Genomic DNA, 55654 nt, shown 5'->3' on the forward strand with positions numbered 1-55654 from the left:
GCTCCAGACTGGCTTGCCGCCATGAAGAAAGACCTTGGTTCATGTCCCTACGATCCCTTTTTCCTGTTTCTTCCAGAGGCGGAAAAGCCCTGAAATTCTCCTTCATCCCATTTTTGAAAAACGGCGCTCATTTTCCGGCTCAAAAGCCTCTTTTTTTGTCAGTGATTCAGCCGAAAACCCTTGAATTTCCTTGTCTCCACCAGTCAGGCTGGAGGAAATTCCAAGCCGTTCCTGTGCAATCGGATGCGCCAGAAACGCTGCAACGATCTGGTTGCGGAGATCACCACTCCATAACCTCATCTGTGAGGCTGAAAAAGGCGCCTGAGCATTGACCGGCAGGGAGCCATCAAAAGCCCTGTCCAGCAGCGTACCACGCTGATCCGTGTCAAGAGAGGCATAATCCTGTCCAAAAAGGCCCCGGGCATACAGTTCCAGAGAGGCAAGACCATCTTCCCAGGCGGCCATATCTGTCGGCAGATCGGCAAAACGCCATCCATCTCCAGGCCCAGCGAGAGCCTGATCGATCATGACTGCCAGATTGAGATGCAGCTCACCCAGAAGTGGTGCCTGTGGCAGAATGTCATCACAGACCAGCTCAAGAAGCTGAAAAGCCTCTGGGGAAAGATGTTTCCTCTGGCCCTGTTCCTGTTCCATTCTTTCGAGCAGGGCAGTGCGTGTCCGAGAGGATATGTGGTCTGACTGAAGAAAAGCGGGCAGGGTTCTGGTCATGAAAGGTTTCCTGCTGGAAAAGTGAAAAGACAAAGAGAAGGCTTTACCCTATAGCCTCATAGGGAGATATAAGGCTAATGAGAGGCCGGGTCTCTTCCGGGAGGTGGGAGGCCGGGACCATGTTTCAAGTTCTGGAAGGACAGGAGTCACGATGACGGTTGAGATTAAAGTCCCTGTGCTTGGTGAAAGCCTGAAACAGGCAACCGTGATGCGTTGGCTCAGACAGTCTGGCGATTACGTGAAGGCTGGTGAGACGGTTCTTGAGCTGGAAACGGACAAGGTCACGCTGGATGTGCCGGCTCCGGCAGCCGGGGCACTGAGCCATGATCTGCCGGAAGGAACGGATGTTGAGGTCGGGCAGGTCATTGCATTCGTGGATGATCAGGCAGCAGCCCCTGCGGTTGAGGAAAACAGGCAGCAGGACAGCCAGGACGTGGTGCAGGATGTGACGGACCATGGTCCAGCTGCTTCAGCAGAGGGAGAGCAGCCCGTGGTGACGGGAGGAGCTGTCACTCATCCGGCTCCTGCTGTGGCTGAACCGGTGGCCTCCCTTCCCGAAGACAGGGGAACGGGGGAGCGGCGTGTGCCGATGAGCCGCCTGCGTCAGACCATTGCCCGGAATCTCAAGGCAGCCCAGAACAGTGCCGCCATTCTGACAACGTTCAATGAAATTGACATGAGTGCCGTCAAGGCGCTGCGGAGCCAGTATCGGGAGCTGTTCGAGAAGAAGCATGAGGGGGCCCGTCTGGGGTTCATGTCGTTCTTTGCCCGTGCTGTCGTAGGGGCCCTGAAGGATTTTCCGGTGCTGAATGCCCGGATTGAAGGGCATGAGATCGTTTATCAGGATCATGTCAATCTGGGCATTGCCGTGGGGACGGAACGGGGGCTGGTCGTGCCCGTGCTGCGGAAGGCCGAGACACTTGGTTTTGCCGAGCTGGAGCGCCGCATTGCCGATTATGGCAAACGGGCTCGTAAGGGTGGCCTTGCCCTGAAAGAACTGGAAGGTGGCAGCTTTACCATCACCAATGGCGGGATTTTCGGGTCCCTGCTGTCCACGCCCATTCTCAATGCACCGCAGTCCGGTGTGCTGGGGATGCACGCCATCCAGGACCGGCCCGTGGCCCGGGATGGGCAGGTTGTCATCCGGCCCATGATGTATGTGGCCCTGTCCTATGATCATCGTCTGGTGGATGGACGGGAAGCGGTCAGTTTTCTTGTGAGGCTCAAGGAGCTGATCGAGGACCCCCGTCGCCTGCTGCTGGATATCTGACAGGTATCAGGTACGAAAAACCCCTCCGCCCATGATTTGGACGGAGGGGTTTTTCATCTGGTCAGTTACAGGGATACCGACCAGATATGGACTCAGTGGCCCCAGCCAGCAGGGATCTTGCCGCCATTGTTGGCAAGCTCGGTATAGACCTGCTTGATGAGCCAGACATTCATCGTGGCCGTGTCGTTCTTGTCCCCGGTATAGTGCAGATCGTCAGCAAGACTCTGACGGGCCTGCAGGGAGCTGTCGAGGCCCAGGAGCTTGAGCAGATCGACGATGGATTCCTTGTAGTTCAGAGGCTGGCCAGCCTTGGCGGCCAGTTCCTTCAGAACGGCATCCACATCCACCTGTGCGATGGACGGAGCCGCAGCACCGGCAGCTGGCTGTGCCGTATCCGCCGCCTTGGCAGAAGAGCCGAACAGGCTCGTGGCGAAGCTGGAAACCTTGGAAACGATGTCGTTGAAAAGACCCATGATATGTTCCTTCCCTGAAAGCAGGAATGACTGGTCGGTTATGACCCTGCCATCGGAAATGATGGCAGGGAACAGTGACAGAAAGGATCAGTAACGGTACAGGTCGTGCTTGAACGGCCCGTTGGGGGACACCCCGATATAATCCGCCTGAGCCTGTGTCATTCTGGAGAGCGTGGCGCCCACCTTTGCAAGATGGAGAGCGGCAACCTTTTCATCAAGGATTTTTGGCAGAGTATAAACTTTTCCTGCCTCATACTGGCCTGGTTTTGCATTCCAGAGTTCGATCTGTGCCAGCGTCTGGTTGGTGAAGGAGGCGGACATCACGAAGGACGGATGGCCTGTGGCGTTGCCCAGATTGACCAGACGGCCTTCGGAGAGAAGGATGAGGCGGCGGTTCGGGGCCAGCTCGATCTCATCAACCTGCGGCTTGATGTTGGTCCATTTGTGGTTGCGCAGGGCGGAGACCTGAATCTCGCTGTCAAAATGCCCGATATTGCAGACAATGGCCCGGTCCTTCATCTCACGCATATGTTCGATGGTGATGATGTCCTCGTTGCCGGTACAGGTTACGAAGATGTCGCCACGGGGAGCGGCATTTTCCATCGTGACGACCTCATAACCTTCCATGGCAGCCTGAAGGGCGCAGATCGGGTCAACTTCCGTCACCAGCACGCGGCAGCCTGCGCTGCGGAGGGAAGCGGCAGAGCCTTTGCCCACGTCACCATAACCGGCCACAACAGCCACCTTGCCGGCCATCATGACATCGGTGCCACGGCGGATGGCATCCACGAGGCTCTCACGGCAGCCATAGAGGTTGTCGAACTTGGACTTGGTCACGCTGTCATTGACATTGATGGCCGGAACCTTGAGCAGCCCCTTGCGCTCCATGTCCCAGAGGCGATGCACGCCCGTCGTGGTTTCCTCGGAAATGCCACGGACCTCCTTGAGGAGCTCGGGGTATTTCTCATGCATGAGGGTTGTCAGGTCACCACCATCATCAAGGATCATGTTGGGGGTCCAGCCATCCGGCCCCTTGATGGTCTGCTCGATGCACCAGATGAATTCTTCCTCGTTCATGCCCTTCCAGGCGAAAACGGGAATGTTGGCGGCGGCAATGGCGGCAGCTGCCTGGTCCTGGGTGGAGAATACGTTGCAGGAGGACCAGCGGACTGTGGCACCGAGGGCGATCAGCGTCTCGATCAGCACGGCGGTCTGGATGGTCATGTGCAGGCAGCCGGCAATCCGGGCACCCTTCAGCGGCTGGCTGGCGCCATATTCCTCGCGGAGGGCCATCAAGCCCGGCATTTCGCCCTCGGCAATGGAGATTTCCTTGCGGCCCCAGTCGGCCAGGGACATGTCACGAACCTTGTAGTCCTGCGTAGCCATATGTGTTTCCTTGGTTTTTGGCAGTTGATGATCATGGATGGAACAGCAGGCAGGCGAGGCCTCCATGCGGTTCCTGCACCGGGAAACTATAGAGCCTTGCCGTAAGGCTGGAAAGAAGAACGGACCAACAGTTTTCCGTTACAAAATGGTGTCATCCATATTGCGTCCCATCGGGCAACGTGTCAGAGAACGGGCGGTATTCATGTGTCTGGAGCCTTGGCTCTTCCCGGTGCAAAGGGATGTCCTGCCACCTTCAGTCCGGGCAGGAAAACTGTAATGGGGGGTGGCTGTGCCCGACAATACTGTTCCGAATTTTCCTTTTACAGTGCTTGACCCGTCCCTGAAGGAGGCCCACCCCATGGCCCGGATCAAGGGCCTTGTCTGGGCTGTCCGTGCCGTGCCGGGGCAGGGGATCATGCCGCTGGATGCCGAGGACGTGCAGCGTATCCTCCAGTCTCCCGGGGAAGAAGGCTATGAGGCGGCGTCCGGAGAGAATGGCTGGTGCTGGCTGCATTTCGATACGGTTCACAGTTCTGCCCGTACCCATGTGGGGCGGCTGCCGGGGATGCCGGAAGATGTGGGGACCATGCTGGCGGAAACGGATTACGGCATTGCCCTTGAAGCTGCCGATGATACGGTCTGGGGGGCCCTGCCCGCCTTTGACGATGCCCTGGCGGAGGAGGACCGGGAGATTTGCGCCTGGCGCTTTGCCATGCGGCAGAATATCCTGATCACGACACGGCGCACGCCCATTCCCGTACTGGGGTCGGCCTACCGGTCTCTCCAGACACAGGGGGTACCCCGCAATCCGGCTGGGGTGATAGACCGTGTCCTGCGGGATTTTACCGGGACGGTCCGCCGCCAGCTGGCCCAGCTTGATGACGAGCTGGACAGGGCGGAAGATGTTCTGCTGGCCATTGTCCACGGGTCCGATCTTGGGCATCTTGGTGGTATCGTGGGTAAGGTGAGGCGCCGTTCGACAGAGCTGCGGCGTGTTGTCATGCCGATCGACCGTGTCCTGCGGGATGAAGACCTCGAGTTGCCGGAATGGGCCGAGGATGACCTGCGGGACCGGGCTGAACGGCAGATTCACGCAGCCCTTGATGATCTCATTGCCTTGCAGGATCGGGCCCGTTCCCTACAGGATGAGCTGGCTTCCAGCCAGGCGGAAGAAACAAACCGCCGTCTGTGCATCGTGTCCATCGTGACGACCCTCATGCTGCCGGCCACGCTGGTCACGGGGTTCTTCGGCATGAATACGGGGGGCATGTTTCTGGCCTCTGGTGGGTTGGGGACCATTTTTGCTGGTGGGCTGTGTGTGGTTGCCATGGCCGTGACCTTCATTTTCATGAAAATGGCCCGACTGTTCTGAGGAAGCTGACTGGTCCTGCTGATGACTGAAATAAACAGGAATACGTTATTGCATATCATTCTCATAAACTGAGGTGATGTCTCTGTTCAATGACATTGATCAAATAGAACTTCACATTATTTTTGAAGAAAGAGGGGATGGACACTGTCCGAAAACCTGCCTACTTTCCCTAATCGAGGGTTGATATCGGACTGGATCAGGACTGTTTATTAGTGAAACAGGATCAATCATTTTCCTTTTCCTCCGGATGTTACCTATTTTCCATGGTCAGATAAAAGGTAGGAGTCCTTGAATGTCTGATAAGAATATCATTCGCACGACCGCTGGTGCCCCTTGGGTCAGCAACCAGGACAGCAAGTCTGCCGGTCCTCGCGGACCGCTTCTGCTGGAAAACTATCAGCTGATAGAGAAGCTCGCTCATCAGAACCGTGAGCGCATCCCGGAGCGTACCGTGCACGCCAAGGGCGTTGGTGCTCATGGAACGCTGACCATCACCAAGGACATCACGAAGTACAGCTGCGCATCCATCTTCTCCGAGGTCGGCAAGAAGACGGACATGTTCCTGCGTGCATCCACCGTGGCCGGTGAGCGTGGTGCTGCCGATGCCGAGCGTGACGTGCGTGGCTGGGCCCTGAAGTTCTACACGGATGACGGCAACTGGGACCTGGTGGGCAACAACACCCCGGTCTTCTTCATCCGTGATCCCATCAAGTTCCCGGACTTCATCCATACGCAGAAGCGTCATCCCCGCACAAACCTGCGTTCTGCCACGGCAGCCTGGGACTTCTGGTCCCTCAGCCCGGAGAGCCTGCATCAGGTGACGATCCTGATGTCCGATCGTGGCATCCCCAAGGGCATCCGCAACATGAACGGGTATGGCAGCCACACCTATTCACTGTGGAATGCCAAGGGTGAGCGCTTCTGGGTGAAGTTCCACTTCAAGACCCAGCAGGGCCATGAGTTCTATACGACCGAGGAAGCTGCTGAGGTCGTGGCCAAGACCCGTGAGTCCACCCAGGAAGACCTGTACGAGAACATCGAGAAGGGGAACTTCCCCAAATGGACGTTCTACATCCAGGTGATGGAAGAGGAAGAGGCCGAGCGCGTCAACTTCAACCCGTTTGACGTGACCAAGGTCTGGTCCCACAAGGACTATCCGCTGATCGAAGTCGGTGAGCTGGAGCTGAACCGCAACCCGGATGATTATTTCTCCGAGGTTGAGCAGGCTTCCTTCTCCCCGTCCAACATCGTGCCGGGCATCGGTTTCTCTCCGGACAAGATGCTTCAGGGCCGTATCTTCGCCTATGCGGATGCTCACCGCTACCGTGTCGGCACACATTACGAGTCCCTGCCGATCAACCGTCCGAAGTTCAAGGTGAAGAACTATCATCTTGATGGTGCCATGCGCTTTGATGAGCCGAAGCGTGGCGATGGTGACTTCTACGAGCCGAACTCCTTCGGTGGTCCGGTTGAAGACAAGGCTGCGATGGAGCCGCCGCTGCGCGTGAGCGGGGACGCCACCTACTACGATCACCGTAGCGATGGTGATGACTTTGCACAGCCGCGTGCTCTGTATCATCTCTTCGATGATGCCCAGAAACAGCGCCTGTACAACAACATTGCCGGTGCCATGGCTGGCGTGCCGCAGAACATTGTCGAGCGTCAGCTGGGTCTCTTCGAAAAGGTTGACCCGGCCTATGCTGAAGGTGTCCGCAAGGCACTGAAGGGCTGAAACCGCTTTTCGCTTCCTCTTCCGGTATGACCGGAAGGGGAACAGTTAAAAGGCTCTCCGGATATCATGCCGGAGAGCCTTTTTTCATGTCGGATCAGTCTGCCCGGCGGAAGGTGAGATGGTCCTGCCCGAAGGAATGGGAGAGTTCCTGCCCCGGCGGAAGCCTGCCAAGCTGGATGAGCGTCTCCAGATGGTCAGCCAGACATGTCGTGATGGGGCCGAGTGCCAGCCCGTGAGGTTTTTCCGAAAGGAAGGAGGCCGGGCCGATCATCGTGCCATCAGCTGTCCGGACGCTGGCCAAGCCCCGGTCAAAGAGCATGGCAAGTCCGAGCAGGGCCTCACCTGTCAGAGGCAGGAAATACCCCAGTGGGGTCATTTTCGGTGCATCGAAATGAATCTCATGGAGATCGGTGCCAATGCTGATCCAACCCTGGTTGCCGTCTACGCAACGCAGGGCGATGCTGTCCTGCAATGTGGAGAAAACGTCAATTTCCGGCAGGGGAAAGGGCAGGGACGCCTGTTTCCTGAAACGGGCCCGGATGGGGGAGGAAGCATAATTGCGCCGTGTCAGGGGGGACTGTAGATGGAGGCTCAATCCTGGCACGGCCCGGGTATCAAAAAGTTGCCGGATGATCCTGTCATTGAGGGTATCATGGCCCAGCATCTGCCCTGTTGCATCCAGCAGCCACAGGGGCGGAGAGGTGGTCTGGTCCGTGTGATCAGTGTTCATGCAATGTGGCTCCCTGCCCGGATTCCCTACAGGCTTATATGTTTCACGGGAAACATGCCAGATGGAACATCCTTCTTTCCGGGCAGGGAGCTGTCAGATCATGATGTCGTATCTACCAGAATGATTTCCGAATCTTCCAGCGCTTCAAGCGTGATGGTGTCTTCCCCTGCAATGGCCGCCCCACTGCGTGCCGTGATGGTCTGCCCATTCAGCAGCAGGGTGCCTTTTGCAGGAACAAGATAACCCAGTCGGCCAGGTGTGAATGCGTAACTGGCCTGCTGTCCTTTCTGGAGGGAAAGCCCCAGAACACGGGCATCAGTATGGATGGGCAGGGCATCTTTGTCATCGGCATGACCAGACGCCAGAACGGTGAACTGGCCTGTCTGCTCTCCTTTGGGGAAACGCCGTGTCGCCCAGGATGGTCCGTGCCCTTTGTCTGTCGGGATGATCCATATCTGGAATATCTGTGTGGGGATGGGTTCATTGTTGTATTCGCTGTGGAAAATGCCCGTTCCAGCGGACATGACCTGCACATCTCCAGCCTCGGTCCGCCCCGTGTTGCCGAGACTGTCCCGGTGCGTGATGGCGCCCTGGCGGACATAGGTGATGATCTCCATGTCCCGGTGGGGATGGGTGTCAAACCCGGTGCCGGGGGCGATGGTATCATCATTCCAGACACGCAGGCGCCCCCAGCCCATGCGGTCATGATCCAGATAATGGGCGAAAGAGAAATGGTGCCGGGCATCCAGCCACCCATGTGAGGCATGGCCGAGCTGGTCAAAGGGGCGAATATCAATCATGGTGTCATTCCTTGCTGGTTCAGCTCACCCACCATGTAAGGCGTGAAGAGAGCGGATCACACAGGCATGAAAGAAAGACATTCTTTCCATATTTTGCATCATGACCTGTCAGCAGCCAGAGGCTGGCAGGAGGGGACGGAATTATGAAATTGCCGGATTTCGAGGCGTGGGCCATTTTTGCCAGGGTGGCCGAGCATGGGTCTTTCTCGCAGGCTGCCAGGGAACTTCATCTTTCACCCCCCACTGTCTCAAAAGCGATCAGTCGGTTGGAGCAGTCTCTTGGTGTCGCCCTGTTCAGCCGCAATTCCCGGCATATGTCCCTTACACAGACAGGGCAGCTTGCGCTGGAGCGGGCCAATCGCATGTTCATGGAGGCGGAAGCGGCAGAGAATGAGGTGCGGGGTGGCCGTATCCGTCCTTCCGGTCTGATCCGGATGACGGCTCCAACTACCTTCGGGCTTCGGTATGTTTCCGCAGCTCTGCCATCTTTCCTGAGGGCTTACCCGGAGATTGATATTGCCATCACGTTTACGGACAGTTTCGTGGATCTCGTTTCAGAAGGTTATGATGTGGCGATCCGCATTGCGGCTCTGGAGGATTCGGCGCTCAGGGCCCGCAGGGTATGTACGGTACGACGCCTGCTTGTGGCCTCCCCGGACTATCTGGCCCAGCAGGGTGAGCCTGCCCATCCGCGGGAACTGGAGGGGAGGAAGAGCTTTGTCTATGTCAACGGGTCATCATGCGGGGCCATCCGGCTGATGGAAAAAGCGACAGGGGCAGTCCATACATTGTCCCAGACGGCACGACTCCAGTCCGACAATGCGGAAGGATTCCTGCCAGCGCTGGAGTCCGGGCTTGGCTTCGGACTGATGCCGGATTTCATGGTGAGTGAAGCCATGCAGGAGGGTCGGTTGCAGGAAATGATGCCGGGCTGGAAGGCGGACGACATTGCCCTTTATCTCGTCACATCCGCCACAAAGCTGCGGCCTCAGAGGGTGAGCCTGCTCATGGAGCATCTCATCCGCCAGTTCAGCACACCGCCATGGCGGCTGTCCGACTGAAAGCGGACTGATGAAATCCGAAAAGCATCCTTTCCCGATTTTCTATATCCAGTCTGGAAAGGTGGCGTTACCTCTTGTGAAGGTTTCAGTGTTCCCGGTAGCGGGAAAGACCGACAGATCAAGGATGTATCGTCATGTCAAAAGTGCTCGTGCTTTATTATTCATCTTACGGTCACGTGGAGACCATGGCCCACAGCATTGCCGAAGGTGTACGTGCAACGGGCGTAGAGGCCGTTGTGAAGCGTGTGCCAGAGCTGGTGCCGGAGGAGGCTGCCAGAGCGCATCACTTCAAGCTGGAACAGGACGCACCTGTTGCAACGCCGGCTGAGCTGGTCGAGTATGATGGTATCATCATCGGGGCTCCGACCCGTTTCGGGCGTCTGCCGGCACAGATGGCCAATTTCTGGGATCAGACCGGTGGTCTCTGGGCCAAAGGGGAGCTGATCGGCAAGGTGGGGGCTGTCTTCACCTCCACGGCAACCCAGCATGGTGGGCAGGAAACGACACTCTATTCCCTGATGTCCAACCTGCTGCATCATGGCATGGTCATCAGCGGTCTGCCCTACAGTTTCCAGGGGCAGATGCGTAGTGACGAGATCGTAGGTGGCGCTCCTTATGGGGCCACAACCATCGCCAATGGTGACGGTTCCCGCCAGCCGAGCGAGACAGACCTGGAGGGGGCCCGTTTCCTTGGCAGGCATGTGGCCGGACTGGTCAGGAAGCTGTCCTGAGTTTTCCCGAAAGCCTTTATTCACGCACAGAAGAGACGGACATGGGGGCCGGGTTGCGGCCCCCATGTCTGTTTTCAGTGTTTCATGTGAAACATGATCAGCCCGGGACAGGCCTGTGCCGGTCGCCAACCAGCAGGCATTTCTTCATCACGCTGGAGAGAACTGCCTCCTTCAGGAAGCGGAACCGGCCATGCTTCGGAGGAATCGGATAATTGCTCTGTGCTGGTATCGTGCAGCCATAGATGCGGACAAGCAGCGTAAAATGGCTGAAGATGTGTTTGACCTCTCCACAATCTTCCCACTGTGCCTGCAAGGGGGCGTAGCGGGTAAAGGCCGTTTCGGCCAGCCGTGCAGGCGAAGGCGTGCTTTGGCTTTCGGACCATGGTGTGCCGGGAAGGTCGTCCGTTCCTCCCAGCAGACCTTCCGGCGGTCGTGAGCGGAGCAGGACACGGCCTTCCGGATCGATGACACGGAAAAGAATGGCATGACGGGTCGGGCGGGCTTTCTTCTTCTGTCGGGCAGGGAGCGCTTCAGCCATGTTGCGGGCTCGGGCGAGGCAGCCGTCCTGCCATGGGCACGTCAGACAGGAGGGTGAGCGGGGCGAGCAGAGGCTCGCCCCAAGGTCGAACAGGGCCTGAGCAAAATCGGAAGGGCGGGCCTGTGCTGCCGGATCGTCATTCAGATGGCTGGCAAGACGGGCCAGCAGGGGGCGGGCAGCGGGTAGCGGGTCTTCCACGGCATTGAGGCGGGCCGTGATGCGCTCCACATTGCCATCAACCGGAACGGTCGGAATATTGAAGGCAATGGCGGCAATGGCCCGGGATGTATAGGCCCCGATTCCGGGGAGTGTCTGCAATCCTTCGACCGTACGGGGAAAGGCTCCCAGCTTATGAACGGCCTGAGCACAGGCATGAAGATTTCGTGCCCGTGCGTAATAGCCCAGCCCGGCCCAGAGCTGGAGCACCTCTTCCTGCGGCGCTTCCGCCAGAGCATCAACTGTCGGAAAGCGGGCCAGAAACCGCTGGTAATAGGGAATGACCGTCTGCACGACTGTCTGCTGGAGCATGATCTCGCTCAGCCAGACATGGTACGGGTCTGCCTGCTGGCCGGGTGCGGCACGCCAGGGCAGGGTACGGCGATGATGGTCATACCAATGGAGAAGGAGGGAAGCATCAGGTGTCACGCCGGTGTCTATGACGAAGAAACAGCATCGGGGCAAGGGCTGGCCTTGCTGAAACGTTTCCGTCTGCTCCCGTGATGATGGTATGGAGAGTCCATACGCAGCATACTGGGATGGGTCGGATGGCAGATGAAACAGGAATGAAAAAAACTGCCCGTTCATCAGCATCGGGGCAGGACCGGAAAGCGGATGGCAAGGGCTGGAGCGATTACCGTCGAGGCAAGGGCCGGATGATCGGGGCCCTGCTGCCCCCCCTGACAAAACCCATTTTCCGCAAGAAATCACCGCTGTTCGTGCGTCTGCTCATGGAGTGGGAGACGCTGGTCGGTCCAGCGCTGGCGGAGGTGAGCGAACCCTGCCGCCTGCGGCCCGGCGTGTTGACCATACGCTGCTGTGGTCCGGCAGCGGTGGAGATGCAGTACGCAGCGCCCCGTCTTCTGGCCAACATCAATACAGCCTGTGGTCTTTATGGAGATGAAGCGCTGAAACAGATCAAGCTGTTACAGGATCGGCCTGTCCAGCGTAAGTCGTCCCACAGGCCCCAGAAGAAATGGAAGGATGCGGCGCCAGTTCCCGTAAATGGTATCGAGGATGCCGGGTTGAAAGAAACGCTGGAGCGTCTTGGTGGGCATATCCGGGCCAAAAAACAGGGGACAAAAAAAGCCCGCCGCTTTTGAGGGCGGCAGGCCATGCCCGTGTCATTGGCCCGAGGCCGAAGACACGGGGACAATGGGAGGATATGTCAGTCGGTCACGATATCGGCAGCCGTGTAGCCCTGCGCAAAGAGGTGCGTCCGCATCCCGGTAAAGTTGACCTGCTGTTCAATCACCTGCCGGACATTCGGCTTGGCGTGATAGGCAATGCCAAGACCTGCTGCCTTGAGCATGGGGATGTCGTTGGCACCATCACCTGTTGTCAGGCTGGCAGAGAGCTTGACGCCCCGCTCGGCACAGATGGTCTCCAGATGTTCTTTCTTGGCATCCGGGCCGAGGATTTTGCCGATCAGCTGGCCGGTGATGATGCCGTCCTTGATCTCAAGCTGGTTGCCGTAATGTTCATCAAAGCCGAGCTTTTTGGCAGCCCGCTCGGTGAACCAGTCGAACCCACCGGAGATGAGGGCCGTGCGTGCGCCATTGGCCTTCATGGTCTGCACCAGCTCCCTGATACCATCAGTGAAAGGCAGATGTTCCAGAACATCCTTCAGCAGGGATTCAGGATGGCCCTTCAGGCCGATGGTGCGCTTGCGGAGGGATTCATCAAACTCCATCTCGCCATTCATGGCACGCTTGGTGATTTCGGCTACATAGTCGCCCGTGCCTGTTGCCTTGGCCAGATCATCCAGCGTTTCGCCATCGAAGATGGTGCTGTCCATGTCGGACACCAGCACGGCTTTGCGGCGGCCACGGGTCTTGGTGAGAATGGCATCAACCTTGTAGGGAGCCAGGGCGGCACGGATTGTTGCAGGCGTGGCATCGCCGGGCCCGGGTGTCGGGCAGAAAATGTCAACGGCCTCGCCTTCGGACAGAACGACCGGCGGCTCACCTTTGACAAGATTGCGGGCAATGTCGATCGCCTCTTTGGGAAGGGTCCCATGGCGGCGATTGGCAACAAGAGTCAGAACACAGGGAAGGGACATGACATCTCTCGCTAAAAGATCAGAAGATATGGCAGGATAGGTGTATGAACTCTTCTGAAAACGCCCTCATTGTGGCGGGACCGACCTGTTCGGGCAAGTCAGCTTTGGCCTTTCATTTGGCAGACCTGTATTGTGGTACGGTCATCAATGCAGATTCCATGCAGGTTTACAGGGAGCTGCGCATCCTCACTGCCCGCCCCGGGAAGGAAGAGGAAGCAGCCATTCCCCATCGTCTTTATGGGGTATTGCCCGCAGCCATACCCGGCAGTGTGGCCTGGTGGCGGGAGCAGGCCCTGGCAGAAATCGCCGCCTGCCGTAGCGCCGGGCGGCTGCCCATCCTCTGTGGTGGCACGGGCATGTATCTCCGTGCCCTGACGGATGGCCTCGTGGAGGTCCCCGACCCCGGAGAAGCAGCCCGGCAGGAGGCCCGGACCCTGCTGGAGGCGATCGGCCCGGAGGCCCTGCACGAAAAGTTGATGCAGGCTGATCCGCAGACGGCCTCCCGTCTTCATCCACAGGATTCCCAGCGTATCAGCCGGGCCTGGGAGGTTCTGGCAGGAACCGGGCGAGGGCTGGCCTCATGGCAGGAGGATAGGGCACTGCCAGCGGCACCCTGCCGTTTCATCTCACTTCAGCTTGACCCGCCCCGGGATGAGCTGCGGGTTTCCATTGTCCGGCGTTTTGATGACATGGTGGCTGCTGGTGCGCTGGATGAGGTGGCGGCCTTGCGGGAGCAGAATCTGCCCGCCAGCCTGCCCGCCATGCGTGCCCATGGTGTGCCGGAGCTGGGACAGGTGCTGGAGGGGCAGTGCAGCCTGGAGGACGCCCGGCTGGCTGCTACCCGTGCCATTGGCCGCTATACCCGCCGGCAGGCTACATGGTTCCGGCACCATAGGCTGAGCCGGGAGGGAGATGGCGAAATAATATTTCAAAGAACCAGTGGAAGAGAGTTCTTTTCGAGTAAAAAAATGCGCGAAATTGAATATTTTATATCATCCAGAATTGACGGACCCGCTCCGGAACGATAGAGCAGAAGCGTTGCGTTAAACGGCGAAAGGACAGACGCCATGCCTGCCAGCGAGACAGCTCCCATGATGGCAACAGGTGCTGAAGTCATTCTGCGTGTTCTTGAGGAAGAAGGCGTGGATGTCATTTTCGGTTATCCCGGCGGTGCGGTCCTTCCCATTTACGATGCTCTCTTCAAACAGAAGAAGATCCGGCACATTCTGGTCCGGCACGAGCAGGCGGCAACCCATGCGGCCGAGGCCTATGCCCGTTCCACCGGCAAGGTCGGTGTGGTGCTGGTGACATCCGGCCCTGGTGCGACCAATGCCGTGACCGGCCTGATGGATGCGAAGATGGATTCCATCCCGCTGGTCTGTCTGGCCGGACAGGTGCCCGTGCCGCTGATCGGCAAGGATGCGTTTCAGGAAGCGGACATGGTGGGCATCACCCGGCCTGCGACCAAGAAGAGTGTTCAGGTGCGGGAAGCCGAGGCTCTGGCTCCAACCATTCGGGAAGCTTTCGCTCTGGCCCGTTCCGGCCGTCCCGGTCCGGTTCTGGTGGACCTGCCCAAGAACATCACGGTGTCCGAGGCTCCCCTGCCGCCCCGTCCAGCGGAAGTGGTAGAGGAAAAGGCGACTACGGCTCTGGATGCTCAGGCGGTCAGCCAGGCCGTCGAGGCCATGAAGAAGGCCCGCAAGCCTCTGCTTTATGTTGGTGGTGGTGTCATCAATGCCGGGCCGGAGGCGGCAAAGCTGCTGCGCCAGCTGGCAGAGAAGACCGGTTTCCCCGTGACATCCACCCTGATGGGGTTGGGGGCCTATCCGTCTTCCAGTGATCATTTTCTGGGGATGCTGGGCATGCATGGTGCCGTGGAAGCCAACATGGCGGCCCATGACTGCGACGTACTGGTCGCCTTGGGTGCCCGGTTTGATGACCGGGTGACGGGCCGTGTTGACGGGTTCTCTCCCCATTCCTTCAAGATACAGGCGGACATTGATCCCCGGGAATTCGGCAAGATCATCAAGGTTGATGTGGCTCTGAAGGGGGACCTGAAGGCCACGCTGCACGCTCTTCTGGAAGGCTGGGGAGACAGTGCAGCCCCGGACCTGTCCGGCTGGTGGCAGGAGATCGACCAGTGGCGGGCTGTTGACGGTTTCGGGTTCGAGCAGGACAGGGCCGCCACGGCCACCATCAAGCCGCAATATGCCATCAGCCGCCTGTATGAGCAGGTGAAGGCCAGCGGGCGGGACTGCTTCGTTTCCACCGAGGTGGGGCAGCATCAGATGTGGGCCGCCCAGCATTTCGGGTTTGATGAGCCCAATCACTGGCTGACATCCGGTGGTCTGGGCACGATGGGTTACGGTCTGCCTGCTGCCGTGGGGGCACAGATTGCCCACCCTGACGGGCTGGTGATTGATATTGCCGGCGAGGCATCCACCCTGATGAATATTCAGGAGCTGGGAACCATTGCCCAGTACCGCTTGCCGGTGAAGATCTTCATCCTGAACAACCAGTATATGGGCATGGTGCGGCAGTGGCAGGAGCTGGTGCATGATTCCCGCTATTCCCAGTCCTACAGTGCAGCCCTGCCGGATTTCGTGAAGCTGGCGGAATCGTTCGGCATCCGTGGTCTGCGGGTCGAGACGCTGGGCGGGCTGGATGAGGCCATCGAGACCATGCTGACCCATGAGGGGCCGGTGCTGGTGGATGTGCATGTGGAGCAGGAAGAATGCTGCTTCCCGATGATCCCGTCCGGGGCCAGCCATGACCAGATGCTTCTGGGGCCGGGGCGTGTTTTCGGTGGGGCCGAGCTGACAGAAGAAGGCAAACGCCTCGTCTGAATGAAGTTTTGCCGGTCATCCTGCTCCTGTTCCGGGGCGGGAAGGCTGGATGGAGTGTTTCATGTCCGGGGAGTGTCTCCCCATCTGGGGCAGGATGATTGAGGGGCCTGCACCCGTTGTGAGGAAGGAAAAAAGTCATGCGTGTTTATTATGATCGTGATGCGGACATCAATCTGATCTGTGAAAAGAAGGTCGCCATCATCGGGTATGGCAGCCAGGGTCATGCCCATGCCAACAACCTGCGTGACAGCGGTGTGAAGGATATCGTTGTGGCGCTGCGCCCGGAATCCAAGGCAAAGGCCAAGGCGGAGGCAGCGGGTTTCCGTGTCGTTACCCCGGCCGAAGCCGCAGCCTGGGCTGATGTCGTGATGATCCTGACACCGGATGAAGGCCAGGCCGCCCTGTACAGGGAACAGCTGGCCCCGAACCTGAAGCCCGGCACGGCTCTGGTGTTTGCTCATGGTCTGGCCATCCATTTCCGTCTGATCGAGCCGAGCCCCGAGATGGACGTGTTCCTGATCGCTCCGAAGGGCCCTGGCCACACTGTGCGTTCTGAATACCAGCGTGGCGGTGGTGTGCCCTGCCTGGTGGCCGTGCATCAGGATGCTTCCGGCCAGGCCAAGGATGTAGCTCTGGCTTACGCTTCCGCTGTTGGCGGCGGCCGTGCTGGCGTGATTGAGACCAGCTTCCGTGAGGAAGTGGAAACAGACCTGTTTGGTGAGCAGGCTGTGCTGTGTGGTGGTACGATCGAGCTGATCAAGGCCGGGTTTGAGACACTGGTGGAAGCAGGCTACGCACCGGAGATGGCCTATTTCGAGTGTCTGCATGAGATGAAGCTGATTGTGGACCTGCTGTATGAGGGCGGCATTTCCAACGTCAACTACTCCATCTCCAATACGGCGGAGTATGGTGAGTATGTCAGCGGGCCGCGCGTTGTGACCCCGGCCGCCAAGGAGGCCATGCGTGAGGTGCTGAAGGACATCCAGAATGGAACCTTCGTGCGCAACTTCATTCTGGAGAACCAGTCCGGTAATGTGGGCTTCAAGGCGTCCCGTGCCCGTGATGAACAGCATCAGATTGAGCAGGTTGGCGCAAAACTGCGTGAGATGATGCCGTGGATCGCCAAGAACAAGCTGGTTGACAAGACCCGCAACTGAGGTCCGATGACCGGTCTTTACGAATGGGGAGGATTTTCCTCCCCATTTTTTATTGTGGCTTCATTTGGGCATTTTCTGTTCAGAAAGAAAGAATAGAGTTGCGTTGAGGGTTATATTCCCCTAGAGGTCAACCCTTCCGCTCCTTCATTGGGGGAGGATGCGGCAATCTGCTGGTTCAGGGGTACGTTATGGACGCACTTGCTCGACTGGGGATGGAATCGGACCTTCCGAGAGATATCCAGAATACTGAGGCAATCGATACAATCGCTGATTGTAAGGACTTTTTCATCAAGCGTGATGGGATCACCTACGCAGGGAACCATCTCCTCATCGATTTCTGGAATGCCAGAAATCTGGATGACCCCGATCAGATCGACGCCACTTTGAGGCGTGCTGCCGAGGCAGCCGGGGCGACCATTCTGCATGGTCATTTCCACCATTTCACACCCAATGGCGGTGTATCTGGTGTGCTGGTACTGGCCGAAAGCCATATTTCCATCCATACATGGCCCGAGCGTCATTTCGCCGCTGTCGACATTTTCATGTGCGGTGTGTGCGATCCCAACATGTCCGTCCCTGTCATGCAGGAGCTGTTTCAGGCAGGACGTGTGGAGATTGATGCTTTCAGGCGTGGACGTGTCAGCTCGACACGGCATACGGGCCGGTAAGCCGGATAGGGAAAGGCCAGGGGGTTTTTCCCTCAATTTCCAATGGATTCCATGGAGTGTTCCTGTTCGCTGGCCAGCGTCCATGCTGGAGGGGGAGCAGGGGTAAGGAGCGGCGTTTGTGCTGGCCTCCCCGTGATGGAGGGCGGCAGGCGTCGTTGATTGAAGAAAGGATGCCGCCATGACATCTGGCACGTCTTCCGGGACCTGGTTCAACGAGGCCCTCTATCCCGATTGGGGCCAGCGTTTCAGGGTTGTGAAAGAACTGGCCTACAGGAAGTCCCCGTTTCAGGACATCCGCATTTTCGAGAGCAGCAGCCATGGCCGTGTGCTGGTGCTGGACGGTATCGTGCAGATCACGGAGCGGGATGAGTTCATCTATCAGGAGATGCTGGCTCATGTGCCGCTCTTCATGCATCCGAACCCAAAACGTGTTCTCATCATCGGGGCCGGTGATGGTGGTGTGCTGCGTCGTGTTCTCCAGCACAGGACGGTCGAGAAAGCCGTCATGGTGGAAATTGATGGTGACGTGATCGAACTCTCCAAGCAACACCTGCCGATGTTTGGCAAGGATGCGTGGAATGACCCGAGGGCTGAGGTCATCGTTGGGGACGGGATCGATTACGTCAAGAAATCTGGTGATGCAGCCTTTGATGTCATCATCGTGGATAGCACGGACCCGATCGGCGTGGGTGATGTGCTTTTCACAGATGATTTCTATGAGAACTGCGCCCGCATCCTTTCGGATGAAGGGATCATCGTCAATCAGTGTGGCGTGCCGTTCCAGCAGGCAGATGAGCTGCGGGAGACAACGGCCCGTCGTGCGAAATTCTTCCCGCATGTCACGGCCTATCTGGCTGCCGTGCCAACCTATGTTGGTGGGTTCATGACACTGGGCATGGCCAAGAAGGGGGCTCCGCCGCACCGTCCGGACGAGGTCGAGCTGGCCCGTCGTGCACAGGGCATTGCGGAAGGCTGCCAGTACTGGACGCCAGAGGTGCATGTTGCCTCTTTCAGCCTGCCCCCCTATATCGCCCAGAACCTCCCTCGTTCATGAGGCCATAGAGAAGGATCCCCACCATGCGCCGGACTACAATCGCAGACTTCCAGACCATGAAGGATGAGGGTCGGCGGATCGCCATGCTCACGGTCTATGATTACGCTTCGGCCCTGATTGCCGAGCAGGCGGGCGTGCCGGTCATTCTGGTGGGGGATTCTCTGGGCATGGTCATGCAGGGGCGGGATACGACCCTGCCCGTGCGTGTGGAGGACATGATCTATCATGCACGGATGGTCCGCCAGGGCAGCCATAAAGCCCTTATTGTGGTCGACCTGCCCTTCCTTTCCTATGCTACCGAGCAGGATGCCGTGGATGCGGCCCGCCGTGTGATGCAGGAGGGTGGTGGACAGGCCCTGAAGCTGGAAGGCGGTCGGGAGATTGCCCCGGTCGTGCGTCGGCTGACGGAAATGGGTGTGCCCGTCATGGGGCATCTGGGTCTGACACCGCAGTCCCAGCATCAGATCGGCCTGCGGGCGCAGGCAAAGCAGGTCGAGGCCGCCCGTAAACTTCTGGATGATGCCCGTGCGCTGGAGGAGGCCGGAGCTTTCGGTATTGTGCTGGAGGTCATTCCCGCCGAGCTGGCCGAGCTGGTTTCCAGAACCCTGACCATTCCGACCATCGGGATCGGAGCCGGGCCGGGTTGTGATGGGCAGGTCCAGGTCTGGCATGACGTGCTGGGTCTTTTCGAAGGCAAATCCCCTCGTCATGCCCATCGGTTTGCTGAAATCGGAGAGCAGATGGTTGGAGCCTTGTCCCATTATGTCCGGCAGGTTGAGGAAGGCTCTTTCCCGACACAGGCACAGAGCGTGAGCATGAAGTCGGATGTACTGGCCAGCCTGAAGGCGGGGGAATGACCAGCTCCCCCAGGTGGGGAACGTGGTGAAGCCTTGCCCGGGCCCGGATTGTCAGACGGGGATGAAGCTGGCAGAGTGGTGAACTTCCCCTGTATTTACAGGATAAAACAGAATGACGGATGAAACATTGAAGTCCAGCCCCCTTCAGGCGCTGCATGAAGAGCTGAAGGCCACGATGGGATGCTATGCAGGCTATGCCCTGCCCGAGCATTACCCTCTCGGCATGGAGGTGGAGCATCTTCATACCCGCAAGCAGGCGGGGCTGTTTGACATCTCCTTTCTGGGGCAGGTCCGTATCCGTGCAAAAGAGGATAATGCCGCTGTTGTTGCTGAGGCGCTCGAAGCCCTGATGCCTCTGGACATCATGGGGCTTGAGAAGAACCGGGTCCGTTATGGCCTGTTGACGACTGATCAGGGCGGCATCCGGGATGATCTGGCCATTTCCCGTCAGGAAGAAGAGTTCATCCTGACACTCAATGGCCAGAACAGGGAAGACAATGCTGATTATCTCGAAAATGCCATTGGCAATGATTGCAGGCTGATCCGGGAATTTGACCGGGCCATGCTGTCCCTTCAGGGCCCTCTGTCGGCCGAGGTTCTGGCCCGTGTGCTGGACCAGACGACCATCATGGGGATGCGGTATCGGGACAGTCTGGCCATGCAGTGGGAGGGTGGCAGCCTCATTGTATCCCGTTTCGGTTATACGGGTATGGAAGGGTTCGATCTTTCTCTGGAGGCCAGTCAGGCTGAAGCCTTTGCCCGCCGTCTGCTGGACGATCCCGATGTGGCTCCGGCCGGGCTGGAGACACGGAACAGCCTGCGGATGGAAGCCGGGCTGTGTCTGTATGGGGCGGACATCGACAAAACCACATCTCCGGTGGAGGCCGCTCTGGTCAGCAGCATAGCTGCCTGTCGCCGGGCCGGCGGAGCACGGGCGGGGGGGTACCCTGGTGCCGGGACGATCGAAGGGCAGATGGAACATGGCGTATACCGCCAGCGCGTTGGTCTGCGTCCGGAAGGGGACGTGCTGCTGGGTGGCGGTGTGGAACTCTTCTCGGATGAAGGAAGGACAGACCGGGTCGGGCGCATTACGTCTGGCTGTTTCAGTCCGACCCTGCGGGCCATGATTGCCATGGCGTATGTCACACCATCCCATGCAGCAGAGGGTACGGTGCTTTACGCCGCCGATGCGGACGGGCAGCTCCACAAGGTTTCTGTCACGGCTTTGCCCTTCGTCCCGCAGACGGCCCGCTGAGCAGAAGACACCTGAGTGAAAGTTTGTGAACAGGGCTTTACACGGCCCTGTTTTTTGGTGAGGCTCGCATTCATGCAGGGCTTGAGGCAGGCCTTGTCCGCCTTCTCCCACAGTGGGAGAGGACTGACAGGAATGTGTGTTGCCTCCGGCCATTTTTTTTGCTCAGCGTGGTTCCATCGGCAGCTGGGCGGGGCAACTCAGGGAGAGTCGAAATGAGCGAGAGCATCCATATTCTGGCACTGGTCACCATTGCTGAAGAGAAAGCCGCCCAGCTTGAGAAAGCCGTGCAGGTCTGTGCTGGTCATTCGCTGAAGGAAGAAGCCTGCCAGCGTTACGAAATTTCCCGTGATGCTGAGAAGAAGGGGCGTTTCATGGTCAGCGAGATCTGGGCCAGCAAGGACGGGTTCGAAACCCACCTTGCCAGCAAGCATTTTGGCGCTCTGGCCGGTTTCATCAAGGAGCATGGAGCCGAGCTGGAGGTCATTCGACAGCAGCCTCTGCATCCCGCATCGTAAGCTGGATTAAGGGAGAATCATCACATGGCTGATTATCGTCTTGGAATTGATTTTGGCGGCACGAAAATCGAAATTCTTGCTCTGGACCGCAGTGGCAAGGAAGTGCTGCGCGAGCGTATTCCCAACCCCGGGGTTTATGACAAGGCCATCGAGGCCATCCGGGACCTGGTGCTGAAGGCTGAGGACCAGATCGGCTGTGTGCCTGCCCATCGCATCACGGGGACTCAGCTGACATCCACTCTGGGCATCGGCATCCCCGGGTCCCTGTCCCCCGAGACAGGCCTGGTCCGCAACTCCAACGCTACATGGCTGAACAACAATGCCTTCAAGCGTGATGTGGAGGAGAGTCTTGGCCGTCCCGTGCGTGTTGAAAATGATGCCAACTGCTTCGCTTTGTCCGAAGCTGCTGATGGCGCTGGTGCCGGTTATTCCGTCGTTTTGGGCGTGATCATCGGGACAGGCATGGGCGGTGGCATTGTGGCCAATGCTCGGGTGCTCTCCGGTCATCATCACATCGCCGGTGAATGGGGTCATATCCCTCTGCCGTGGGCAAAGCCGGAAGACATGCCCATGCGGAAGTGTTTCTGTGGCAATGAGGGCTGTCAGGAGCGCTATCTCTGTGGCCCGGCACTGGCTGCGGAATGGAAGGGTGAAGGCAACCGCTCCCCGAACGGAATTGAAGAGGCGGCCCGTAATGGGGATGAAGCTGCCATCCGTGCGCTGGACCTCTACATGGACCGTTTCGCCCGGGCCTGTGCGCAGGCTGTCAATTTCCTCGATCCTGATGTGATCGTGCTGGGTGGTGGCGTGTCCAATCTTCCCAGCATCTACGAGCGTGTGCCCAAGCTGCTGCCCCGTTATGTAATTACATCGCCTTGCACGACACCGATCGTGCAGAACCGTCATGGTGACAGTTCTGGTGTGCGTGGGGCTGCCTGGCTGTGGGATGTAGCCGAAAATGGCATTTCCAAGAAAAATGCCTGATCCGGCATTGCCAGCCGCATGAGGCAAGGGCCTGCTCCTTCAGGGGGCAGGCCCTTTTTTCATGGGGCGGCCATCATGAAAAAAAACCGCCTGCCCCTCATGGAAAGGCAGACGGTCTGTTCCGATGGTGCGCTGGCCAGCCCTTCCTGCCCCGGCTAGGAGCAGGAAGAACGGGGTGGCTCAGACGGAGTAGTACATCTCAAACTCAACCGGATGCGGTGTGTGCTCAAAGCGGTATACGTCCTGCATCTTCAGCGTGATGTAGCTTTCGATCTGGTCCTTGGTGAAGACATCACCTTCCAGAAGGAAGGCATGATCGGTCTTCAGGGCCTCCAGAGCTTCACGCAGGGAGCCGCAGACGGTTGGAATCATGTTCAGCTCTTCCTGCGGCAGCTCGTACAGGTCCTTGTCCATGGCTTCGCCCGGGTGGATCTTGTTGCGGATGCCGTCCAGACCAGCCATCAGCATGGCACTGAAGGCAAGGTAGGGGTTGGCTGTCGGGTCGGGGAAGCGGACCTCGACACGCTTTGCCTTCGGGCTTGTAGCGTAGGGGATACGACAGGATGCAGAGCGGTTGGCGGAGGAATAAGCCAGCAGCACAGGGGCTTCAAACCCCGGAATCAGCCGCTTGTAGGAGTTGGTGGAGGGATTGGTGAAGGCATTCAGTGCCTTGGCGTGTTTAATGATCCCGCCAATGTAGTACAGGGCCTCATCGGAAAGGTCAGCATAGCGCTTGCCAGCAAAGAGCGGCTTGCCGTCCTTCCAGACGGACTGATGTACATGCATGCCGGTGCCGTTGTCGCCATAGATGGGCTTCGGCATGAAGGTGGCCGTCTTGCCGTAGGAATGGGCGACATTGTGCACGCAGTATTTGTAGATCTGCATGAAGTCGGCTGACTTTACCAGTGTGGCGAAGGCCGTGCCCAGCTCGTGCTGGCTGCGGGCCACTTCATGGTGATGCTTCTCGATCGGCAGACCCATCTCGCCCATGGTAGCCAGCATCTCGGCGCGCAGGTCATGTTCGCTGTCCACCGGCGGAACAGGGAAATACCCACCCTTGCGGGCCGGGCGATGGCCCATGTTGCCTTCCGGGTAGTCCTTCAGGGCAGCTTCCGGCCCTTCGATGCTGTCGAGGTGGTAGGTGCCGTAATTCTCACCCGTGCCGAAGCGGACACTGTCGAAAATGAAGAACTCGGCTTCCGGGCCGAAGAACGCCGTATCACCCAGGCCACTCTTCTTCAGGTAGGCTTCGGCCTGTTTGGCTGTCGCACGGGGGTCACGATTGTAATAGCCGCCCGTTCTGGGGTCGATGATGTCGCAGATCAGGATGAGCTGCGGGCGGGCGGAGAAGGGGTCGACCACGGCTGTTTCCGGGTCCGGCAGCAGGACCATGTCGGACTCGTTGATGGCCTTCCACCCCTGGATGGAGGAGCCGTCAAACATGAAGCCTTCCGTGAAGGTGTCCTCTTCAATGGTGCGGACCGTCTGCGTGGTGTGCTGCCATTTGCCCTTCGTGTCGGTGAAGCGGAGATCAACGAACTCGATGCCGTGCTCTTCGATCAGCTCAAAAACGCGCTGGATGGCGGCTTTCTGAGGGGAAGGGCGTTGTGCGGAAGGAGAGGAAACTGCTTTTTTCGCCATGGCTGCGTGCCTCGCAATTTTTGGACTGATACCAAAACGATTAGGGGACAATTGGCCATCTGTCGAGTGCTTGCTCATAAACTTCATTTTATGAGACAGTGCTGCCTCAGTTTTTTATAATCCCCGGCATCTGTGCCGTATGGAAAATCCATCTGGTGGTCATGTCTGCGCCTTTCCCTGTAAAAATATCCGACGCCCTTTTTTTTCATGAGACCCTGCCATGGACGCCTGATGACGTGAACCGTCAGCTTGCCAGCAGTCTTGCTGGCATGGATGACGGGGAGCTGTTTCTGGAATATCGGGAAGAAGAGACGCTGGGGCTGGAAAATGGCCTGCTGCGGACGGCTGGTTTCAACCGCTCTTCAGGGTTTGGCCTGCGGGGTGTCACGGGCAGCCAGACCATCTTTGCCCACTCGGATCTTCTGGGGATGGGGGCGTTGCGGCGTGCCGCCGAGGGGCTGGGCAGTGTAGAGCGCATGGCTCTCCGACCGGACCAGCAGGCCCCTTCCCGCCTGCAGGAGGTTGCGGCGGCAGATGGACGGGCCTCTCTTTATGGTGCAGCACATCCGCTTGAGGGGGGGGATTTCTCACAGCGTGCGGCGTTGCTGGGAGAGATTGAGGCCTATGGGCGAGGGTTGGACCACCGTGTCGTGCAGGTGAATGTGACCCTCAACACGCAGTGGCAGGTCGTGCGGATCATGCGTCCTGCGTTTCTTCAGGAGGGGCATGCAGGGCCGCTGGTGGATGTCCGTCCGCTGGTCCGGCTCGATGTTTCCGTGGTGGTGGAACAGGGCGGACGGCGGGAGAGTGGCCGTGCCGGACAGGGAGGGCGGTATGCTCTGTCCCGCCTTATGGAGCCGTCTTGCTGGCAGGCCATGACACAAGAGGCCCTGCGGCAGGCCCTGGTGACGCTGGAGGCCGTGGCGGCTCCGGCAGGGGACATGCCGGTTGTGCTGGGGGCCGGCTGGCCCGGGATTCTGTTGCATGAGGCTGTCGGGCACGGGCTTGAGGGTGATTTCAACCGCAAGGGGACGTCTGTTTTTTCCGGGTGCGTGGGCCAGCGTATTGCTGCCCCGGGGGTGACTGTTCTGGATGACGGCACCTTGCCGGAGCGGCGTGGCTCCCTGAACATGGATGATGAGGGAACTCCCACCAGCCGGACCGTGCTGATTGAAGACGGGATATTGCAGGGATACATGCAGGACCGGCTGAATGCCCGCCTGACATCAGTAACGCCAACAGGGAATGGCCGCCGTCAGTCCTATGCCCATGCGCCGATGCCGCGCATGACCAATACCATCATGGCGGGGGGGCAGGCCTCGGAGGAGGAAATGATCCGCTCCACGAAGAAGGGCCTGTATGCCCGCAATTTTGGTGGCGGGCAGGTTGATATCACCTCTGGCAAATTCGTGTTTGCTGCTTCGGAAGCCTATCTGATTGAAGATGGCCGGGTTACGGCACCAGTGCGTGGGGCGACGCTGATTGGCAGTGGAGCAGCGGTGATGGAGCAGATCAGCATGATCGGCCCCGCCATGGAGCTGGACCCGGGCATAGGGACATGTGGCAAGGCCGGGCAGGGTGTGCCTGTTGGTGTGGGGCAGCCCATGCTGAAGGTGAGTGGCCTGACAGTTGGAGGGACAGCGTCCTGATGACTATCTGGAAACAGACCATTGGTCTGGTTTTCCCCGGGGCTGTCCCGGATAGATAAAACAAATGGAATATGTTTCAGATATAAATAATTTTTCATTTCTCTATTGCAAACTATCTTTTTGCTGTCGTAATGTTTTCTCATCACAACAATGGGATGATGGTTTATCGTGATGAAGACGTCCGTGCGTTACGCAGCCCTTCTGTCCAGTCTCTTTGCAGGTACTTTCGGTGCCTGTGCAGATGTGCATGCTGCGGAGACGGCTGTGGCGGCCAGTAACGGTAACGGAGCAGGTGACAGCTCGGCCCAGAAAACGGGCAAAGCTACCCAGCCGGCCAGCGCAGCTGCGGGGACGACTGTTGCGGCTTCTTCCCATGAGGCTGCTGCCCAGAAGCCGGTCGTGTCCATTGCGGAGAAACCAGCCTCCAAGCCGTTGCCGGAGCAGTGGTATACGGGGTCCCTCTATTCTCCCTCACCAGCTCTGCCTGTCCCGGGCATGATTGCTGTGGAGCCTTATGTAGCGGCTGGCCTGCCTGCCGGTGCGTTTGATTCCAACGGGCATCTCAATACCCGGAAGGGAGCCGGGGGGCAGCATTCCATTTCCCAGTTTTCGCTGGCGAAATATGGTATTACGGACCATCTGTCCATCTATCTGCTGCCGACATACAGCTATAGCTGGGGGAATCATACCAAACACTCCGGCCTGAAGTTTAATGATCTGCCGGTGGAGTTCCAGTACCGTCTGACACCGCATTATACGCCGTCCATCACGCTTTATTTTGGTGTGAATACCCCGACAGGTGATTACAAGAACCTTTCCAATGCGTCAGAGGGGGTTGGCCAGGGTGTCTGGGCACTTCGCTATGGTGTGCACAGCCAGTTTGCCCTGCCGTTTTTTGACCATGCAATGCGTGTGCGTCTTTGGGCGCAGGTACGCCATCCGGTGGCCAGTACGAAACTGCGCAACATCACCAGTTATGGGACAGAGAAAGGTTTCACCGGGCGTGGTCATGCCGGTCCCTATGGGAATGAGGGTGGTTCAGTCGAGCTGGGTATCACCAAGAAGTGGGTGTTTGCGCTGGACCTGTACCATACCTGGGCTACATCCAGTTCGGTCAATGGGTACAATGTTTATTCAAAGAAATACATCAACTCTCGGACGGGTTGGTCCGGTGCCTTCAATGTCGGGCCTGGGATTGAATATAACTGGACGTCGAGTGTTGGTGGGATTGTCGGTGTGATCCTGCCGGTGGCCGGGCACAATACGTCCCGGTCCATCTCACCGGAAGCCGCTGTGTTTGCCGTGTTCTGATCAGCTCTTCATCGGACAGGAAAAACCCCCACCTGATTTTCAGGCGGGGGTTTTTTTCGTTTCAGCCCTGTGGGAGGAAGAAGATTCTGAAAATGCTCTTCAGGATGAAGGGAATGCCATACTGAATGGCCAGGAGCAGGATGAGGGGGGAGAAGTCCATCATGCCTGTGTCTGGTAGAATATTGCGGATGGGTTGCAGAACGGGTTCCACAAGCCTTGCCAGTATCTCAAGAAGGCTACTCACGAAGCGGTTGGTCTGAGGGTTTATGACGCCAAAACCGATGGCCATGGAGGCAAGGCAGTAGGCAAGGATGATCCATGTATAAACATCCAGCACCACCATGAGGAGATTGATGACCTGGAGATAGATGATGGCAGCATGCACAGGCGGATATCCTTCCTGATGGCGTGAGGAGATGCAGACCCACACATGTAACAATCTTCTGCATGGCTGGCGAGACCAATTGCTGGGCAGTCATGACTTGACAGTTCATGGCGTGCATGGTGTCTTGAACGGCAGATTGTGGGGCTATAGCTCAGTTGGGAGAGCGCCTCGTTCGCAATGAGGAGGCCAGGGGTTCGACTCCCCTTAGCTCCACCACGATTTTCCTGAAAAACAGCTTGGGATGGCATCGGGGAAGAGGGCTGGGACTGGTTCACTGTTTCAGTCCCGGGGGCCGTCTTGCTTTACGGTGTTGCTGGGATGGATCTGGAGATATGCTCCGCCAGCTGTATTACGAGTTTCCGCATCAGTGCGGCCGTATCGGCATCTGTCCTGACAGGCCCATTGGCAGCGAGATGCGCAATGTTGCGGACCATCGGTTTGTGGCGATCATGCGGAACAATGGCCCAATGGGCGTTCAGTATGGCATGACCACTCACATCCACATCGAATTCGGAAATGGCAACCATGATCTGCATGTCGGCTGCCTGGGCCAGGGGCTGGTCCGTCACCAGGATGTCATGCTGGGAGGCAGCCACTTCGTTGGTGATCAGGTCCGTAATGCCAAGGGACAGGCGGGATGCCCAGCGGGAGTTGGGGCTGCGGCGGATTTCCTCCCCCTGACGGGTGATGATCTCCTGGCTGTCCAGATAGTCCGGCATGATGATCCGGCTGATCTGCACGATGGTTGTTTGCGGAGACACCTGGAGGGATTTCGTATCGGTATGGACAGGAATGCCGAGCGTATAGATGTGCAGCTGGGGAGATGCACAGCCTGCAAGCAGGGTGCAGCTTCCCAGAAGGGCAAGAACAGTACGGCGTGATGGAAACATCATGGGTGGCGTCCCATAAGCAGAAGTTGCGGATTGCGTTCCACATCGTTGGCGAACCCACGGAGAGAGGAAGCCGTTGCGGCAATATCCCGCAGCGCAGCATCCAGATTGGCTCGGTCCACGGAACGGGCGGAGAGAATGTCCTGCAGGGCCTCCAATGTGGCTGTGGCGGAGAGGAGTGTCCTGTGGATATCCTTTCCACGCATTTCAAGCTGGTTGGTACCTGTATCAAACAGTCGGTCCAGTTTTGCCAGTGACCCATCCAGCTGGGTATGCAGGTCCCTGATGGTGGCAGTGGCAACCTGCATGGTTTCCTGCGACTGGTCGGATGTTCTCTTCAGGCTGGCAATGAGGCCGGGCAGGTCATGGCGCAGGCCCTCGCTCAGCTCCGTGACGGATAGCAGGGCGGAATCAGCATGCTGGCTGATATCCTTGATGGGAATCTGCTCCAGTGTGTTTTTCAGCTTCTCCATGGTGGAGAGCCGGACAGGAATCTCCGGCAGTTTTGTGATGCGGGGATGCAGCGTGGCGGGAACGGATTTGTCGAAGTCCAGTTCGATGTTGGATTGTCCCGTCACGAGGCTCTGCAGGTTCAGTCCGGCGCGCAGGCCATTGTCAATCATTGTCTGGAAATTGACCTGCTTGCCCCCCGCATCGTCCTGGACAACATGCATCTGCCCGGTCTCCAGAGTAATGATGACCGGGATATAGGCTTTGTGGTCCTGTGGGTCGAAATGCAGGGTGATGCTCTGGACGGATCCGACCTTCACACCACGGAAATTGACTGGGGCCCCGACAGACAGGCCAGCAATGGAGTTCTGGAACACCACGGCAACGTCCCGTGTTTTGGAGAAGAGGCGGAGATGCCCGAATGTCATGATGATGAACAGTAGCAGCACGCCCCCAAGGACGACAAAGATGCCGATCTGGGTTTTTCTGTTGGTGGTTTCAGACATGCTGTTCGGCCTTCTGTTCTGTCTGGGAAGGGATGGAAGCAGAGCGGTGCATGAAGGCCGTCACCTCCGGGAGGGTACAGCTGTCATGCAGGGCACGGGGTGAGCCACTGGCAATGGGCCTGTGCGTGACAGCATCCAGAAAGATGCCATCATCAGCAATGGTGAAAAGGCTGGGCAGTTCGTGGCTGACAATGACGATCGTAGCCCCAAGTCCGTCACGCAGGGTGAGGATGAGGTCATCCAGCCGGGCGGAGGTGATCGGGTCCAGCCCGGCGGAGGGTTCGTCAAAAAAGAGGATGTCCGGCTCCAGCGCAATGGCCCGGGCCAGTCCAGCCCGTTTTTTCATGCCGCCGGAAATCTCGTAGGGGAAGAGATCGATGGCATGCTCCATCCCCACCAGCCCCAGTTTCAGGCGGACGAGATGGTCTATGGCATCAGGCTTGAGGTCCGTGAACATCTCCAGCGGCAGGGCGACATTCTCGCCCACGGTCATGGAGCTCCACAGCGCACCACTCTGGAAGAGAACGCCATAACGGCGGTTGATGGCCGTGCGGTGGGCGTCATCCTGCTCCCAGTAATTCTCCCCACCCACCATGATGTGCCCTGCCGTGGGGCGCAGAAGACCGATCATGCTCCTCAGCAGGGTGCTTTTGCCGCAGCCGGAGCCCCCCATGACAGCAAAGATGGAGCCTTTTTTCAGGTCGAATGACACATTCTGCTGGATGATCTTGGGCCCGAAAGAGAGTTGCAGATCACGGACGGAAATGAGAGTTTCTCTATCAGACATCATCAGATTCCAGCGGCGTTGGCGAGGACGGCAAAAACGGCATCCAGAGCGATGACCCCGACAATCCCGATGACGACAGCCCGTGTGGCGGCAATGCCGACATCCGCAGCACTGCGGCCGGCTTTCAGGCCGATCCGGCAGGCAGCCAGAGCGATGAAGCCAGCAAAAAAGAGTGCCTTGATGAACCCGAAGGCAAACTGGCTCAGTTCCACGCCGTTGAAGGTGGAGAGCCAGTATCCGGTGGGAGAAATGTCCATCATGGTCATGGAGACGACAAAACCGCCGAAAATCGAGACCAGCGTGCCATAGAGATACAGCAGCGGCATCATGAGGATCAGCGAGAGAATGGAGGGGAGCAGGATATAGCCCGCCACGGAGATGCCAGTCACCTGAAGAGCGTCAATCTCTTCATTGCCCTGCATGGTGGAGATGCGGGCTGCATAGGCTCCGCCCGTACGTCCGGCCATGATGATGGCTGTCATGATGGCGGAGATTTCACGGGCGGAGGCAATGCCCACCAGATTGGTCACATAGATTTCAGCTGCGAATTTACGTAATTCCAGCAGCCCCACGAAGGCCAGGATGGCCCCGATCAGAAAATTGACAATGCTGACGATGAGCAGTGCCGAGGGGCCAGCATTCCAGACATCCACAAGCAGGTCCTTGAGACGCATGGAGTTTTTGCCACGCAGCGTCCCGACAGCTCCTCGCATGACTTCCAGCAGCAGGGCGCTGGATGTGGCTGTCTCATGCAGGATGTCCAGCGTCTTTCCGCCAACACGGGCAAAGAAGCTTTCCCGGTCCTGCTGGTGGGGGGGGGGGTGTTCCACTTTTTCTGGCAGAAGAGCCAGAAGGCGCTGGGCGGAAGACGGCAGGGCGTGATCATCAAATGTCAGGGAGGCCTGGCAGGCGGCCTGCTTGACGGTCCACAGGAACATGATGAAGCAGGAATCCCAGCTGCCCAGTCCGTCCGGGTTGATGGACAATGTCTTCCCGCTCCCTGGGTGGGAGGAGGTGAGAGCAGTTGCCGGGAACTGCACCACATCATCCTGCAGGGCCTTCCAGTCCCCCCGGATGGTCAGGGACAGCCCGTTGGCCGTATCGTCAATGGACCATGAAGGCGGGGTGCTGTCTTTGGTGGGGGAGGGAACAGCCTGTTGTGTCATGAGGAGACGGTATGCCCTGCCACAGGCACGGGGGAAGTGAAATTCTGCAACATGGCCCTGCCCACAAAATATTCTGTCCGTTCATTCTATGTCAGTTTTTTAATGAAAGCGAGCCGCTTCTCTTCAGGGCTGCCATCAGGTCAAGGCATGAGTTTCCTTTTCAGCGGGTGGGTTTTTCACTGCTGGCATAGAGCCGCAGATGAAGCCTGTGACCGTTGGAGTAATTCAGTCCGTCAAACTGGTCATACAGAATGCTCTCCGTGCCAAGGCGGGCCAGTTCCTGCTGGAAGGCTGGGTCATCCTTCCTGTCCAGGAGAGCCAGATCGCAGCGTGCGTGGTCATGCAGTTCATGGGCTGCTTGCGATGGTGGCAGCAGTCTGGCCCGGCCCCCGGTAAGGAAGACAAGGCTGGGTTCCCTGTAGGAGGGGGAAATCAGGGCGCTGTCGGGACAGGGGCGGAGCTCCCGGAAGCTCTCGGCAATGCGGGGAGCAAGCTGGATGCTGGTCAGATGGGGAATGACGCAGAGGAAGATGCCCGTTTCGGTCAGCAGGGCGGCACCCATGGCGCAGAGTGCCCCGCCGGACCAGTTCTGTTTCCAGATGAGCCGGAGGCCTGCCAGAAGGAGTGGCAGGCTGCCCAGGGCAGGTATGAGCGCATCCGCAAAGAGGTGGCCTTCCATCCTGTAGAGCAGGACTGGCCCGGCCAGGCAGAAGAGGAGTCCGGCCAATCCCCAAGTGAGGGCGTAGAGGGACACCCCCAGTTTCATCCAGAGAGAACGTAGCGGTACGAGGGGCCAGACCGTCAGGCTGGCAGCCACCAGAATGGCAATGGCCGGGTAGGTTGGCAGGACATAATGAGGGAGCTTGGTGGCCAGACACTCAAAGATGAGCCAGTGTGGGATGATCCAGCAGAGAAGAAACAGGGTCTCTGGTTTGGCACGTCGCTGCCAGAGGGCTGGGAGAGAGCGTATGGCTGCCAGAGCCCCTGGCCAGAAAGCGAGCAGGAACAGGAGGAGATAATAGCCGGGGGGGAAGCCGTGTGTTTCCTGCGGGTGGGCAATTTTGCCAAGCAGATTGTGGCCTACGGCACGGCGGAAGAACTCACCATGACTGACCAGAGCAATGCCAAGACACCAGGGAAGGACGGTGAGTACGCTGAGCAGCCAGCCCCACCCGGCCCGCAACTGTCGGATGAGTGCCGTACTGCGCAGACAGATGGAGAGTGAGATCAGGGTGCCCAGGGCGGGGATGAGAACAATGGGGCCTTTCAGCATCATCCCTACCCCGAGAGCGCTCCAGTAGAGGATGCTGGAACGGCATGGTGTCGTTCTGCCCTTCTGCATGTCGGTGAAATGGCAGAGCAGCAGGGCCTGAAGGCACAGAATATCCAGCAGCAGGGTGCTGTCGATGGTGGCCATCCGGCTCTCTGCGGCAAATAGCGGTGCCACCATGAGCAGGCCTGCCGCCAGCAGGCCTGTAGAAAATCCGAACAGACGGGTTCCGATCCAGGCTGTCAGGAGGATGCTGCAGATTGATGCCAGAAGGCTGGGGATACGGTAGGGCCAGCTTTCATGGCGTAGTGTTTCATCCTGTGTGATGATCTCGGAGGTCTTTACCGCTCCGGCTTCCAGCCAGTAGATGCCTGCTGGTTGCAGATAGCGGGGTTGGTCCTGGAAGCGTATGTCCAGGAAATTGCCAGAAGAGAGCATCTGGGCTGTGGCCTGCATGTAGCGTGGTTCATCCCTGTCCAGCGGGGGCAGGCTCATGCGCCCCGGCAAGGCAGCCAGAAACGCCAGAACGGCAAGCAGAGCGTAATGACGGAATTTTGGAGGCATGAAAACTCCGGTTCGCACTGGATGAACGGGCATGATGCCCGGATCGTCAGAAGGGTCGTCCGGTGCCGGGCGGGGAGAAAGGCTGCTGTCTTACAGTTCGTTCAGTGGTGGTGGCCGACGGGTGCGGTTCTGTAGCCAGAGAACCCCCAGCATGTCACGCACCCCCACGAGAGCCCGGTGCAGATTGGTATATTTGGAATGGCCATGAAGCCTGGCCCTGTGTCGTGTCTCGATGCAGATGAGGGGGGCGCCGTAGCTTTTCATCAAGGCGGGGATGAAACGGTGCAGCCCTTCAAACTGGGGCAGGGAGAGGAACAGGTCGCGTGGGAAGAGCTTGAGCGGCCCGCCCGTATCAGGGCAGTCATCCTTGAGCAGATGCTGGCGCAGACCATTGGCGAAACGGGTGGCAAACCTGCGGGAGAGCCTGTCCTGACGCTTGCGGCGGACGCCAACAACCAGAGGGCCGACAGCCCCTTCACCATGGTCCCATGCGGCTTCGACCATTGTTCTGATGAAGGCAGGGTCGTCCTGTCCGTCTCCATCCATTGTGGCGATCCATGGGGCACGGGCGGCCCTGATGGCCGTGCGCAGGGCCGTAGATTTACCCAGACAGGAGGGATGGGACAGAATACGCAACCCGGGCAGGATAGTGCTGCGGGCTTCCTGCAATTTCTGGAGGGTGTCGTCCGTACTGCCATCATCCACGAAGATGATCTCTGCCGGTGGCAGGCTCTCAAGAGCCGTGCGGATTTCCGTACAGACGGGAAGGATATTCTCGCCCTCATTGAGGACGGTAATCACGACAGCCAGCAAGGGACTGGTCATCTCACTGGCTGTCATGATGTCTTACGCAGCTTTGTCACCAAAGGCTTGCGGGAGTGCTTTCAGGCCATCATTGATGAGCCTGTTGGCAAGGTCGGGGTCTTCAGCCAGCTTTTTACCAAGAACGTCCTTTGTAGCTGCCAGGGCCAAGGCGGCCGCCTCACGGCGGATGTCGCGCAGGGCGATTTTTTCGGCAGCCTCAATACGCTCACGGGCCATTTTTTCGTGGCGGGCAACAATCTCTGCCGCATCACTTTCGGCCTGGGCACGCAGCTGCTGGGCCTCAGCATTGGACTTGGCAATCAGTGCCTGAGCTTCTTCCTGAGCCTGCTTGTGGTCACGTCTGGAATCTTCGAGCATCTGCTCGGCCTCACGGCGGAGACGTGTGGCCTCATCCAGATTTTTGCGGACCTCATCAGCCCGGTCATCCAGCTTGGATGTGACAACAGCCCATATCTTGCGACCGAAGATGACGAAGAACAGGACAAAAGCAAGTGCTGTCCAGAAGCGGGGTTCATGAAACATGCTTAGCTCCTCGCAGCATGGGCGTGTTCAACAGCAGCGGCAATGGCCTGCTGGTCGGCTGTGCCAACAAGGCGCTCTGTCAGAACCGTAGCAGTGCTGGATGCGATCTCATTGATGCTGCCCAGCGCATTGCTGCGGGACAGAGCAATCTGCGCTTCAGCCTTCTTGATCTCTGCTTCCAGGCGGGCTGCTGTTTCTTCTGCCTGAACCCGGATTTTCTCCTTGGCCGTATCGCGGATGCCCTGGATGGTGGCGCGGGCCTCTTCCATGGCTTTCTCGCGGGCCTCGCAGAGTTCCTTCTGTGCCTGGTCGGCATCCTTGCGGGCGCGGCGGGCAACGTCCAGATCGTTCCGGACGCGGACTTCACGGGCCTTGATCACATCCGCCACCTTAGGCAGGGCGGAACGGCTCAGAAGCAGGTAGAAGACGATGAAAATGATGGCACCCCAGACCACCTGCCCCTGCAACAGGGGATCCTTGAAGTGGAGCTGGGGCATGCCTTCCGCCACGGCCCGGCCCGGTAAGGCCGCAAGGGGGGCGGCGGCAGACAGGAGGAAACGAGGCGTAAGGCGCATGGGTCCTGCCCTCAGACGAAGAGAATAAGGAAGGCAATCAGCAGGGCGAAGAGGGCAATGGCCTCCGTCAGGGCGAAGCCAAGCATGCCCAGACCGAACACATGCGGGCGGGAAGCCGGGTTGCGGGCGATGGAGTTCACCAGGGCGGCAAAGATGTTGCCGATACCAGCACCGACACCGGCGAGAGCAATCACGGCAAGACCAGCACCAATCTCACGGGCGGGATGAAGAAGATCCATGGTTCAGGTTCCTTTAAGACAGGGCGAAGGAAAACACGTGGAGGTATCGGTCACTCAGTGATCGACAGCCTCACGCAGGTAAATGCAGGTAAGGATGGCAAAGACATAGGCCTGTAGCAGCCCTACCAGCAGCTCAAGTGCCGTCAGTGCGATGTTGAGCACAAGCGGAGTGACAGCCAGCACATCGCCGACAACTCCGAGACCGGCAAGCATGATCGTGAAACTTGCGAAGACTTCCAGCAGCACATGCCCGGCCACCATGTTGGCAAACAGACGGATGGACAGGCTGATGGGGCGGGAGATGTAGGAAAGAATCTCGATGGGGATCAGGATGGGGCACAGGGCCACCGGAGCCCCCTCCGGCATGAAATGTTTCAGGAAGGCGATGCCCTGGAACCGCAGCGAGGTCAGGATGCAGAGAATGAATACCGTGATCGCTAGGGCGAAGGTCACGGCGATGTGGCTGGTGAATGTATAGGAGAATGGCAGCAGACCGATATAGTTGCCGGCCAGGATGAAGAAAAACAGGGCAAAGACGAAGGGAAAGAAGGCCGTGCCCTTCTCACCGATGGTATCGACAGCCAGGCCGTGCACGAACTCGTAACTGACCTCCGCCGCAGCCTGGAGACGACCGGGCACAACAGCCTTCGGCTTCATGCCGAGATAGAGGAACGCCAGCACGACAGCCACACTGATGACCATGTACAGCGGGGCCTGGGAGAGGCACAGGGCCTCACCAAAAGAACCAAAAATCGGATGCAGCTCAAACTGCCCGAGCGCGTCAATCGTCGATCCGCTGGCCACGCTGGCTTCTCCCGTTTTTCTGCGTCCCACTTTCGGGGACATCCATCACATTCACAACACGCCAGACATTCCGCAGGCCGGCTCCCATGCCAAGCATGGCGAACACAATTATAAACACAGGCCTGTATCCTGTCCATCGGTCAAGCTCATAGCCAATGCCCAGACCAACAGCAATACCGGCAATCATGTCACTGGCGATGCGGAAGGCCATGCCGAGGGAGGACTGTTCTGAGAGGGCTGACGGCTTCGCTTTCCCGGTCCGGGGAGCCACCTTCTGCTCCAGCCGGGCGAGACGGTCATCGAACGGCTCACGTCTGGCTGTATCGTGATCGATCATGCGCGATCCCCCATAACTCCCCGCCGTATCTGGCGGGGCAGCGCTCCGTTCCTTTCGTGGCGTAGCGCCATCGGAAAGGAAGCCCGTGCTGGACAGGTCTAGCTAGACAGGCTGTTCCGTCACTGTCAATGATTTCCCGCCCTGCATTTCTGGCATGGCGCCTCAGCCGACGAGGCGCAGCTTCCTGTTCCGGGGGCGGGAGGATGGACCGTCCTGCTCCGGCCCAAAGGGCAGCATGGGGGCTTCATGCTGTTTTTCGCCGGACTCGGCAGGGGCATCAGGCATGCGCTGGCCCAGATAGGCCTCCGAAAGGGCGCGGAAGGCATAATCCAGCATGGATGTCGCATAGCTGGCCATTTCGTCCCCTTCCACCGTGCCGCAGGCTCCGAAGCGGGAATAGGCGAACTGCTCGACAAACACCTCCAGCGGCACGCCGAACTGGAGGCCGATGCTGACGGCCTGGCTGAAACATTCCATCAGCCCACGGGCCATGGGGCTTTCCCGAGGAGGGGTGAGGGACAGGGATGCCAGACTGCCATCTTCAAATTCACCGGTCCGCATGAAGAGACGGTGCCCGCCAATGGAGGTCCGCTGGCTGAAGCCTCCCTGACGCATGGGCAGGGGACGACGGACGCCACGGCCCAGCTTCTCCTTGAGGTCGTCCGTTTCCGGCTCGGGCAGGGCCGGCAGATGGTCGCAGAAGGGCAGGACAGCGTCATGCATCAGGGCGTGTGCCTTGGCACCAGCTGGCTGGAGGGGTGTTTGTCCGTCCAGTGTCAGGGCGAGGGCGGCTTCCGGTGAGAGGCCCTTGTGGGCCAGACGCTCCAGAGTGGAAGGACGCAGCCCACCCTGACTGTTGACCAGCGAGAAAATTGGGCCGAGCCCGCAGGATTCCACATCCAGCAGGGCATCGACCGGCCCGGGGGAGGAGAACCCGGTCTCGATCGTGGCAAGGCCGGACAGGGACTGTGTGGCGGCGCTGATGGCAATGCTGGCCTGCTCCAGGTCTGGTGCCTGCGGGCAGGAGAAGGCTTTTTCCGGCGTTGCAGTACCGGCGTGGGCAACAAGCCGTGTGAAACGGGTGATGGCTGTGGCAATGGCCCGGCCTTCGTCACTGTCATAATCCAGCCCGAGGCCCGCCAGGCAGGCGTCCAGGTCTGTCAGCAGGACAATGCCGGCGGGACCGTCACTGTCGCCACGGGGGGCAGGGTCATCAAAAAGCGGAAGGTCGCCGCTGCGGTAGGGGCGCCGTGCGGCATCCAGCCGACGCAGGCTGTCGCAGGCCAGCTTCAGGCAGGCTGCGAAATGTTCCGTGGCGAAAATGCCATCCTGCACGAAACCGGAAAGCCGGATGATGAAGCCGGGCTGCCCGTCCGGCTCATTGCGCCAGAGAGCTGCGTTGGGTGCCATCTGCTGCATCAGAAGCAGGCAGGACAGGCCACGGCCGACCGGCGGAGCATCCTGTGGGCTGTGTGGCAGGTGGGGGGTGGTGTCGATCATCTCCACCCAGCGGGCGGATTCACTGGCAAGGCGGACAGGCCCACCTTCTGCCGGGGCCAGCTGGACAAGCGCCTGGGCGGCGTCATCACTCCAGACAGAAGGAAGGGTGACCGCACGCAGGGCTGTGCTGTCGGGGTCGATGCTCGTCTGAAGCGTTCTCATGTGAACGCCATTCCAGTGAAGATGCGCTTTCATGCTGACGAGTCTAGTACTGAAGGGGGAATGATGAAACCATGACCGCAGGGGGAAAACGGGCATAAGCGGGCAGAAAAATGGGGATATGGGGGATAACTGCCAGCCTTGGGAGGAAAAAGAAAAAATGGCGTCCATCATGCAGGATGTTGGACGTGAAGGGCTGAGTCCGCTAGAGCGGTACGGCGTGACTGCATGATGGGTCAACAATGCTTGAATGAGGATGTGTTCATGGCTTCGGACAATGCCGGATATATCGCAGCAAGGCGGGCTGGCCGGGAGCGGATGGAATTGCTGGTCGGGCTGGTGGCGGCTGCTGCACTGGTGGTGCTTGTCGTGCTGGCTCTTGTCGGGCGGCAGCATCCGCAGGACAGTGGCTATCCCCTTCATGCGGCCTTTGGCCATGTTGACGGGCTGAGTGTGGGCTCGGATGTCCGGCTGGCAGGCGTAACTGTCGGGCATGTGCGGAGCATGCAGGTGGACCCACACACCTTCCAGGCCAATGTCGTTTTTTCCGTTGCTTCTGACATACACCTGCCAGTGGATAGCGGGGCCATCATCACGTCGGATTCCCTTCTTGGCGGGAAATATGTGGCGCTGACGCCGGGTGGCGATACGGCCATGCTGGCGCCTGACGGGACCATTGGTGAAACGCAGGGGGCCATCAGCCTTGAGCAGCTGCTGAGCAAGTTCATTTTTTCGGTCACGGACTCCCTTCAGAAGAAGGCTGCTCCGGCAGCGCAGCCGGCCGCCGCTTCTGCGACCGTTCCGGAGCCGGCGCCTGGTGCAGGGCAGACATCACCGTGAGCCACGCCTCTGATGAGCAGACCTGGCTGGACAGGGAGGGGCAGCCCATAAGCTGCACGGGAAAGCTGCGTGTCCTGCGGGACAATGAAGTGGAACTGAGGCAGGTGCTGCGCGATGCCTGCGCCGATGCTTTGCTCATGGAGGTCGGGCCTGTCTTTCTGCGGCACCGCATGGAGCGGCTTCTGGCCGATGTGATGGTGGAAAGTGGTGTCGTCGAGGTGGTGGAAAAGGAAGGTGCGGAGTGAGGATCAGGAAGACAGTTCTGGCCCTGTCCTGTCTGGCGGGGCTGCTGGCCACGGTGTCGGAGAACCTGCGGGCGGAAGGAGTCCGGGGTGTGGCCGCTCCGGCTGTTTATCCGGCCACGGCGTGGCAGGGGCGCAATGGAGCCGTGCTGCGGATCATGCGGCGCCTGGATTCCCACGTGGAACTCGTACCGCTGCATGTGGGGGATGATGCTGTTTATGGGCCTCTGTCCCTCCGGCTGGAGCGGTGCCTTCAGAGGCCGGATGGTCTCCCGGCGCAGACGGCCATCCTGCTGAAGATTGAAGAGAAACAGGAATCCGGCAGTCCGCCCTTCGAGGGATGGATGTTCACGGACGATCCGGCCCTGGGAGCGTATGCAGGTGCCCTGTATGATGTGCAGGTCGTGTCCTGTGATGGGGACAGGGTAGACCCCATGGTTGGGCCGTTGCCAGCGCCTGTGCAGCCGCAGCTGCCCATGGCCATTGCCTCGCATGTGGAGGCGGATGAAGGACGGGGGCCGACCGTGCTGGCACCGCCTTCTTCTGGTGGTAGTGGTGGGCAGGGAGCTGCCCCATCCGGGCCGACATCACTGTTGCCACCGGCGGCTCCATTGCCACCGCCGCAACCGGCGCAGGGTGTGGGCACCCAGCATTGAGGCTGGATGGATGAGACTGGGAGGATGAGGAGAATGCTGTTTACCGACAAGCGGCAGATCAGGGCCGTCTGGCATATTGGTGGGCTGTATGTCCTGGCCGCCCTGCTCGTGTTCCTGATCGTTTTCGTGGCGGAAACATTCCTGCACATGGTGCCGTGTGAGCTGTGCCTTTGGGAGCGGGGACCTTGGCGCGTGCTGCTGGGGCTGGGTGTGCTGGCTCTGGTCCTGTCCCCCCGTTATGCCCGCTGGGCGGCCGTGGCCGGGCTGGTCTGCCTGGCGGTCAGCGTCGGTCTGGGGGTTCTTCATGTCGGGGTGGAGCATGGGTTGTGGCCGAGCCCTGCGGCGGAATGTCACGTTGGCCTTGTGGAAGGGCATGATTTTGCGGACTGGATGGCCCATCTTCCTGCACGGCCCACGAAACCCTGTGACCTGCCAGATTATCCTTTCGGTCTGCCTGTTTCCATGACAACGCTTTCCGCCCTGTATGCCGTGCTGGTCTTTGGTCTGGCTGTCATGGAGACGCACCGTCTGTTCCGTTTTGTGCGGAATGGTCGGCTGGATGTGTGAGCCGTCAGGCTGAGAGGAGTCTCCAACGGGAGGAAGCCGCCATGACCATGGCTGATTTTCTGTGTCTTTACCGGCAGGGCTTTGCCCGTGTTGCGGCCTGTACCACGCCCATCACTCTGGGCGACCCCCGGCAGAATGGGAGGATCGTGCAGGAGTGGCTGGAGCGCTGCCATGAGCAGGGTGTTGCCGTGGCGGTTTTCCCGGAGCTGGGGCTGACAGGCTACACGCTGGAGGACCTTTTCTTCCAGCAGGTGGTGCTGGATGGGGCGCTGGAAGCTCTGCTGGCTCTGGTTGAGGCGACGGCAGGATGCATGACGGTTGGCATCGTTGGTCTGCCCGTTCGGCGGGGAGATGCCCTGTACAACTGTGCGGCCATTTTCCACCGGGGACGGATTCTCGGCATTGTCCCCAAAACGATGCTGCCCCGGTACCGGGAGTTTTATGAACCCCGGCATTTCACCAGTGGTCAGGGCTGCTCCGGAACCATCATGCTGGGAGGGCGTGCCGTGCCATTTGGGACGGACATCCTGTTTGAAGCAGAGGATGTTTCCGGTCTGGTGCTGGGGGTGGAAATATGTGAGGACCTCTGGGCTCCCCAGCCTCCCAGCGGAGCCCTGGCTGTGGCCGGGGCCACGGTGCTGGCCAATCTTTCAGCCTCGCCGGTGACGGTTGGACGGGCAGAGCACAGAACCCTGCTCTGCCGGGCACAGTCCATGCGGACCGTCAGCGCCTATCTTTATGCAGCAGCCAGCGAGGGCGAATCCACGACTGATCTGGCCTGGGATGGCCAGCTTCTCATCCATGAGGCCGGGGACTGCCTGGCCCGGTCGGAGCGTTTCCTCCAGCAGGGTGCCATGATCATGGCGGATATCGATCTCGACAGGTTGCGGCAGGAACGGCTTCAGATGGGCTATTTCGTCCCGGCCGATGATGATGGACTCCGTCATGTCCGTTTCACTCTGGCACCGGAGGTGAAGGACCGTGGGCTGATGAGGGATGTGCCCCGTTTTCCTTTCGTGCCCTCCCGCCCGGAGCAGTGCGAGCAGGATTGCCGGGAAGCGTGGAACATTCAGGTTCAGGCGCTGTGCCAGCGGCTGAAGGCAGCTCATGCCCGGACCATGGTCATTGGCGTGTCGGGCGGACTGGACAGTGCTTTGGCCCTTCTGGTGGCGGTCAAGGCGGCGGATTGCCTTGGCTGGGAGCGGAGCCGCATTCTGGCCAGAACCATGCCGGGCTTTGCGACGGGCAGTGCATCCCTTGCCATGGCCCATGGGTTGATGGAGAGCCTTGGTGTCAGCGCCGGGGAGCTGGACATCCGCCCCACGGCGAAAGCCATGCTGGTGGCCATCGACCATCCCTATGGGCGTGGGGAGCCTGTCCATGATGTGACCTTTGAGAATGTGCAGGCAGGTTTGCGGACGGATTTCCTTTTCCGTCTGGCCAACCATCATCAGGGACTGGTGATCGGTACGGGAGACATGTCCGAGCTGGCGCTGGGCTGGTGCACCTATGGCGTCGGGGACCAGATGGCGCATTACAATGTCAATGCCGGGTTGCCAAAGACACTCATCCAGCATGTCATACGCTGGGCCGTGGGGCATGATGGAAGCTTCTCGGCATCGGTCCGTACTGTTCTGGAGAAGATTGTCTCGGCAGAGATTTCACCGGAGCTGGTGCCCGATCAGGGGCAGGGGGTGCAGAGTACCCAACAGATGATAGGCCCGTATCCCTTGCAGGATTTCACTCTCTATCATGTGCTGCGGTATGGCTTCCCGCCTGAAAAGATAGCGTTTCTCCAGTTTCATGCATGGCGGGATGCGGGAAGGGGCGATTGGCCCCTGAACTATCCGCAGCAGGACCGGGTCGCCTATGACCTGCCGGCCATCATTCACTGGATGCGCCTGTTCATGCGGCGTTTTTTTGCAACCAGCCAGTTCAAGAGGTCGGCCATGCCCAATGGGCCGAAAGTGGTGGCTGGGGGGAGTCTTTCCCCCCGTGGGGACTGGCGGGCGCCATCTGATGGGACAGCCACGCTCTGGCTGGCTGCTCTGGAGCGGCTCGAGTCCCGGTTGCAGTAAGGCTGGCTGTTCCGCAAATCCAGATTCGTAGTCTCGGCAGTTGATGGACGCCTTCCATGCGATTCTCATGGAAGGCGTCGTGCGGTTTGCACCTGATGGGCGATTTGTTTAATCAAAAATAAATAAATCTGTTGTAATTCAGAAGCCAGATGTTTACTACTCATGAGTGAAAAGAGAGTCCTTGTCAGGCAGCTCCTGAATTCGTGCTGAAGCGTAGGGTTTTGAGGGGGGTGTCACAGATATTCCTTAATTTGAACCCGAGGAGGCCATGAAAAATGTTGACCCTCAGAGCTCAAGGGGGAGGTGAGAAGGGCCGGTCGTTCCGTTTGTGGCGGCAGTTCTTCCTGTTGGCCCAGTTGAGTGTGACAACGCTGCATTGAGGTGAAGTTTCGTGGCTATTGTAACCGTCCCGGGAGGGCAGCAGCATCAGTATCCTGTAAGCATCCCCACGCAGGGGGCAGAGGACCTGAACAGACTGTTTTCAACCTCCTTTGCATCTCTGGTGTCTTCTTCAGGCTCTGGTGATGGCACGCCGCTGGCCCCGTCTGATGTCGTGGGTAATGGTTCAATTGATTTCCGCATGGGGAATGATGCGACCAGTCTGCCGCAGGCAACTGTGCTGGGTGGTCAGGATACTATCTCCGCTGCCGGGGATGGGACGCGGCTTTCCCTTGGTGGAACGCTGAGCTTCCTTGGTGGTGTGGGGGCCGGTACCCACTCTGTTGGTAACAATGCGACCATCTTCGGGACGGCCAATAGTGTCTATCACTATGCCCGCCAAGGAAGTGCTGGTCAGAGCGTCTTCAAGACGGATCATCAGAGTGATGCCCTGCATCCGGACAACATCCTGTTTGATGCATCCAAGTCCCATCAGTCTCTTCAGGCTTTTGCCGGAATTGGTGATACCATCAAGGGTGGTACAGCGTCCGACACGATCACCGTGCACAATACGGTCAGTGGTGGCACTGATGCCGGTGCTACGTTGAGTGGTGGCAGCGGGTCTGCCAATCTCTTCCAGTTCCTGAACAACAAGGGCGGTCATTACACGATTACCGACTTTGGCAAGGCTGCGGGCAACAAGGTTGGCCTCAAGGCGACGGACGAGCAGATCGGCCAGATGCTTGAGCATCAGACCGTCAAGGGTGGCAACACGACCATCGAGCTGCCGAATGATCAGGGCCAGATCACCTTCCTTGATCAGAACCAGCTTCACCCGAAGGACTTCCAGAAGTTCTGATGGGGTGTCTGCCCTTTCGTCAGGGAGGGCAGACAGCATCTGAGTGCAGCTACGGATGAAACGCCGTTTCCGAAGAGGGAGCGGCGTTTTTTTATGCTCTGATTTTCAGGGATGAAATACTGGCTGGGGCGGGAGGATTCGAACCTCCGCATGGCGGAATCAAAATCCGCTGCCTTACCGCTTGGCTACGCCCCAACGCAGACCCTTCTCTTATCCCGAACGGCCAGAAGGGTAAAGAGAGGGCCGCCATTTTTTGTAGGAGGGATCAGTCCAACACGTTGTTGTTACGGTTTTCCTCAGGGGCAACATGGTCGGGCAGTCCACCCTCTTCTGTAACCATGTCAGCCTGCCCAGAGGCGGAAGATTCCTTCAACAGGCCCATCCGTTCGGCACGGGCGAGCGTGCTGTCCAACACCTGCATCGTATCGGCAAGGTCTGGGGTTGAGTCTTTCTCCCAGCGTGCCAGCGTTCTGGACCATATGGCCAGCAGGCTGTTGAGGCGGATCATGCCACCAAGGCCGTGACGGTCCAGTGCTGCGGCATCAGCGACCCAGCGCAGGCTTTCCATCGTGGTTCCGGCGAGAAGCGCTGCCAGGGCAGGGTCTCGGGGGAGGGTGTGCATGATGGCGCAGATGCCGGAGCGGTAATCCTGCATGGCATCAAAACGCCGCATGAGCAGATCAAACAGCCGTTCACGAACAGTCGCACCGTAACTTTCCCCGCAGAGTGCGGCATCATCAATCTGGCTGTTCAGCCGGATCAGAATCATGGACTTGAACGGGAAACGCTGCCGGACCTGCTGGAGGGGTAGCCCCGCTTCACGTGAAGCATCAACAAGAGAGACACGCTGCCAGCCATGGCTCTGGGCGAGCTGGAGGGTGGCCTCAATCATGGTCCTGTCGAAAAGCGGGTCGTGATGGTCAAGAGTCATGATGGTTTTCCCTGTCCGTGCGGCTATGGTGATGCAGGCAGAGTGGTGTCTGCCTGCATCCGATGTCAGTCATCCAGCTCACGGGACCGTTTGATGGCGGCTTCGGCTGCCAGCGGGATCAGGCGGGGCCAGTTTTCTTCAGCCATGAAGACATTCAGGGCTGCGGCCGTTGTCCCGTTGGGGCTGGTAACGTTCCTGCGCAGGGTTTCGGCATCGTCCGGCAGTTCATGCAGCATCTTGCCCACACCGTAGATCATGCTGCGGACCAGCGTACGGGCGGCCTGTTGTTCCAGCCCCAGGTCCTGCCCTGCTTTTTCCAGCAGTTCGGCCAGCAGGAAGACATAGGCGGGAGCAGAGCCGGCAATGGCGATGACAGACCGCAGGTCTTCCTCATGTGGAACGGGGACGACCGTACCAACCTGCTCCATCAGGCGGATGGCCAGCTCTTTCTGTTCCCTGCTGACATGCGGTGAGGCGTATAGCCCCGTGCTGCCTGCTCCAACGCTGGAAGGTGTGTTGGGCATGGTGCGGATGATGGGCATGTCCGCCCGGCCACACCATTCAGCCAGCTTTTCACAGTTCTTGCCTGCCATGACGGACAGCAGGGCGGCCTTGTCCATGCGGGCACCGAGGCTCTGTCGCAGGGCTTTGAGCACGGTTTCCGCACCGGCTGGTTTGACAGCCAGGACGATGATGTCCGGTGTCACGTCCGTAGTGATTTCTTCCGGTGTACGGAAGACGGTGCTGCCTGCCGGGGCGTCCTGGAGCTTCCTGTCCAGGATGAAGAGGCGTGGCGGGTTCGGGCTGTTGACCCAGCCCCGCATGAGGGCGCCGCCCATTTTGCCGCAACCGACGAGAAGAAGGGTGGGAGCTGTCATGATGGGAAGTCTCCGTTCATGTCCTGTGAAAAATCAGTGCTGTGAGGGTGGGGCTGTCAGGGCCTGTTCCAGCTCGTCCAGTCGTGCTTCGAGCTCCCTGAGGCGCTGTTCGGTCCGTTCCTGCTCGGCCCGGGTGCGGCTGGCCATTTCCTGCACGGCCTCGAATTCGTCCCGGCGGACAAGGTTGAGGGAGAACAGCATCTCGTTGATCTGGCTGCGGATCAGCGTATGGACCTCCTCCCGCAGGCCGGATGCGGCAGAAAACGCCGTTCCGGCAAGGCCGGTCAGATCATCGAGAAAACGGGGGCGAGAGACCATGGTGCTACTCCTGGACATTCAGCATTGAAAACGGACCGTCTTTTCCGCCACGACTCTTTCAGAACAGGAAGCCGGTCTGTCAACCGTCATCCCTGTTTCTGCGTTCTTTCTGTTGGAAGCCGCATCTGGCCAGACTATACAGGAAGAATGATTATCGTCACCGGCGGAGCCGGATTTATTGGTTCATGCGTGCAGCAGGCCCTGTTCCGGCAGGGGCGGCGGACTGTCATTGTGGATTATCTGCATGATCAGGGGAAGTGGCACAATCTTGCCAGCCATCCTCCCCACCAGATCATTCCCCCCCATGAATTTTCCGCTTTTCTGGCAACGGTGAGAGGGGTGGAGGCCGTCATCCACCTGGGGGCCATCAGTGAAACGACGGCCCGGGATGGAGACCTGGTCTGGCAGAGCAATGTCACCCTGTCCCAGCAGCTCTGGCGGTGGTGTGTGGAGCATGAGGTGCCGTTCCTTTATGCTTCTTCGGCAGCAACCTATGGGGCGGCAGACCGGCCAGAGCTGTTTGCAGACGGGTTGGACAGCATCGAGGGATTGCAGCCGCTCAATCTTTATGGCTGGTCCAAACAGGCGTTCGACCTCTGGGTGAAGCGGACGGTAGAGGCTGGGGAACCGACCCCACCACAATGGGCCGGTCTGAAGTTCTTCAATGTTTATGGCCCTAATGAGTATCACAAGGGGCGGATGATTTCGGTCATCAAGGTAAAATATGATGAGTTGATGGCCGGTAATCCCATCCGTCTGTTCCAGTCCGACCGGACGGATATTGCGGATGGGCAGCAGAAGCGTGATTTCATCTGGATCGGGGACGTGGTGAATGTCCTGCTCTGGCTGTTGGAACACCCTGCCGTCAGCGGGCTGTTCAATTGCGGGACAGGACAGGCCTGTACATACGAGGCTCTGGCCCGGGCTGTCTGTGCTGCGGCGGGACGGGCAGCAGAGATCGATTATGTTCCGATGCCAGAGAGCCTGAGGGGGCAGTACCAGTCCTTCACGCAGGCTGACATGAGGGCACTGCGGGCGGCTGGATATACGGCTCCTTTCACAACACCGGAGGACGGGATCAGCCATTACATCAAGGGGTATCTGGCATCAGGAAGGCCGTATCTGTGACACATCCGCTTATCTTCCCGGGGCTGGACCCCGTTGCTTTCCAGATCGGGCCGCTGGTGGTGCGCTGGTATGCTCTGGCTTATATTCTGGCTTTCATCATTGCCCTGCCCCTGGCCCGCAGGCTGGTCCAGCTTGGGCCGAAGGTGGCAACGAAGGTAGCCGTGGATGATTTCCTTGCCTATGCGGTGCTGGGTGTGCTGCTGGGGGGGCGGCTGGGTTATGTCCTGTTCTACCGGCCGCTTTTCTTTCTGTCCCATCCTCTGGAAATCTTCGCCACATGGAAGGGCGGCATGTCCTTTCATGGGGGAGCGGCAGGGGTCATCATTGCACTGGCCCTGTTCACATGGCGGCGGGGCCTGAACTTTCTGGCCTTTGCAGACCGGATCGTCGTGGTGGTGCCCATCGGGCTGGCTCTGGGGCGGTGTGCCAATTTCATCAACGGGGAACTCTGGGGACGGCCAGTGGCGAGTGCCGTGCCGTGGGCCATGATCTTTCCCGCTGTCGGGCCGGAGCCACGGCATCCGTCCGAACTTTATGAAGCCCTGACGGAGGGTGTCCTGCTGCTGGTCGTGATGCTGCTGGCTGTCAGCCGCCCAGCCTTGCGGGCACGGGCCGGGTTCCTGTCCGGACTGTTCCTGTTTGGCTATGCCTGTGCCCGGGCCTTCTGTGAGCTGTTCCGCCAGCCGGATGACAATATCGGCTTTCTGGCTGGGGGAATCACGATGGGGCAGCTCCTGTGCCTGCCCATGGCACTGGCCGGGATTGGCCTGATGGTTCATGCCTTCAGCCGTCCCGCCCGGCAGACGGACTGGATTGCAGAATGACACAGCCTGTCTTCTTACGGTCGCCGCTTCTGCCTGTCCGGCATGGCTTCTTTACCCGGGAGGGGGGCGTGTCTGTGGCTCCCTATGATACCCTCAATGGCGGGTTGGGGACGCAGGACCGGCTGGACAACGTGCAGGAGAACAGGCGGCGGATGGCGGCTGTCGTGGGTGTGGAGCTGGAGCGGTTTGCTGCGCTCCGGCAGGTTCACGGAGCGGATGTGCATGTGCTGCGCCAGGTTGATGAGGTCTGGTCTCATACGCAGGGCCACGAGGCCCTTCCGGCGGGTGATGCGCTGGTGACGGACTGCCCGGAGATTGCCCTGGGCGTAGCCACGGCGGATTGTGCCCCTGTGCTGCTGTCGTCGGACGATGGGCGGATTGTTGGTGCAGCCCATGCAGGTTGGCGTGGAGCTGTGGGAGGTGTGCTGGAAGAGACAGTCCGGCAGATGCGTCTGCTGGGGGCGGAGGGACTCCGTGCCGTGGTGGGGCCCTGCATCGGCCCTGTCTCCTATGAAGTGGGTGAGGACATGCGCCGGGCCGTTCTGGAACGGCACCCGGAGGGCGAGCGGTTTTTCAGTCAGGCAGCAAGAGCTGGGCATCATCAGTTTGATCTGCCCGCTTTCTGCCTGTTCCGTCTGGCAGAAGAGGGCGTGCAGGCAGAATGGACAGGCCATGATACGCTGGCGGAGGAGCGTTTTTTCAGCCATCGCCGGGCAACAGTGCATGGTGACGGGCGGACGGGCCGCCAGATTGCTGTCATCCGTGCGGGGCTGGACTGATAAAAAAATTGTCTTTTTCGCTTTTTTCCGCTAGGGCGGGGCAACCATCCGGCACCCCTGGAGGCCGGTTGGGCATGACAATTTCAGAACGCAGGAGCGTATAACGTGGCGAAAGTAACGACACTGGAGATCTCCCAGCGCGCCAAAGCAGGTAAGGGGGCAGCGCGCGCAACACGTCGTGAGGGCATGGTCCCGGGCGTGGTGTACGGTGGCAAGAAGGAGCCGGCTCTGGTCTCCATCGACCCCCGCATCATCATGAAAGAGCTGCACCGTGGTGCTTGGCAGTCCCGCCTGTACCAGTTCAGCATCGGTGGTGAGCAGGTCCATGCCCTGATCCGTGACATCCAGTTCCATCCGGTGTCCGATGCGCCGATCCATATCGACTTCCTGCGTCTGGTTCCTGGCCAGAGCGTGCATGTTCAGGTGGGCATCACCTTCACGGGTGAAGATGAGGCTCCGGGCATCAAGCGTGGCGGCGTGCTGAACATTGCCCGTCACTCCGTTGACGTGGAAGTTCCGGTCGAGAACATCCCTGAGCACTTCACGGTTGACCTCAGCAAGCTGGACATCAACGACAACGTGCGTTGGGACGACCTCCAGGGGACGGAGCACTCCACACCGACCCTGCATATCCCCAACTTCGTGATTGCCTCCATCGCTCCGCCGACGGTTGACGAGGAGCCGGAAGAGGCTTCTGAGGAAGCAGCTGAAGCCAAGTAAGGGGTATTGCGGTTGTGAAGCTCTGGGTCGGACTCGGTAATCCGGGCGCATCAATGAGCCGCAACCGGCACAATATCGGCTTCATGGCGGTCGATGCGATCGCCGCGCGCCATGGGTTCGGCCCGTGGCGCAAGCGCTTCCGTGGGGAAACGGCGGAAGGCATGGTCGGGCGGCAGAAGGTTCTTCTGCTCAAGCCGCTGACCTACATGAACCTGTCTGGTGACAGCGTGCAGCAGGCAGCGCGTTTCTATAAAATCCCACAGGATGAGATTACCGTCTTTCACGATGAGCTGGACCTGGCCTTCGGAAAGATGCGGGTCAAACGGGGCGGGGGAGCGGCCGGGCATAATGGCCTGCGCTCCATGGACAAGGCCCTGCCCGGCCCTGATTACTGGCGTGTGCGGCTGGGGATCGGCCATCCGGGCAGCCGGGAAAAGGTGCATGGCCATGTACTGGGGGATTTCTCCAGCACGGAACGGTCTGAGCTGGAGCTGTGGCTGGATGACATGGCCGATGCCACGCCACTTCTGGCGCAGGGTGAGCATGAGGCCTTCATGACGAAAACGGCCTTGCGGCGGAACTGAAAACAGAGAATCTAACAGGCCTGCGGTGGCGAGAGATGAGCCAGACCGGCAGGGCACAGAAAGGGGAGAGAGCGAATGGGGTTCAACTGCGGGATCGTCGGCCTCCCCAATGTCGGCAAATCCACCCTGTTCAATGCGTTGACACAGACAGCGTCGGCACAGTCTGCCAATTATCCGTTCTGCACCATCGAGCCGAACACGGGGCGGGTGGCCGTGCCGGATGAACGGCTGGAGGTTCTGGCCAAGGCTGGCAATTCCCAGCGCATTGTGCCAACGAGCCTCGAGTTTGTGGATATTGCCGGGCTGGTCCGTGGGGCTTCCAAGGGGGAAGGGCTGGGCAACCAGTTTCTCGCCAACATCCGTGAGGTGGATGCCATCATCCACGTCCTGCGCTGCTTTGATGATGATGACATCACCCATGTCGAGGGCGGCGTGGACCCCGTGCGGGATGCGGACATCATCGAGACGGAACTGATGCTGGCCGATCTGGACAGTCTGGAGCGCCGCAAGGTCGGGCTGGAAAAGCGTGCCCGTGGCAATGACCGTGAGGCCAAGGAACAGCTGGAACTCATGGAGCCGCTGCTGGCCGCCCTGCGTGAGGGCAAACCGGCCCGTACGGCCGTTCCTGAGGGGAAAGAAGTAGAGGCTGCCCGCCTCCAGCTGATGACGACCAAGCCCGTCCTTTATGTCTGCAACGTGGAAGAATCGGCGGCTTCGACCGGCAATGCCTATTCCGAGCAGGTGCGGAAGAGGGCCGAGGCGGAAGGTGCCGGGGCTGTCATCGTCTCTGCGGCCATCGAGGCGGAGGTCAGCCAGCTTGAGGCTGAGGAACGGACCGAGTTTCTGGATGGCCTCGGCCTGAAGGACAGCGGTCTGGACCGTGTGATTGCTGCTGGTTATCGCCTTCTGGGCCTTCAGACCTACTTCACGGTAGGGCCGAAGGAGACCCGGGCCTGGACGATCACGGCAGGTACGAAGGCCCCGCAGGCGGCAGCCGTCATTCATAATGACTTTGAGCGTGGCTTCATCGCCTGCGAAACCATCGCCTATGATGATTACGTCACCTACAAGGGCGAGGCGGGTGCCCGTGAGGCCGGCAAGCTGCGTGTCGAGGGCAAGAATTACGTCGTGCAGGATGGTGATGTCCTGCTGTTCCGCTTCAACGTGTAAGACAGCCTCATGAAGGGGCCTCGTCCCGAAAGGCTTCCGGCGACTCCGCTGGGAGCTGCTGCATCCCGTTTCGGGGATGGCCGCCGGATGCGCATCGGCCTGCTGGGAGGGTCGTTCAATCCGGCGCATGAGGGGCACATCCAGCTGGCCCGCAAGGCTCTGGCAAGTCTGAAGCTGGATCAGGTCTGGCTGATGGTGTCTCCGGGGAATCCCCTCAAGCCCCGCAAGGGAATGGCGCCGTTCTCCCGGCGGCTGGCAACGGCACAGGCTCTGGCAGATGGACGGCGCATCATCGCCACGGACATAGAGCAGAAGCTGGGGCAACGTTACACGGTCCGGACCGTGGCCATGCTCCGGCAGCGTTTCCCACAGTGCCGTTTTGTCTGGCTCATGGGGTCAGACGGGCTGGCTCAGTTTTCCCGCTGGCGGTCATGGCGGCGGCTGGCGCAGATGGTGCCGATTGCTGTCCTGCCTCGCCCCGGAAGCATCATACCGGCCCTCAAGGGGCGGGCCAGTTCCGTCCTGCGGCATCATCGTCGTGATGGAAGGGCGGCGTCTCTTCTGCTAGAAAAAGGAAGTGGGCCGGGCTGGACATTCCTTTCGGCACCTCAGAATGACATATCTTCGACCGCTTTGCGTCAAAAGGGGCTGTTCTGCCCGTCTGTCGATCAGGAGTGAGAACCATCATCAACGCGACTGAAACCCCCGCTTCCGCCCCTCATAGTGATGAGGAAGGGCTGGCCCGTCTTCTGTCTGTCATTACGGACAGTCTGGATGAAGACAAAGCCGAGAACATTGTCGTGCTGGACCTGACAGGTCGTGCCGGATTCGCTGAGCGCATGGTCATTGCTTCCGGTCTTTCCGAGCGTCAGATTTCTGCCATGGCCCAGCATCTGGAACGTCGCCTGAAGGAAGAAAATCTTGCCCGCCCGCAGATTGAAGGGGACCAGGGCAGTGACTGGGTTCTGATGGATGCAGGAGATGTGGTTGTCCATCTCTTCATGCCGGAAAGCCGTGAGCTTTATGCGCTGGAACGCATGTGGGGTGGTGACTTTGATGCGGCTGCGGAAGAAATTGCCGTTGAATGAGGTGGTGGCTGGCGAGAGGGTTTTCTGATGAAGCTCATCGCCGTAGGAAAGCTGAAGGCCGGCCCGGAACGGGAGCTGCTGGAGCGGTACTGCGCCCGGTTGCGTCCGAAGCTGGAGATTGTGGAAGTGGCCCAGGGCCGGGGTGCTCCTGCCGAACTGAAACGGCGGGAGGCCGATTCCCTTCTGGCTGCCTGTCCTGACAATGCGTTTCTTGTGGCGATGGATGAAGGGGGCCGTCTGCTGGATAGCCCGGCCTTTTCGTCCCGATTGCAGACGTGGCAGGAGAGTGGCCGCCCTGTCTGTTTCATGATTGGGGGAGCCGAAGGGTTTGATGCCGCCATTCTTCAGCGGGCGGATGCTGTTTTTTCGCTGGGGAAGCTGACATGGCCACACATGCTGGTACGGGTCATGTTGGCGGAGCAGCTCTTCCGGGCACAGTCCATCCAGACAGGTCATCCATACCACAAAGCCGGACGTCCCTGAGGGAACGGTCCGGCTTTGTGGGATTACGGTCGTGAGGTCCAGTTCTTACTGGAGAGACCGGCTGGGAGCCTCGTCTCCGAAGAAGCTGGCATCAGCCGGAACGGAGGCTGTTTCCATGTCACTGGCCGTTCCTTTGGCAATGACATTGCGGTACCGTGTGGAAACAGGAGCAGAACCGTCCTGACGGTTGTAGATGAAGCCATGCGTCGGATAGATGCTGCCGAGACGTTCCCCATTGCCCGGGAGAGCCACACGGACAGCCGTCCAGTCATTCTCAGGAGACACGTCCACCACTTTCGTGTTGTGGCTGATGCCGTTGGAGGCCCAGTGTGCCTGGTCGATCATGATGGTCCGGCTGTCGATCTGCCGACGGACAACGGCAACATGCCCAAGTGGCATACGGCGTGTGGGACGGAAGCTGAGGACAGCACCGGGCTCGGGCTGCTGGCCACGGGCGTACATGCCTTCAGCATTGCGCCACCAGTCCCGTGCATTGCCACGGATGTGGAAGTCCGTGCTCTGGTGCACATAGGCAACGCACTGGATGACATGGGCATGACCATAGTGGCGGTAATGCCTGTGCAGGAAGTGGCTGCTTCTGATCAAACGGCTTGAATGGCGGACATGGTGCCTCGCTTCGGCCTTGGGAGCGCAGAATGCTGCCGCAGATAATACCAGACATGATAAAAATAACCGTTTCCCGGCACGGCGCATGATACATCTTCCCGTTCTGTTTGACCGAAGTGGACCTCATTCTTTCAGTAGTTCCGGGAAACTATCAGAAGAAGCCTGTGAATGACAAGACAAATAATGGCATGAAATGGGCAGAGAAACCTGAATAAGATTTAACATTAGGAAATATATACCAATTAGAAATATGTTTCAGGCTGATCATACTCATTTGGCAAGGCAAAGCCCGCAAGAGGCATGGCCCTCCGGAAAGGTAAAGGAGAAATGGCTCCAGAAACTGTATTTAGATCCGAATCTTCTATTCGTCTACTCTGCTTTTCTTGCTGCAGTATTTTATTTCATGGGTGTGGAGTGTGGGGAAGTGGTGGTTTCTTGTCGGGTAGGGGTATGACGTTGTAGATCATTTCTTGTTTGATGCCCGGAAATGGAAGCCCGTCATGAAATTAACCTTGCGGAAAGTGACCGTGACACCGATTCGTCAGAACTGCACGATTCTGTCGGACCAGATGGGGCGGGCGATTGTTGTCGACCCTGGCGGAGAAAGTGTGCGGCTGGCCCGGGAAGCCGAGGGGCTGCATGTCGAGGCCATCCTGCTGACACATGGTCATCTTGATCATGCCGGAGGTGCTGCCGACCTCAAGAAACTGCTGACGGACCGGCAGGGGGGTGACGTGCCTGTCATCGGGCCGTTGCGGGAGGACCTGTTTCTGCTGTCGAGAATCGAGCAGCAGGCGGCTGCTTTCGGGCTGGATGGCATGAAAAGCGTCACACCGGACCGTTTTTCCAGCGACGGGGATATACTGTCCTTTCTTGGGCATGACATTGAGGTTGCTCATGTTCCCGGTCATACGCCCGGTCATGTCGTGTTCATCCTGCGGCAGGCAGGGCTGGTGATTGCCGGTGATACGCTGTTCCGTGGTACGGTGGGGCGGACAGACTTCCCCTATGGCAATGAAAGACAGCTGCTGGAGGGGATCCGCAGCAGACTGTTCACTCTTCCGGCCGATACCATCGTCCTGCCGGGTCATGGCCTGCCGACCACGATAGGGGAAGAGCGGCAGCATAATCCGGCATTTCAGCACTGATCGGCATGGTGGTGCAGATAAGGAGAGGGATGATGAAAAGAGTTTATCAGTGGGGTCTTTTGGCAGGTGGACTCGTCCTGGCGGGTCTGGCTGCTGCTGGTGGCATGGTTCGGGCTGAAGAAACGGTTACGGAGGCACAGCCACCATTACCCGAAGTTGCCTTGACCATTACCGATCAGACCGGGCGCAGCCATGCCTTCAGGGTGGAAGTGGCCAGCACGCCACGCCAGCAGGAAGTGGGTGAGATGTTCCGCAAGGAAATAAAGCCGGATCATGGCATGCTGTTTGTCTGGCCTGCCCCGCAGGAATCCGCCATGTGGATGCGCAACACCTTCATCTCGCTGGACATGATCTTCATTGATGATCAGAACCGCATTCACGCCATTGAGGAACATACAACACCCCTGAGTGAGGGAATCATCAGCAGTCATGGGCCTGTCCGGGCTGTTCTGGAGCTTCCTGCCGGAACGGCGGAAAGGCTGGGGCTGGTGGTGGGGAACCGCATCGTGTCCGATGCTCTGCCTGGTGGGGCACACTGAATGTGTCCCGCACGGTTTTCATAACAGGGGTTGCTGGGTTCATCGGGTCCCATGTGGCCCGTGTCCTGCTGGCTCGTGGATGGCGTGTCATCGGGCTTGATAGTGAGCAGTCCACTCCGGCCATGGCGCCTTTGCGGCTTGCTGCACTGCATGGGCAGTCTGGCTTTCATTATGTCAGGGCCAATGTGCGTGATCAGGCTGCCCTGGCAGGTCTGTTCGCACAGTATCCTGACATTGATACGGTTCTGCATCTCGCTGCCCGGGCGGGGGTCAGGCAGTCCCGGCTCAAGCCCCATGCCTATATAGAGGACAACATTGCTGGTCAGGTCAGTCTGTTGGAAGCCTGCCGGACCCTGTCCCGGTTGCGGCAGATTCTCTATGCCTCGTCCTCCGCCGTGTATGGGCCTTCGGCGGCCCTTCCTTTCTCCGAATCCGTTCCTGTTGGGGCGCAGGCATCTTTTTATGCCACGACCAAAAGGATGAACGAGCTTACGGCGCAGACCTACAGTCATCTTTACGGGTTTGCCCAGACCGGTCTGCGTTTCTTTACGGTATATGGCCCGATGGGGCGCCCGGACATGGCCTGTTATGGTTTTGCCAGAGCGATTCAGGCGGGGCATCCTTTGACCCTCTGGGATGCCGAAGGGCTGGCAAGGGATTTCACGTATATTGATGATGTCGTAGAGGCGATTCTGCATCTGATGGATGCGCCGCCGCGTGCAGGAGAAAGCCGACTCTTCAACGTGGGATATGGGCAGCCCCGTCTTGTGAGGGATCTGATCCGGTGTCTTGAAACATCTC

General features: G+C 59.1%; 60 protein-coding genes and 2 tRNA genes (1 of these 62 cut by a window edge). 36 read left to right on the forward strand and 26 right to left on the reverse strand.

The window, feature by feature from the left end:
- Positions 1–102: 102 nt before the first annotated feature.
- On the reverse strand, positions 103–729 hold the full coding sequence (locus ASO19_RS07055; RefSeq protein WP_043559155.1) for a gluconate 2-dehydrogenase subunit 3 family protein: 627 nt from the start codon (positions 727–729) through the stop codon (positions 103–105).
- Between the two features lie 151 nt (positions 730–880).
- On the opposite strand from ASO19_RS07055, the gene sucB reads away from it, so the two are divergent.
- The gene (gene sucB, locus ASO19_RS07060; RefSeq protein ID WP_043559157.1) at positions 881–1999 is read left to right on the forward strand and encodes a dihydrolipoyllysine-residue succinyltransferase; all 1119 of its coding nucleotides are present in this window, start codon (positions 881–883) and stop codon (positions 1997–1999) included.
- A 92-nt stretch (positions 2000–2091) separates the two neighbouring features.
- Here the strand turns inward: sucB and ASO19_RS07065 are convergent, their stop codons facing one another.
- Complete coding sequence (locus tag ASO19_RS07065) at positions 2092–2472, reverse strand: DUF3597 domain-containing protein (protein WP_086431613.1); 381 nt, start codon at positions 2470–2472, stop codon at positions 2092–2094.
- Positions 2473–2559: 87 nt separating this feature from the next.
- Positions 2560–3858, reverse strand: a complete 1299-nt coding sequence (gene ahcY / locus ASO19_RS07070; protein ID WP_043559515.1) for an adenosylhomocysteinase — start codon at positions 3856–3858, stop codon at positions 2560–2562.
- Positions 3859–4216: 358 nt separating this feature from the next.
- Between ahcY and ASO19_RS07075 the strand changes: the two genes are divergently transcribed.
- Together ASO19_RS07075 and ASO19_RS07080 are read left to right on the forward strand one after the other, a co-directional pair.
- Positions 4217–5230, forward strand: a complete 1014-nt coding sequence (locus ASO19_RS07075) for a CorA family divalent cation transporter (RefSeq protein WP_154981076.1) — start codon at positions 4217–4219, stop codon at positions 5228–5230.
- Between the two features lie 292 nt (positions 5231–5522).
- Positions 5523–6962, forward strand: coding sequence for a catalase (locus ASO19_RS07080; protein WP_043559164.1), 1440 nt, complete (start codon positions 5523–5525; stop codon positions 6960–6962).
- A gap of 94 nt (positions 6963–7056) precedes the next feature.
- Here ASO19_RS07080 and ASO19_RS07085 read toward each other — a convergent pair whose 3' ends face one another.
- A complete protein-coding gene (locus ASO19_RS07085; RefSeq protein WP_043559167.1) occupies positions 7057–7692 on the reverse strand; it encodes a hypothetical protein in 636 nt (211 codons plus the stop codon).
- Positions 7693–7790: 98 nt separating this feature from the next.
- Positions 7791–8492, reverse strand: a complete 702-nt coding sequence (locus tag ASO19_RS07090; RefSeq protein WP_081562447.1) for a pirin family protein — start codon at positions 8490–8492, stop codon at positions 7791–7793.
- A gap of 143 nt (positions 8493–8635) precedes the next feature.
- On the opposite strand from ASO19_RS07090, the gene ASO19_RS07095 reads away from it, so the two are divergent.
- On the forward strand, positions 8636–9553 hold the full coding sequence (locus ASO19_RS07095) for a LysR family transcriptional regulator (RefSeq protein ID WP_103765694.1): 918 nt from the start codon (positions 8636–8638) through the stop codon (positions 9551–9553).
- 134 nt (positions 9554–9687) lie between these two features.
- Positions 9688–10284 (forward strand): NAD(P)H:quinone oxidoreductase, encoded by a 597-nt coding sequence (wrbA, locus tag ASO19_RS07100; RefSeq protein WP_043559176.1) that lies wholly within the window; start codon positions 9688–9690, stop codon positions 10282–10284.
- Between the two features lie 97 nt (positions 10285–10381).
- Here wrbA and ASO19_RS07105 read toward each other — a convergent pair whose 3' ends face one another.
- The gene (locus ASO19_RS07105; protein ID WP_103765706.1) at positions 10382–11467 is read right to left on the reverse strand and encodes an A/G-specific adenine glycosylase; all 1086 of its coding nucleotides are present in this window, start codon (positions 11465–11467) and stop codon (positions 10382–10384) included.
- Between the two features lie 137 nt (positions 11468–11604).
- On the opposite strand from ASO19_RS07105, the gene ASO19_RS07110 reads away from it, so the two are divergent.
- Entirely contained in the window at positions 11605–12141 is a 537-nt protein-coding gene (locus tag ASO19_RS07110; protein WP_181005228.1) for a DUF721 domain-containing protein, read from the forward strand.
- A gap of 65 nt (positions 12142–12206) precedes the next feature.
- On the opposite strand, the gene serB is transcribed toward ASO19_RS07110, so the two are convergent.
- The gene (gene serB / locus ASO19_RS07115; RefSeq protein WP_081562451.1) at positions 12207–13100 is read right to left on the reverse strand and encodes a phosphoserine phosphatase SerB; all 894 of its coding nucleotides are present in this window, start codon (positions 13098–13100) and stop codon (positions 12207–12209) included.
- Between the two features lie 44 nt (positions 13101–13144).
- Here serB and miaA point away from each other — a divergent pair, with 44 nt between their 5' ends.
- From miaA to ASO19_RS07160, 9 genes are all read left to right on the forward strand, one after another.
- Positions 13145–14128, forward strand: coding sequence for a tRNA (adenosine(37)-N6)-dimethylallyltransferase MiaA (miaA, locus tag ASO19_RS07120; RefSeq protein ID WP_103765696.1), 984 nt, complete (start codon positions 13145–13147; stop codon positions 14126–14128).
- Between the two features lie 39 nt (positions 14129–14167).
- Positions 14168–15946, forward strand: a complete 1779-nt coding sequence (ilvB, locus tag ASO19_RS07125; protein ID WP_103765697.1) for a biosynthetic-type acetolactate synthase large subunit — start codon at positions 14168–14170, stop codon at positions 15944–15946.
- A 137-nt stretch (positions 15947–16083) separates the two neighbouring features.
- Positions 16084–17103 (forward strand): ketol-acid reductoisomerase, encoded by a 1020-nt coding sequence (gene ilvC / locus ASO19_RS07130; protein ID WP_081562454.1) that lies wholly within the window; start codon positions 16084–16086, stop codon positions 17101–17103.
- 188 nt (positions 17104–17291) lie between these two features.
- Positions 17292–17771 carry an adenosylmethionine decarboxylase gene (speD, locus tag ASO19_RS07135; RefSeq protein ID WP_043559194.1) on the forward strand — a complete coding sequence of 160 codons (480 nt, stop codon included), beginning with the start codon at positions 17292–17294 and terminating at the stop codon, positions 17769–17771.
- Between the two features lie 178 nt (positions 17772–17949).
- A complete protein-coding gene (gene speE / locus ASO19_RS07140; protein ID WP_043559197.1) occupies positions 17950–18825 on the forward strand; it encodes a polyamine aminopropyltransferase in 876 nt (291 codons plus the stop codon).
- A gap of 23 nt (positions 18826–18848) precedes the next feature.
- Positions 18849–19682: a 3-methyl-2-oxobutanoate hydroxymethyltransferase gene (panB, locus tag ASO19_RS07145; protein ID WP_043559201.1), complete on the forward strand. Its 834-nt coding sequence runs from the start codon at positions 18849–18851 to the stop codon at positions 19680–19682.
- A 112-nt stretch (positions 19683–19794) separates the two neighbouring features.
- The gene (locus tag ASO19_RS07150; protein ID WP_043559203.1) at positions 19795–20937 is read left to right on the forward strand and encodes a glycine cleavage T C-terminal barrel domain-containing protein; all 1143 of its coding nucleotides are present in this window, start codon (positions 19795–19797) and stop codon (positions 20935–20937) included.
- A gap of 212 nt (positions 20938–21149) precedes the next feature.
- Positions 21150–21452: a putative quinol monooxygenase gene (locus ASO19_RS07155; RefSeq protein WP_043559206.1), complete on the forward strand. Its 303-nt coding sequence runs from the start codon at positions 21150–21152 to the stop codon at positions 21450–21452.
- A 24-nt stretch (positions 21453–21476) separates the two neighbouring features.
- Positions 21477–22436 (forward strand): ROK family protein, encoded by a 960-nt coding sequence (locus ASO19_RS07160; RefSeq protein ID WP_052348982.1) that lies wholly within the window; start codon positions 21477–21479, stop codon positions 22434–22436.
- A 180-nt stretch (positions 22437–22616) separates the two neighbouring features.
- On the opposite strand, the gene glnA is transcribed toward ASO19_RS07160, so the two are convergent.
- A complete protein-coding gene (glnA, locus tag ASO19_RS07165; RefSeq protein ID WP_043559209.1) occupies positions 22617–24077 on the reverse strand; it encodes a type I glutamate--ammonia ligase in 1461 nt (486 codons plus the stop codon).
- A 161-nt stretch (positions 24078–24238) separates the two neighbouring features.
- Here glnA and tldD point away from each other — a divergent pair, with 161 nt between their 5' ends.
- Positions 24239–25726 carry a metalloprotease TldD gene (tldD, locus tag ASO19_RS07170; protein WP_103765707.1) on the forward strand — a complete coding sequence of 496 codons (1488 nt, stop codon included), beginning with the start codon at positions 24239–24241 and terminating at the stop codon, positions 25724–25726.
- Between the two features lie 171 nt (positions 25727–25897).
- Positions 25898–27037 carry a ribosomal eL19 family protein gene (locus ASO19_RS07175; RefSeq protein WP_373364559.1) on the forward strand — a complete coding sequence of 380 codons (1140 nt, stop codon included), beginning with the start codon at positions 25898–25900 and terminating at the stop codon, positions 27035–27037.
- A gap of 61 nt (positions 27038–27098) precedes the next feature.
- Here the strand turns inward: ASO19_RS07175 and ASO19_RS07180 are convergent, their stop codons facing one another.
- Positions 27099–27422 (reverse strand): YggT family protein, encoded by a 324-nt coding sequence (locus ASO19_RS07180; protein ID WP_227431471.1) that lies wholly within the window; start codon positions 27420–27422, stop codon positions 27099–27101.
- Positions 27423–27562: 140 nt separating this feature from the next.
- On the opposite strand from ASO19_RS07180, the gene ASO19_RS07185 reads away from it, so the two are divergent.
- A tRNA-Ala gene (locus ASO19_RS07185) sits at positions 27563–27638 on the forward strand.
- Positions 27639–27724: 86 nt separating this feature from the next.
- Here ASO19_RS07185 and ASO19_RS07190 read toward each other — a convergent pair.
- The 12 genes from ASO19_RS07190 to ASO19_RS07245 all read right to left on the reverse strand — a co-directional run bounded on the left by ASO19_RS07190 (position 27725) and on the right by ASO19_RS07245 (position 38019).
- Positions 27725–28315: a PqiC family protein gene (locus ASO19_RS07190; RefSeq protein ID WP_086441836.1), complete on the reverse strand. Its 591-nt coding sequence runs from the start codon at positions 28313–28315 to the stop codon at positions 27725–27727.
- Entirely contained in the window at positions 28312–29268 is a 957-nt protein-coding gene (locus ASO19_RS07195) for an MlaD family protein (protein WP_103765698.1), read from the reverse strand. Before ASO19_RS07195 ends, ASO19_RS07190 begins: the two co-directional genes overlap by 4 nt.
- A complete protein-coding gene (locus ASO19_RS07200; protein WP_373364560.1) occupies positions 29261–30055 on the reverse strand; it encodes an ABC transporter ATP-binding protein in 795 nt (264 codons plus the stop codon). The genes ASO19_RS07195 and ASO19_RS07200 overlap by 8 nt, the downstream gene beginning before the upstream one ends.
- A 2-nt stretch (positions 30056–30057) precedes the next feature.
- Complete coding sequence (locus ASO19_RS07205) at positions 30058–31221, reverse strand: MlaE family ABC transporter permease (RefSeq protein WP_103765699.1); 1164 nt, start codon at positions 31219–31221, stop codon at positions 30058–30060.
- Positions 31222–31381: 160 nt separating this feature from the next.
- Positions 31382–33055 carry an ArnT family glycosyltransferase gene (locus ASO19_RS07210; RefSeq protein WP_103765700.1) on the reverse strand — a complete coding sequence of 558 codons (1674 nt, stop codon included), beginning with the start codon at positions 33053–33055 and terminating at the stop codon, positions 31382–31384.
- Positions 33056–33145: 90 nt separating this feature from the next.
- Positions 33146–33880, reverse strand: a complete 735-nt coding sequence (locus tag ASO19_RS07215; protein ID WP_373364556.1) for a glycosyltransferase family 2 protein — start codon at positions 33878–33880, stop codon at positions 33146–33148.
- Positions 33881–33901: 21 nt separating this feature from the next.
- Entirely contained in the window at positions 33902–34402 is a 501-nt protein-coding gene (locus ASO19_RS07220) for a F0F1 ATP synthase subunit B family protein (RefSeq protein WP_081562458.1), read from the reverse strand.
- A gap of 2 nt (positions 34403–34404) precedes the next feature.
- Entirely contained in the window at positions 34405–34977 is a 573-nt protein-coding gene (locus ASO19_RS07225; RefSeq protein WP_081562459.1) for a F0F1 ATP synthase subunit B family protein, read from the reverse strand.
- Positions 34978–34988: 11 nt separating this feature from the next.
- Positions 34989–35216 carry an ATP synthase subunit C family protein gene (locus ASO19_RS07230; RefSeq protein WP_018979931.1) on the reverse strand — a complete coding sequence of 76 codons (228 nt, stop codon included), beginning with the start codon at positions 35214–35216 and terminating at the stop codon, positions 34989–34991.
- A 54-nt stretch (positions 35217–35270) separates the two neighbouring features.
- Positions 35271–36020, reverse strand: coding sequence for a F0F1 ATP synthase subunit A (locus ASO19_RS07235; RefSeq protein WP_043559242.1), 750 nt, complete (start codon positions 36018–36020; stop codon positions 35271–35273).
- Entirely contained in the window at positions 35998–36357 is a 360-nt protein-coding gene (locus ASO19_RS07240; RefSeq protein WP_043559245.1) for an AtpZ/AtpI family protein, read from the reverse strand. Before ASO19_RS07240 ends, ASO19_RS07235 begins: the two co-directional genes overlap by 23 nt.
- 162 nt (positions 36358–36519) lie before the next feature.
- Entirely contained in the window at positions 36520–38019 is a 1500-nt protein-coding gene (locus tag ASO19_RS07245) for a TSCPD domain-containing protein (protein WP_227656489.1), read from the reverse strand.
- Between the two features lie 261 nt (positions 38020–38280).
- Here ASO19_RS07245 and mlaD point away from each other — a divergent pair, with 261 nt between their 5' ends.
- The 6 genes from mlaD to ASO19_RS07275 all read left to right on the forward strand — a co-directional run bounded on the left by mlaD (position 38281) and on the right by ASO19_RS07275 (position 43636).
- The gene (gene mlaD / locus ASO19_RS07250; RefSeq protein ID WP_232086409.1) at positions 38281–38856 is read left to right on the forward strand and encodes an outer membrane lipid asymmetry maintenance protein MlaD; all 576 of its coding nucleotides are present in this window, start codon (positions 38281–38283) and stop codon (positions 38854–38856) included.
- Positions 38853–39101 (forward strand): hypothetical protein, encoded by a 249-nt coding sequence (locus ASO19_RS07255; RefSeq protein WP_052348984.1) that lies wholly within the window; start codon positions 38853–38855, stop codon positions 39099–39101. The genes mlaD and ASO19_RS07255 overlap by 4 nt, the downstream gene beginning before the upstream one ends.
- Positions 39098–39754 (forward strand): DUF2155 domain-containing protein, encoded by a 657-nt coding sequence (locus ASO19_RS07260; RefSeq protein WP_103765702.1) that lies wholly within the window; start codon positions 39098–39100, stop codon positions 39752–39754. The genes ASO19_RS07255 and ASO19_RS07260 overlap by 4 nt, the downstream gene beginning before the upstream one ends.
- Before the next feature lie 33 nt (positions 39755–39787).
- Positions 39788–40321, forward strand: a complete 534-nt coding sequence (locus tag ASO19_RS07265; protein WP_043559250.1) for a disulfide bond formation protein B — start codon at positions 39788–39790, stop codon at positions 40319–40321.
- A 47-nt stretch (positions 40322–40368) separates the two neighbouring features.
- Positions 40369–42399, forward strand: coding sequence for an NAD(+) synthase (locus ASO19_RS07270; protein WP_081563336.1), 2031 nt, complete (start codon positions 40369–40371; stop codon positions 42397–42399).
- Positions 42400–42790: 391 nt separating this feature from the next.
- Positions 42791–43636, forward strand: a complete 846-nt coding sequence (locus tag ASO19_RS07275) for a hypothetical protein (RefSeq protein ID WP_081562464.1) — start codon at positions 42791–42793, stop codon at positions 43634–43636.
- 120 nt (positions 43637–43756) lie between these two features.
- Here ASO19_RS07275 and ASO19_RS07280 read toward each other — a convergent pair.
- The 4 genes from ASO19_RS07280 to ASO19_RS07295 form a co-directional block, all read right to left on the reverse strand.
- Positions 43757–43831, reverse strand: a tRNA-Gln gene (locus ASO19_RS07280).
- Positions 43832–43901: 70 nt separating this feature from the next.
- Complete coding sequence (locus tag ASO19_RS07285) at positions 43902–44567, reverse strand: TetR family transcriptional regulator (protein WP_103765703.1); 666 nt, start codon at positions 44565–44567, stop codon at positions 43902–43904.
- A gap of 65 nt (positions 44568–44632) precedes the next feature.
- The gene (gene proC / locus ASO19_RS07290; RefSeq protein ID WP_043559257.1) at positions 44633–45445 is read right to left on the reverse strand and encodes a pyrroline-5-carboxylate reductase; all 813 of its coding nucleotides are present in this window, start codon (positions 45443–45445) and stop codon (positions 44633–44635) included.
- A 33-nt stretch (positions 45446–45478) separates the two neighbouring features.
- Complete coding sequence (locus ASO19_RS07295) at positions 45479–45763, reverse strand: accessory factor UbiK family protein (protein WP_043559260.1); 285 nt, start codon at positions 45761–45763, stop codon at positions 45479–45481.
- 147 nt (positions 45764–45910) lie between these two features.
- On the opposite strand from ASO19_RS07295, the gene rfaD reads away from it, so the two are divergent.
- From rfaD to ASO19_RS07340, 9 genes are all read left to right on the forward strand, one after another.
- Positions 45911–46891, forward strand: coding sequence for an ADP-glyceromanno-heptose 6-epimerase (rfaD, locus tag ASO19_RS07300; RefSeq protein WP_043559263.1), 981 nt, complete (start codon positions 45911–45913; stop codon positions 46889–46891).
- The gene (lgt, locus tag ASO19_RS07305) at positions 46888–47715 is read left to right on the forward strand and encodes a prolipoprotein diacylglyceryl transferase (protein WP_181005229.1); all 828 of its coding nucleotides are present in this window, start codon (positions 46888–46890) and stop codon (positions 47713–47715) included. Before rfaD ends, lgt begins: the two co-directional genes overlap by 4 nt.
- Complete coding sequence (gene pgeF / locus ASO19_RS07310) at positions 47712–48494, forward strand: peptidoglycan editing factor PgeF (RefSeq protein WP_103765704.1); 783 nt, start codon at positions 47712–47714, stop codon at positions 48492–48494. Before lgt ends, pgeF begins: the two co-directional genes overlap by 4 nt.
- 105 nt (positions 48495–48599) lie before the next feature.
- Positions 48600–49214, forward strand: coding sequence for a 50S ribosomal protein L25/general stress protein Ctc (locus ASO19_RS07315; protein WP_043559269.1), 615 nt, complete (start codon positions 48600–48602; stop codon positions 49212–49214).
- 14 nt (positions 49215–49228) lie between these two features.
- Positions 49229–49798 (forward strand): aminoacyl-tRNA hydrolase, encoded by a 570-nt coding sequence (gene pth / locus ASO19_RS07320; protein ID WP_043559272.1) that lies wholly within the window; start codon positions 49229–49231, stop codon positions 49796–49798.
- A gap of 75 nt (positions 49799–49873) precedes the next feature.
- The gene (ychF, locus tag ASO19_RS07325; protein ID WP_043559276.1) at positions 49874–50968 is read left to right on the forward strand and encodes a redox-regulated ATPase YchF; all 1095 of its coding nucleotides are present in this window, start codon (positions 49874–49876) and stop codon (positions 50966–50968) included.
- A 9-nt stretch (positions 50969–50977) separates the two neighbouring features.
- Entirely contained in the window at positions 50978–51646 is a 669-nt protein-coding gene (locus tag ASO19_RS07330) for a nicotinate-nucleotide adenylyltransferase (protein WP_081562467.1), read from the forward strand.
- A 5-nt stretch (positions 51647–51651) separates the two neighbouring features.
- Positions 51652–52056, forward strand: a complete 405-nt coding sequence (gene rsfS / locus ASO19_RS07335) for a ribosome silencing factor (protein WP_373364561.1) — start codon at positions 51652–51654, stop codon at positions 52054–52056.
- Between the two features lie 27 nt (positions 52057–52083).
- Positions 52084–52539: a 23S rRNA (pseudouridine(1915)-N(3))-methyltransferase RlmH gene (locus tag ASO19_RS07340; RefSeq protein WP_043559281.1), complete on the forward strand. Its 456-nt coding sequence runs from the start codon at positions 52084–52086 to the stop codon at positions 52537–52539.
- A 45-nt stretch (positions 52540–52584) separates the two neighbouring features.
- Here the strand turns inward: ASO19_RS07340 and ASO19_RS07345 are convergent, their stop codons facing one another.
- A complete protein-coding gene (locus ASO19_RS07345) occupies positions 52585–53145 on the reverse strand; it encodes a CHAP domain-containing protein (RefSeq protein WP_227449743.1) in 561 nt (186 codons plus the stop codon).
- 521 nt (positions 53146–53666) lie between these two features.
- Between ASO19_RS07345 and ASO19_RS07350 the strand changes: the two genes are divergently transcribed.
- The 3 genes in view from ASO19_RS07350 to ASO19_RS07360 are tightly spaced (at most 29 nt apart) and all read left to right on the forward strand, a layout consistent with a single transcriptional unit that may run on beyond the window.
- Positions 53667–54314 carry an MBL fold metallo-hydrolase gene (locus ASO19_RS07350; protein WP_154980863.1) on the forward strand — a complete coding sequence of 216 codons (648 nt, stop codon included), beginning with the start codon at positions 53667–53669 and terminating at the stop codon, positions 54312–54314.
- A gap of 29 nt (positions 54315–54343) precedes the next feature.
- Positions 54344–54853 (forward strand): DUF192 domain-containing protein, encoded by a 510-nt coding sequence (locus ASO19_RS07355; protein WP_052348988.1) that lies wholly within the window; start codon positions 54344–54346, stop codon positions 54851–54853.
- A 2-nt stretch (positions 54854–54855) separates the two neighbouring features.
- On the forward strand, positions 54856–55654 hold the 5' portion of the coding sequence (locus ASO19_RS07360) for an NAD-dependent epimerase/dehydratase family protein (protein ID WP_103765705.1). It continues 182 nt past the right edge of the window; 799 of the gene's 981 nt are visible here — the first part of the coding sequence; the start codon lies at positions 54856–54858; its stop codon lies beyond the right edge, outside the window.

The sequence above is a fragment of the Parasaccharibacter apium genome (assembly GCF_002917995.1).
GTDB lineage: Bacteria > Pseudomonadota > Alphaproteobacteria > Acetobacterales > Acetobacteraceae > Bombella > Bombella apis.

Bases quoted from the DNA above. Each gene is read 5' to 3' on its own strand.
- ASO19_RS07190 (WP_086441836.1), bottom strand. From the start codon at position 28,315: ATGATGTTTCCATCACGCCGTACTGTTCTTGCCCTTCTGGGAAGCTGC.
- ASO19_RS07095 (WP_103765694.1), top strand. From the start codon at position 8,636: ATGAAATTGCCGGATTTCGAGGCGTGGGCCATTTTTGCCAGGGTGGCC.
- speD (WP_043559194.1), top strand. From the start codon at position 17,292: ATGGACGCACTTGCTCGACTGGGGATGGAATCGGACCTTCCGAGAGAT.
- ilvC (WP_081562454.1), top strand. From the start codon at position 16,084: ATGCGTGTTTATTATGATCGTGATGCGGACATCAATCTGATCTGTGAA.
- ASO19_RS07220 (WP_081562458.1), bottom strand. From the start codon at position 34,402: ATGTTTCATGAACCCCGCTTCTGGACAGCACTTGCTTTTGTCCTGTTC.
- ASO19_RS07055 (WP_043559155.1), bottom strand. From the start codon at position 729: ATGACCAGAACCCTGCCCGCTTTTCTTCAGTCAGACCACATATCCTCT.
- ASO19_RS07240 (WP_043559245.1), bottom strand. From the start codon at position 36,357: ATGATCGATCACGATACAGCCAGACGTGAGCCGTTCGATGACCGTCTC.
- ASO19_RS07340 (WP_043559281.1), top strand. From the start codon at position 52,084: ATGAAGCTCATCGCCGTAGGAAAGCTGAAGGCCGGCCCGGAACGGGAG.
- ASO19_RS07210 (WP_103765700.1), bottom strand. From the start codon at position 33,055: ATGCCTCCAAAATTCCGTCATTACGCTCTGCTTGCCGTTCTGGCGTTT.
- ASO19_RS07295 (WP_043559260.1), bottom strand. From the start codon at position 45,763: ATGGTCTCTCGCCCCCGTTTTCTCGATGATCTGACCGGCCTTGCCGGA.
- mlaD (WP_232086409.1), top strand. From the start codon at position 38,281: ATGGCTTCGGACAATGCCGGATATATCGCAGCAAGGCGGGCTGGCCGG.
- miaA (WP_103765696.1), top strand. From the start codon at position 13,145: ATGAACTCTTCTGAAAACGCCCTCATTGTGGCGGGACCGACCTGTTCG.
- ASO19_RS07110 (WP_181005228.1), top strand. From the start codon at position 11,605: ATGAAAAAAACTGCCCGTTCATCAGCATCGGGGCAGGACCGGAAAGCG.
- ASO19_RS07270 (WP_081563336.1), top strand. From the start codon at position 40,369: ATGGCTGATTTTCTGTGTCTTTACCGGCAGGGCTTTGCCCGTGTTGCG.
- ASO19_RS07150 (WP_043559203.1), top strand. From the start codon at position 19,795: ATGACGGATGAAACATTGAAGTCCAGCCCCCTTCAGGCGCTGCATGAA.
- ASO19_RS07205 (WP_103765699.1), bottom strand. From the start codon at position 31,221: ATGACACAACAGGCTGTTCCCTCCCCCACCAAAGACAGCACCCCGCCT.
- tldD (WP_103765707.1), top strand. From the start codon at position 24,239: ATGTCTGCGCCTTTCCCTGTAAAAATATCCGACGCCCTTTTTTTTCAT.
- ASO19_RS07160 (WP_052348982.1), top strand. From the start codon at position 21,477: ATGGCTGATTATCGTCTTGGAATTGATTTTGGCGGCACGAAAATCGAA.
- sucB (WP_043559157.1), top strand. From the start codon at position 881: ATGACGGTTGAGATTAAAGTCCCTGTGCTTGGTGAAAGCCTGAAACAG.
- ychF (WP_043559276.1), top strand. From the start codon at position 49,874: ATGGGGTTCAACTGCGGGATCGTCGGCCTCCCCAATGTCGGCAAATCC.
- ASO19_RS07065 (WP_086431613.1), bottom strand. From the start codon at position 2,472: ATGGGTCTTTTCAACGACATCGTTTCCAAGGTTTCCAGCTTCGCCACG.
- ASO19_RS07080 (WP_043559164.1), top strand. From the start codon at position 5,523: ATGTCTGATAAGAATATCATTCGCACGACCGCTGGTGCCCCTTGGGTC.
- ASO19_RS07330 (WP_081562467.1), top strand. From the start codon at position 50,978: ATGAAGGGGCCTCGTCCCGAAAGGCTTCCGGCGACTCCGCTGGGAGCT.
- panB (WP_043559201.1), top strand. From the start codon at position 18,849: ATGCGCCGGACTACAATCGCAGACTTCCAGACCATGAAGGATGAGGGT.
- ASO19_RS07195 (WP_103765698.1), bottom strand. From the start codon at position 29,268: ATGTCTGAAACCACCAACAGAAAAACCCAGATCGGCATCTTTGTCGTC.
- ilvB (WP_103765697.1), top strand. From the start codon at position 14,168: ATGCCTGCCAGCGAGACAGCTCCCATGATGGCAACAGGTGCTGAAGTC.
- ASO19_RS07245 (WP_227656489.1), bottom strand. From the start codon at position 38,019: ATGAGAACGCTTCAGACGAGCATCGACCCCGACAGCACAGCCCTGCGT.
- rfaD (WP_043559263.1), top strand. From the start codon at position 45,911: ATGATTATCGTCACCGGCGGAGCCGGATTTATTGGTTCATGCGTGCAG.
- speE (WP_043559197.1), top strand. From the start codon at position 17,950: ATGACATCTGGCACGTCTTCCGGGACCTGGTTCAACGAGGCCCTCTAT.
- ahcY (WP_043559515.1), bottom strand. From the start codon at position 3,858: ATGGCTACGCAGGACTACAAGGTTCGTGACATGTCCCTGGCCGACTGG.
- serB (WP_081562451.1), bottom strand. From the start codon at position 13,100: ATGTCCCTTCCCTGTGTTCTGACTCTTGTTGCCAATCGCCGCCATGGG.
- ASO19_RS07350 (WP_154980863.1), top strand. From the start codon at position 53,667: ATGAAATTAACCTTGCGGAAAGTGACCGTGACACCGATTCGTCAGAAC.
- pgeF (WP_103765704.1), top strand. From the start codon at position 47,712: ATGACACAGCCTGTCTTCTTACGGTCGCCGCTTCTGCCTGTCCGGCAT.
- ASO19_RS07265 (WP_043559250.1), top strand. From the start codon at position 39,788: ATGCTGTTTACCGACAAGCGGCAGATCAGGGCCGTCTGGCATATTGGT.
- ASO19_RS07225 (WP_081562459.1), bottom strand. From the start codon at position 34,977: ATGCGCCTTACGCCTCGTTTCCTCCTGTCTGCCGCCGCCCCCCTTGCG.
- wrbA (WP_043559176.1), top strand. From the start codon at position 9,688: ATGTCAAAAGTGCTCGTGCTTTATTATTCATCTTACGGTCACGTGGAG.
- ASO19_RS07355 (WP_052348988.1), top strand. From the start codon at position 54,344: ATGATGAAAAGAGTTTATCAGTGGGGTCTTTTGGCAGGTGGACTCGTC.
- ASO19_RS07285 (WP_103765703.1), bottom strand. From the start codon at position 44,567: ATGACTCTTGACCATCACGACCCGCTTTTCGACAGGACCATGATTGAG.
- ASO19_RS07175 (WP_373364559.1), top strand. From the start codon at position 25,898: ATGAAGACGTCCGTGCGTTACGCAGCCCTTCTGTCCAGTCTCTTTGCA.
- ASO19_RS07075 (WP_154981076.1), top strand. From the start codon at position 4,217: ATGGCCCGGATCAAGGGCCTTGTCTGGGCTGTCCGTGCCGTGCCGGGG.
- glnA (WP_043559209.1), bottom strand. From the start codon at position 24,077: ATGGCGAAAAAAGCAGTTTCCTCTCCTTCCGCACAACGCCCTTCCCCT.
- proC (WP_043559257.1), bottom strand. From the start codon at position 45,445: ATGACAGCTCCCACCCTTCTTCTCGTCGGTTGCGGCAAAATGGGCGGC.
- ASO19_RS07085 (WP_043559167.1), bottom strand. From the start codon at position 7,692: ATGAACACTGATCACACGGACCAGACCACCTCTCCGCCCCTGTGGCTG.
- ASO19_RS07155 (WP_043559206.1), top strand. From the start codon at position 21,150: ATGAGCGAGAGCATCCATATTCTGGCACTGGTCACCATTGCTGAAGAG.
- ASO19_RS07200 (WP_373364560.1), bottom strand. From the start codon at position 30,055: ATGTCTGATAGAGAAACTCTCATTTCCGTCCGTGATCTGCAACTCTCT.
- ASO19_RS07230 (WP_018979931.1), bottom strand. From the start codon at position 35,216: ATGGATCTTCTTCATCCCGCCCGTGAGATTGGTGCTGGTCTTGCCGTG.
- ASO19_RS07090 (WP_081562447.1), bottom strand. From the start codon at position 8,492: ATGATTGATATTCGCCCCTTTGACCAGCTCGGCCATGCCTCACATGGG.
- ASO19_RS07215 (WP_373364556.1), bottom strand. From the start codon at position 33,880: ATGACCAGTCCCTTGCTGGCTGTCGTGATTACCGTCCTCAATGAGGGC.